This is a genomic window from Holzapfeliella sp. JNUCC 72 (genome assembly GCF_053668685.1).
On sequence record NZ_CM132220.1, the window covers coordinates 519044 to 576714 of the forward strand.

Sequence of the window (57671 nt, forward strand, 5' to 3'; positions counted from 1 at the left end):
AATATGCTAAGGACACGGCAGCTGGATTTGTTGTTTTGACAGCACTAATGGCAGTTATTATTGGCGCCATTATCTTTATTCCTAAATTTATTAACTAGTGAGGAACTATAACAATATGAAAGTAACGCAGTTAGTTGAAATTGCTAAAAATCACTTAAAAAGAGCTTACGTTCCGTATTCGCATTTTCCAGTTGCGGCAGTTGCTTTAGACAGCAAGGGTAATCTTTATAAAGGGGTAAATGTTGAAAATGCTTCTTATGGATTAACAATGTGTGCAGAACGTGTGTGTTTGTTTGAAAGCATTAATCAAAATGATGAACGCCCAATTATTACAGACTTTGTCATTATTGGAAAAACACCTCAAGCTATTTCACCCTGTGGTGCTTGTCGCCAAGTGATGAGTGAGTTATTAACTCAAGATACACGCATCTTTTTAACCTCGGCTAAAACAGATGACCTTAAACAATTTAGTTTAGATGAAATTTTACCGTACTACTTTACAAGCAAGGAGCTTAACAATGGAAAATAACGAATTTAGATCAGGTTTTGTGGGGATTATTGGTCGTCCAAACGTTGGTAAATCAACATTAATGAACCGTATTATTGGTGAAAAAATTGCCATTATGTCAGACAAAGCACAAACAACACGTAACAATATCAATGGTATTTATACATCAGATAAAGCCCAAATGGTCTTTTTAGATACACCAGGTGTTCACAAGCCTAAAAATCAATTAGATGATTATATGTCAAAATCTTCACTAGGGATGTTAAATCAAGTTGATGTGGTGTTATTCATGGTATCTGCTGAAGATAAAATGGGACCTGGAGACCGTTTTATTTTGAACTTATTACAAGATGTAAAGAAACCTGTCTACTTAATTATCAACAAAATCGATTTAGTTCATCCAGATGATTTGCTAGCATTCATCGAACAATATCGCCATGAACTAGACTTCAAAGAAGTATATCCAATTTCTGCTACACAAGGAAATAATGTTGATGAATTATTAGACCAATTAAGTGATGAATTACCTGTTGGTCCACAATTTTATGATGAAGATCAATTAACAGATAGACCTGAATATTTTGTTGTTGCTGAATTGATCCGTGAAAAAATTCTTGAATTCACACGAGATGAAATCCCTCACTCAGTGGCTGTTTTAGTAAACCAAATGAGCCAACGTGTTGAAGGTAAACTTCAAATTGACGCAACTATCTTCGTGGAACGTAAAAGTCAAAAAGCAATTGTTATCGGACAAGGTGCTAGCTTACTAAAACGAATCGGTATTAAATCACGTCAAGAAATCGAAAACTTATTAGGTGAAAAAATCAACCTGAAACTTTGGGTTAAAGTGCAAAAAAATTGGCGTAAAGATCCGTTATTCTTAGCTCAGTCAGGTTACAATCCTAAAGACTTGAACTAATGAATAAGCAATGGGTTGAAGGTATTGTTTTTAAAAGACAATCCTATCAAGAAACCGATGTCTTAGTTCGGATTTTTACGCAAGAATACGGCTTGTTCACAATGATTGTTAAAGGAGCAAAGCGACCTAAGTCAAAGTTGAACAGTAGCGTTTTGAACTTTTCCTATGGCCATTATTTAGTCGATATTAAGCCAAATCGGATTAGTAGACTCAATACCACTACAAAAGTCAAACAGTTTGAAACTATTATTACAGATATTGAAAAAAGTGCCTATGCAACGTTTTTATGTGATTTAGCAAATCGTGCTTTTGTTGATTATCAAGCAGAAGGCGAGTATTATGATTTACTCAAACAAGCTTTACTTCGAATTGATGAAGGTAAGAATCCAGAAATTGTGATGCAAATTTTTCAATTAAAAATGCTAAAAGCTTATGGAGTTGCTCCTGAGTTTAGGCATTGTGTAATTTGTCAAAATGCTGTAGGTGAATTTGCCTATTCACTTGAAAAAGGTGGTATTCTTTGTCGAAAACACTTGCCAGAGTTCAGTGATTTGAAACTATTAGACTTATCAAGCCAAGAAGTAAGCTTACTGAGAACACTAGCTTTTGTGCCACTTGATAAGTTGAATCAAGTGACTGTTAAACGCCAAACACAGACAAGATTATCAAAATCCATTGACCGAATTTATCGTGAAACACTTGAAATGACGCTGAAATCAAAACAATATCTGAACCAAATGACGGATTGGTTAATTGATTAAGATAATTGTTAAAATTTCTTATAATTATATTGAAACTATACGATATAAAGTGTATTCTAATAAATGTATATCGAAGCTACAATGATGTAGATTAGTAGTTTATTGAGGCTAATTTTAAGCGACTGTGGGTCAGTGAAAGCCACAGAGTTAGCAATAAGCGAAGGGCACTACGGAGTAGTTTTACAATTAAGTAGCCGAATTTTTCGGAATTAGGGTGGAACCGCGATTAATCGTCCCTATGCATGTTTATGCATAGGTTTTTTTATTGCAAAAAAAGGAGTAAATAAAGATGAATATTCAGCAAATGATTTCAACTTTAGAAGAATTTTGGTCTTCTAAAGGTGCTATGATTATGAACGCATATGACACAGAAAAAGGTGCGGGAACAATGAGTCCTTACACTTTCTTAAGAGCTGTTGGACCAGAACCTTGGAACGCATGTTACGTTGAGCCTTCAAGAAGACCTGCAGATGGTCGTTACGGACAAAACCCTAACAGACTTTTCCAACACCACCAATTTCAATTGGTAATGAAACCTTCTCCAGAAAACATTCAAGAATACTATTTAGATAGTTTACGTGCTTTAGGTATTGATCCACTAGAACACGATATTCGTTTCGTTGAAGATAACTGGGAAAACCCATCAATGGGTGCTGCCGGTGTTGGTTGGGAAGTTTGGCTAGATGGAATGGAAATCACACAATTCACTTACTTCCAAGTTGTTGGGGGAATTGAAGTTAAACCCGTTACAAGTGAAATCACATATGGTGTAGAACGTTTAGCTTCTTACATTCAAGATGTTGACTCAGTATTTGACTTGGAATGGGCAGATGGCGTGTTATATGGTGATATCTTCAAAGAGCCAGAATATGAACACTCAAAATATGCTTTTGAAGACAGTAATCAAGAAGAATTACTAACCTTATTCAACATGTATGAAAAAGAAGCACTACGCTTAATTGAATTAGGATTAGTTCACCCAGCATATGATTACATTTTGAAATCATCACACACATTTAACTTACTAGATGCTCGCGGAGCAGTTTCAGTTACAGAACGTGCTGGTTACTTATCACGTATTAGAAATATGGCACACCGTGTTGCTTCTGCCTTCGTTGAAGAAAGACGTAAGTTAGGATTCCCATTATTGAAAAATAAAGCTCAAAAAGCAGGTGAAGAAAATGACTAAAAACTATTTATTAGAAGTTGGTCTTGAAGAAATGCCCGCACACGTGGTCACACCAACAATCAAACAATTACTAAGTAAAACTGAAAAATTCTTAAAAGAAAACAAACTAGACTATAAAGAAATTAAAACTTTCTCAACACCTCGTCGTCTAGCCTTACTTGTTGAAGACTTAAGCGAAAAGCAAGCTGATATTGATGAAGTTCAAAAAGGACCTGCTAAAAAAATCGCACTAGATGATGAAGGCAACTGGACAAAAGCTGCTCAAGGTTTTGCTCGTGGACAAAATATGAGTACGGATGACATTTATTTTGAAGACTTAAAGGGAACAGAATATGCTTTTCTTCACAAAAAAGAAGAAGGAAAACAAGCAAAAGATATTCTAGGTCAATTAGGTGAAGTTGTGATGTCATTGACATTCCCAACCCGTATGCACTGGGCAAACTATGATTTTGAATTTATTCGTCCAATTCACTGGATCGTGTCATTGTTTGATGATGAAGTGATTCCAATGCAAATTTTAGATGTTGAAGCAGGTCGCAAAACTCGTGGACACCGCTTCTTAGGCGATCCAATTAGTCTAGCAAAAGCTGATGATTACGAAGAATCTCTAAAAAGCGAGTTTGTTATTGCTGATGCAGAAGATAGAAAAGCAATTATCCGTTCTCAAATTGAAGAAATGGCTAAAGAAAACAACTGGATTGTCAAACTTGATGAAGGTTTATTAGAAGAAGTTAATAACCTTGTTGAATATCCAACTGCTTTTGCAGGTCGTTTTGATAAGAAATATCTTGAAATCCCTGAAGAAGTTTTAATTACCTCAATGAAAGACCACCAACGTTACTTTGCTGTTCGTGAAGCAGATGGTAGCTTGAGTGCACACTTCATTTCAGTTCGTAATGGGAACAAAGACCACATTGAAAACGTAGCTTTAGGTAATGAAAAAGTGCTAACAGCTCGTTTAGAAGATGCTGATTTCTTCTACAAAGAAGACCAAAAATTACCTATTTCACACTTTGTAGATAAATTGAAAAACGTGACATTCCATGATAAAATTGGGTCTTTAACTGAAAAAATGTTACGTGTTAAAGCAATTGCTGGTGACTTAGCTAAAAGATTCAACTTATCTGACCAAGAAACAACAGATGTTGTCCGTGCAAGTGAAATCTACAAATTTGACTTAGTAACTCAAATGGTCGGTGAATTCGATGAATTGCAAGGAATTATGGGACAAAGATATGCTAAATTAGCAGGCGAAAATGATGAAGTTAGTTTAGCTATTGCAGAACAATATCTACCAACTTCAGCTGAAGGTAAACTACCAAGCTCAAAAGTTGGTGCATTGCTTTCAATTAGTGAAAAACTTGATACTATCTTAACTTTCTTTAGTGCAGATATGATTCCAACAAGTTCAAATGATCCCTATGCGTTGAGACGTTCAGCATACGGTATTGTGCGTATCTTAGTTAACCAAAAATGGTCTGTTTCATTCAACCAATTGCTACCTGAATTGATTCAAACATTGGATGGGTTAACACCAGCTCGTCTAACCACATCAGAAGATACTATCAAACAAATTTCTGATTTCATCTTAGACCGTGTTAAACAATACTTAACAGTTCAAAACTACAAATATGATGTTATTGATACTGTTATGCACTCTGTCCAAAATGATCCACTACAAGTGATTGAAGCAGCTAAAGTATTGAATGAACATCACCAAGATCCTGAATTCAAATCAGTTGTTGAATCCTTAACACGTATCAGCAATATTTTACAAAAAGCACAATTTAATGGTAATGAAGCAGTAGATGAAGCCTTGCTTCAAACAGACTCAGAAAAACAATTGTTAGTCGCAACTAACGATATTTTGAGCCAAAATGTTAACTTGCCAGAATTATATAAACAATTAGTTACAATCGAACCATTGATTGAAGCTTACTTTGAAGAAAACATGATTATGGATAAAGATGAAGCTATCAAGAAAAACCGTTTAGCACAATTGAACAAGCTAAACAAATTAGCACACCGTCTAGGAGATGTTCAACGATTAGTCATTAAATAACTTCAATTGTAAGTTAGCAGTTGGGGGAGTTAAAATGGCACAATTTATTCCTGAAACATTTATTGATGAGGTTAGAACGAACACTGATATTTTAGATGTTGCAAGTCAATATATTCAGTTTCAAAAAAAAGGTAAGAACTATTTTGGACTTTGCCCATTTCATGAAGAACGAACACCGTCATTTTCGATTTCTGAAGAAAAACAAATTTTTCATTGTTTCAGTTGTGGACGTGGAGGAAATGTCTTTAAACTCTTGATGGATATTGAGAATCTTTCATTTCCGGAAGCTGTTTTAAAGGTAGCACAAGATAATAACATTCCTATTCCCTCAGACGTTCAAAGTACCACGACTAATAAGCAAGAACGGTTACAAAGTCATCCGCTTAGACAAGCTTATCGAGAAGTAAGCGAGTTATATCATCATATTTTGATGGTCACGGATTATGGTAAAGAAGCTTTAAACTACTTAATGAATCGTGGAATGACTGAGGCAACAATTAAAGAATTCCAGCTTGGATTTGCACCACCCAGAGACATTGTTTATGATTTCTTACTTAATAAGGGGCATCAGCCAGAAGATTTAGCTAATTCAGGACTGTTTATCAATAGTAATTCTGATGAAAAACTACGTGACCGGTTCAAAAATCGAATCATGTACCCCATTTCAGACAACTATGGCAATGTTATTGCATTTTCAGGACGAACGCTAAGAGACGATTCTGACGAACCTAAGTACTTAAATAGTCCAGAAACTGACATCTTTAATAAAAGTAAGACATTGTTTAATTATCAAAAAGCCAAAAAGAACCTTAGACAAAGACAGTCGATGGTTCTTTTTGAAGGTTTTATGGATGTTATTAGTGCGTATGAAGCAGGTGTAAAGACAGGGATTGCTTCAATGGGAACAAGCCTTACTGATCAGCAGATTTATCTGATTAAGCAAGCCACTTCTGATTTGGTTATTTGCTATGATGGTGATAATCCTGGGATTAAAGCGACCAATCGAGCTATTAAATTACTCGACAAGAAGCAGCAATTCAATCTTTCGGTGGTTTTACTACCAGATGGGCATGATCCAGATGATTTTATTCGTAGTTATGGCAGTGAAGCTTTTGTTAATCAAGTTAATGGTGCAATGACAACCATTGATTTTGGGTTACAGCTATTACAAAGACACTATAACTTAGATAATAATCGTGAAAAAATAGAATTTGTGAACTCAGCAGTGAGCTTGATTGCGCGTAGTCATACTGAAATCACGCAAGATTTGTACAGTCAAAAACTAGCAGAGTTAACACAGTTACCTATTGAAACAATTAAGAATGCTGTTCTTTCTGAAAGTCAAAAACAACGACGACAAGTTTCAAGAAAGCCTTATCAAGAACAACAACCAGAACCAAAAAAACAAGATTTCTCAAAGAAATTATCAGCACTTGAAATTGCAGAAGTTAGATTAATTTATTTGGTTTTGAGATATGAAGAAGTGAATGATTTTGTCATTCAGCATCAATATGAGTTCAATAACTCAGAATTAGGCGCTATTTTTAAAGAATGGCAAACGTATAAACAGTCGACAGATAATCCCACAATTTCAGGGTTTATCGATTTTATTTCTGATGACTTAAAGCGTATAATAGTAGCTATAGAGATGATGCAAATGCCTGACTATTATTCGTCAAAAGAGCTTGAAGATTATTTAAGTCGATCGATTAAAGAAAAGCAAGCGCAACAGTTGCAGAAATTGCGAGCTCAGTTGAATGAAGCAAAACGTCAACATGACGAACAACAAGAGCTCGCATTGACGCAGCAGATTATCGAATTAAGGCGTTTATTGAATTAATGTAGGAGGTATTTCTATGTCAGAAAACAAACAAACAAAAGTTACAGATCAAACCTCTAAAAGTGCTACTAAAGGTAACACTGAACTTGAAAAAGCGGTTAACCAGCTAGTTAAAGAGTCTAAAAAAACAAAAGAGTTAAAAGAAGTTGATTTTGCTGATAAGCTAGTTCACCCATTTAAACTAACAAAAACAGCAATCACTGAATTAGTTCGTCAATTTGAAGATAATGGGATTGGAATCGTTGACGAAAAAGGAAACCCTTCACAATTAGCTTTGAGTAAAGAAGAAGCTATTAAACAAGAAGAAATTCAAGATTTATCAGCACCTTCAAGTATCAAAATTAATGATCCTGTTAGAATGTACTTGAAAGAAATTGGACGAGTACCTCTTTTGAATGCTGACCAAGAAGTGAGCTTAGCTCATCGTATTGAAGATGGTGATTTGGAAGCTAAGCAAGAATTAGCTGAATCAAACTTACGTTTGGTAGTTTCCATCGCTAAACGTTATGTTGGTCGTGGTATGCAATTCTTGGATCTTATTCAAGAAGGGAACATGGGGCTAATGAAAGCGGTTGATAAATTTGATTACCGTTTAGGTTTCAAATTCTCAACTTATGCCACATGGTGGATTAGACAAGCTATTACGCGTGCGATTGCTGACCAAGCACGTACAATTCGTATTCCTGTTCACATGGTTGAAACGATTAATAAGTTAATCAGAATTCAACGTCAATTACTTCAAGACTTAGGTCGTGAACCAACACCTGAAGAAATTGGTGCAGAAATGGATATGGCACGTGATAAAGTTCGTGAAATTCTAAAAATTTCACAAGAACCGGTATCACTTGAAACACCGATTGGTGAAGAAGATGACTCTCATTTAGGAGACTTCATCGAAGACCAAGAAGCCACAAGTCCTGAAGACTATGCTTCTTATGAATTACTAAAAGAACAGTTAGAAAATGTATTGGATACATTGACTGATCGTGAAGAAAATGTACTTCGTTTACGTTTTGGACTAGATGATGGTCGTACACGTACTTTAGAAGAGGTTGGAACAGTCTTCAAAGTAACACGCGAACGTATTCGTCAAATTGAAGCAAAAGCTTTACGTAAATTGCGCCATCCTTCACGTTCAAATCAATTGAAGGACTTTTTAGACTAATTGTCAGAAAAGAACTTGATAACATTGTTACCAAGTTCTTTTTTTGTGTTAAAATCATGGATAGATATGGGGAGATATGATGCATTCAAAACGTTTAGAAGCTATTGCAGACTTAGTTAATCACAATCAAAAATTAGCAGATATTGGAACAGATCACGCTTATTTACCAATCGACTTAGTTGAAAAAGGCGTTATTTCAAGTGCTGTTGCCGCGGATATTGCAGAAGGACCGTTGAATAATGCCATTGAAAATATTCAACACCATCAATTAGATAACCAAATATCAACGCGACTTGGCAACGGACTAGTACCGTTTTCAAAAGAAGATGATATTGAACAAGTGGTAATCGCTGGAATGGGCGGTAAGCTAATTGTTGATATTTTAGAAGAAGCCAGCCAAAGGCAGCTTTACTTTGATACCTTGATTTTAGAGCCTAATATTGGTGAAGAAGAAGTCAGACAGTGGTTAGTCGCTCATCAATACGAAATCATAGAAGAATCGATTGTTAAAGAAGGGCGCCACATTTATGAAATTATTAAAGCCGAAAAATCAGAAAATGTGGTCACTTATTCTGAAGCTGAATTGTTATTTGGTCCAGTTTTGTTACAAAAAAAACCAGAACTTTTTGTGCAAAAATGGCAACATAAAGCTGAAACTTTAACTAATATTTTAGGACAGTTGAAACAACATGCTGAAAATAACCAAGCTAAAATTACTGAGTTTGAAAAAACAGTTAAATTGATTGAACAGGAGGTTTTATAATGGTTCAAGCTAAACAAATTATTGATCGCATTGAACAATTTGCACCACAAAACCTAGCGTTGGATAAAGACCCAATAGGATTACAAATTGGTAATCCTAATCAAGAAATCACAAAAATTATGACGACTTTGGATGTTCGTCCAGAAGTTATAGAAGAAGCAATTAAAAATGGTGTTGATATGATTTTTAGTCATCATCCATTAATGTTTCGTCCAGCCAAGAACCTTGACTTGTCTAATCCGCAAAACGCGATGTATGCGCAAATTATTAAGCATGATATTGTCGTTTACTCAGCTCATACTAATATTGATATGGCTCCTGAAGGAATGAATGATTGGCTAAGTCAATGTTTAAAACTATCTGACGTTCAGCCGTTTGCTTTTGAGCTAACACGTGGTAATACACCTATGGGAATTGGTCGAAAGGGGCAATTGCCACAAGAATTAACTTTGACTGAGCTTTCACAAGAACTAAAACATGTGTTTGGATTACAAGGATTACGTTTAGTTGCTGCAAATCCAGAACAAAAAGTTAAAACAGTTGGTATAATAGGTGGAGATGGTGGAAAATTCTTTTTAGATGCTGTAAAAAATGAGATTGATGTTTTAATCACAGGGGATGTTTATTACCATACAGGACACGATATGCTCAGTTACAACTTACCAGTTATTGACCCTGGTCATCACATCGAAGCTATCTTTAAAGTGAAAATGGCAGAAAAATTGATTGATTGGAACAAAGAAAATGACTGGAATGTTAATGTGATTCAGTCACAAATTTCAACGGATCCCTATCAATTTATTTAAATTAAGGAGAATATTATGAAGTACAATGATTTAACTTCACGTTTTTTGAAATATGTGAAGCAAAACACACGTTCAGATGAAAATTCATCAACAGTTCCTTCTACTCAAAGACAAGTAGACTTTTTGAATAATTTGAGAGCAGAACTTGAAGAAATTGGCTTAAGTGATATCTTTTATAATGAAAAAAATGGCTACTTGACTGCTACAATCGAATCAACTACTGATAAAGACGTGCCAACTATTGGTTTTATTTCACACGTTGATACAGCAGACTTTAACTCTGAAAATATCCAACCACAGTTAATTGAAAACTATGATGGTGTCTCAGCCATCAAGCTAGGTGAGAGTGGTTTTTACTTAGATCCTAAAGAATTTAACAGTCTAAATAAATATGAAGGTCATACACTTATTACAACTGATGGAACAACCTTATTAGGTGCTGACGATAAATCAGGTGTTGCCGAAATTGTGACATTTGCCGATTACTTGATTAAGCATCCAGAGATTGAACACGGTAAAATTCGTATTGCGTTTGGTCCAGATGAAGAAATTGGAACAGGAGCAAACTTATTTGACGTTGATATATTTGACGCTGACTTTGCTTATACTGTAGACGGTGGACCAGAAGGTGAACTAGAATATGAAACTTTCAATGCAGCTAGTCTGAAAGTTGAAATTCAAGGAAAAAATGTTCACCCAAGTACAGCTTACGGTGTTATGGTCAACGCTAGTTTATTAGCGATTGAATTTAATGATCGATTGCCTAAAAACGAAGTCCCAGAAAAGACAAAAGATCGTGAAGGCTTCTTCTTATTAACAGACATGTCAGGTAACGTTGATCAAGCTTCACTTTCTTATATTATTCGTGATTTTGAAAAAGATGGGTTAACTCGTCGTAAAGAACTTGCACAGCAAATTGCTAAGGAAATCAATGACTCATTAGACACTGAACGAGTATCCGTAACAATTCAAGATCAATACGCTAATATGTACGAAGTTATGAAAGACCATATGTATGTGGTTGACTTAGCACGTGAAGCTATGCATAATTTAGATATTGAAACAGATGAAAAAGCAGTTCGTGGGGGAACAGATGGCTCAAAGATTTCATTCATGGGACTACCAACACCTAACTTATTTGCAGGTGGGGAAAACATGCATGGTCGCTATGAATACGTTAGTGTTCAAGTGATGGAAAAAGCTGTCGATGTCTTACTAGAAATTGCAACTTTAAATACTAAAGGAGAAAAATAATGCCTATTGTACACATTGACTTAATCGAAGGACGTTCACCTGAACAATTAAAAGGTTTGGTGAAAGACGTAACTGAAGCTATTGCCAAAAATACTGGTGCACCACAAGAAAACGTTCATATCGTTTTAAATGAAATGAGAAAAGACAACTATTCAGTTGGTGGAACATTGAAAAGCGACCAATAATAAAAAAGCTACTGGACAAAACGTCCAATAGCTTTTTTTAATTTAATTTAAAATAGTTTTCCAAGTAACGAGCGACACCATCTTCATCATTAGTGAATTCAGTAACATCTTTGGCAATTTCTTTTAGATGACTAGAAGCATTAGCCATTGCAACACCCAAACCAACGGATTGGAGCATTTCGTAGTCATTTTCTTCGTCACCAAAGGCGATAATATCGTCATTTGAAATGTTGAATTGATCGGCTACATAAAAGACGCCATCTGCTTTGTGAACCTTCTTAGACAAGATTTCAATACCTTTAATATGTCCTTTCCAAACATGCATGGAAAGGTTAGGATAGGCTGTTTTGATTTCTTTGGCTAAATCATCAGGATCTTCACTGAATAACATGACTGAAATAATTTCTTGAGGATAAGAAGTTGGAAGTAGGTCTTCTTCAGTAACCGTTCTTGGAAAGAAATCAATGTCAGGATTAGCAACTTTATTAACCCAAAAGTAGTCTTTAGATTCAACGGTTAATAAACTAACTTCTGGACGATTTTCAGAACGTTTGATGACATCATCAACAACATCTAAATCAAGCCCGACAACGCGTTCTTTGTCCCATTCTTCGTAAGGTAAGTGAACCAGCCCACTGTTGAAATTAACCATAGGGGTATTCAGACCTAATTCTTTGTAGATATGCTTACTGATTTGAAAAGAACGACCAGTTGCTAAAATTACACGGTGTCCTAGTTGAGTCACTTTAGATAAAGTCTCTTTTGTTCTTTGTGAGACTTTTCCTTGACGGTTTAAAGTTGTGCCATCAAGATCTAGTGCAATTAATTTTTGTTTCATTATTTTTTACCTCTTTTCATTGAATTAAACTAATAAAAAACTTGCTGTTTAATTAGCAAGTTTCAGAATGTTCGCATTGTATTTAATGGCCAAAAGCGCCATAGAACTTTAGCTTCAATTTGGCTTTTTGAAACTGGACCAATGATTCGGCTATCTTTTGATACGCTACGGTTATCTCCCATAACAAAGTAGCTATCGGCAGGTACAGTTGTTTCAAAGTCGTTTGTAAAGAGTGAATCAGGGTTGGTGGCCTTAAATTTTGCTTTTCCACCATCTAAGTAAGATTCATCTAATTGTTGACCATTGATAAACATTTGATCGTTTTTGGATTCGATTTTTTCTCCAGGAAGCCCCACAATACGTTTTATGTATAATTCTGTTTTGCCGTCGCTTGTTGGCACTTTTACGATGACAACATCTCCACGACCAACACCAGGATTTCGTAAAGCAATTAAGTTATCTCCAGATTCAAATGTTGTCTGCATAGAGGTTCCAGACACTGTTTCCTTTTCTAAAACAAAAGTAAATAATGCACTGAATAAACCAAAAATCACAATAAATGTAATCACAAATTGAAAAAAGACCTTAAGCCAAGAATCTTCAGTTTGTTCTTTACGCTCGGCACGCTTTGGCATATTTTCGTTATCTGACAAGTTTTTCAACTCCTAATTTTATAGATTTCAATTCACATTATACGCATTTTTTTGCGTAAATGTCAGAAATTCCGCAAAATTATAGGAATGATAATTAAATAGTATGAAAAGTTATTCAAGTTGGTTAATATTTACCAAGCAATTAGTGTTTACGTGCTAATATGGCAGTAGTTAGGGGGATATTTATGAATAAACAATTTAATTTGTCTACACCTACGAATGGTAAATTATCCATTTATGCAGGCCTATTTAAAAAGCCGGTAAATGTTAAAGCCGATGTTAATATAGAAACAGGAAAAGTCGAACTCTTCATTGATCCTGAAGATTTAGAGAAGCTAAAAGACTAGCAGAAATCTGCTAGCTTTTTTTGTGTGTTTGTGAAGTTAGACTTGATAACATTAAGAGAATGCCAAATAAGGAGGAGTTAATAATTAAGAAGATAAGGCAATTTATTTCCATATTTATGGTTAATTTAATCCTAGTAATGTCATTGTCTGGTATTTTACTCAAAAGTCAAGTTAACGCAAACGACAGTGCACAATTACCAAAATCAACGCATTTTTTGATAACTAATTCAAATGAATCTTATAGAAAGCTAAATGCAGAAATTGAGAGGCTGAAAGGCCAATCATTATCCAAAACAGCTTATGATGGACACCTTCAAACCTTATTCAATAAGTATGAAGGTGCAGAGGCAACTTATACTAAGACTGATTCACTTACGTCAAAATTAGCATTAGCTGTTTTGCCTCAGCGTTCAGATGTTAAAGAGATTATCTATAATGGTGGAATCAACTCATTTGCGACAACAACTGAGGGACTTCGTTACTTTTCCGAATATTACAGTACGGTAGCTTTAGTTGGTGGTGGTGCAGGACTTGCTTTAACTGGAGCATCAGCAGGCGCAGCGTTAGGACCTGTAGGTTCATTAGTTGGTATAGTTGGTGGCGTAGTTGCAACAATTATTTTACATTCTAGATATAGTGAGGCTCAAAAATTGTACAAAAAAATGATTGGTAAAGGCTTTCAATCTGGCGGTGTTAGAATGACGTTAACTGAAACCTTTGCCATCTCAACACTATATACTGATAAAACATGGTTTATTTAATTTGTATTGATAGTTAACGAAAGGATAAATATGCCAACTTTAATAATTATATTAGTACTTTTGATAGCTGCCATCGTTTTAAATACGATTGGATTGAAAAGGAAAAAAGTAGATCCGAGCTTGTTGATGGTTGTCAGTGTGATTACGTTTTTGGCAATTATACTAGCGGTTGTTTATTATATACATCTAGGTTCGTTGCCGCTCAGTTAATATTCAAGTCTAACCAAGTAGTATTATTTAATCAATTATGGCATAACTATTTTTCAATTTATCAAACAAATTTTGATTCTCAATTAAAAAGTGTTAAGGAATCAGTTGTTTTTACTGAAGGCAGCGATAATATAGCGCCAGGTCAAAGTATAGAAGGCGTTTTACAATTTAATTTGTATACTAATTTTTATCGTGTGAGAATTAATTTTACACCTGAATCGGGTGGGGAAATATTTGAAGAATCAATTAACATTATGCAGTAAGTCAAAGGCTACATCTTTTTTATTATCGTAATGCCAATTTTATTCTTTTCTTTAAACGGCCTTTATTCTTTAGTTGAGTTAAGTCAAACCCACCAATCTCATTACTTTTCGCAACATGTGTACCACCACAGGCTTGTTCATCTAATCCTTCGATTTTTACCAGTCTAACGTGGCGAACGCTTTCTGGAATCAGATTAGTATAGGTTCTAATCAAGTCTTCGTGACTTAATTCCCCCCGATCAACTTCTTCACTAGAGATAACTAAGTCTTGCTTAATTAGATTATCAATTGTTTCTTTGAAACTTTCCTTATCAAGATTATCAGGAACACGATCTTCAGGGAATTGTATTTCTAAACGAGCATGGTTCTCTTCAATAGCACTACTTTTAGCTAGTACACCATAATGATTATACAAATAACCGGAAACTAAATGTAAAAGGGTATGATAGCGCATATTACGGAATCTAAAATCCCAGTCAATATGTTCAACTACATGCTGTGCGTTAAGAGGCAGTGCTTTGTCGAGATGATAAACTGCATGGCCATTGTCATCACGGCTAAAGTTTGTTCACTATTAACTTCTAGCCAAGCCTTATCACCAGGTTGCCCGCCACCGCCAGGATAGATAATCGAACTGTCAAGAGTGACAGCCATGCCGTTATCATAAAATGATGTGATAGTAGCATCATGAGTGTCTTGATAACTATTAATTAAAAATTGTTCCATGTCTAAAATCTCCTTATTTATGATGAGTCTTTTTAAAAATTTTTTCGATAGTTGCCATGCTTTGTTCAAGTTCATTGATTTCTGAACTTGAAAGCACTTTCAAATTATCAGCAACTTGATTGTCTGATTGCTCTTCAATATGATTATTCAAATCTTGTCCTTTATCTGTTAAATAAAGATGATAAATGCGTAAATCTTGTTTATCTTGTTTTCTTTCAATTAAGTCATCTTGTTTTAATTTTCTCAAAATGCGACTTAAATAAGTTTTATCAATACTTAGAATGGGTAGTAAATTATTTGAAATAATACCTTGATTTCTACCGATTTCACCTAAAACGCGCATTTCCAATAATGAATATTTTAAATCAAAAACATGATTATTAAAAACACCCAATATCTGCGTGTAGAATCGGTTAAAGTGACGAATATTTTGAATAGTCATAGCATTACCTCTAGCTTTTTGGATAAACAATACTTTACAAAACTAGTTGCATTTTGTCAACTAGTTTTGTGTTAAAAAAGAAGGTTAATAATTTAACCTTCTTTTTTTGTTTGTCTTTTAACCATTCGATATAACTTTGCAGTTCCAAGAATGGTTAAGCCATAATCTGCTTTGATTTTATCTAGTGCCTCTCTCGGAGATAGTGTTAAGTAAGCAGTTTGGATATTTTTGAATTCTTTTTTTGAAGCGAGAATTTGACGTGCTTTAGCATTAGCTTTTTTATGATCAATCAGCTGGCGTACGATACTGAATAGGGCACCTATAAGTAGTAATATTCCAATAATAAGGTAAATATTCAATGTTTGGCTCCTTATTGTTTTATTTATCGAAAATCATGACGTAATTGCTGACGATAATTTTCAAGTTCCAAGTGATAATATTTTTTGATTGTTGAAAATTGGACAGGACTTTCAACACCATAGACGGCACTTAATTCTTTAAGATGGGTGATAAAAGTCTGAAGAAAGTGTCTAGCTTCTTCATAACCATGACGTTCAAGTTGATGAAGCAAAATCCCGCTAATCCCAACAGCCTTTGCACCTAAACTGAGACACTTCAAAGCATCTAGCGGTGTTTTGATTCCACCAGAAGCTAGGTAGTTCAGATTAGTTTCATTAGCATTAATCAGTGATTGAAGGGTTGATAGGCCAATATCACTTAAATAGCTGTAGTCATGTTCAGAGCGTCTGAAGTTTTCAATTTTAGCAAAATTAGTTCCGCCAGAACCACTCAAATCAACGGTTTTGAATCCTTCTTTTTCTAATAAAGCCAAAGTAGCTAAATCAAACCCAAATCCAACTTCCTTGATAATCAAAGGGACCGCTAGGTTAGCTTGCAATTGCTTTAAATTATCTAGCCAAACAAAGTCACGATCACCTTCGGGCATAACAATTTCTTGAACAACATTAACGTGAACTTGAACCGCATCAGCTTGCATAACTGAGACAATATGATTAGCGTCTTCAACTGAGACAAATGGGTTAATATTCGCCATAACCAATCCATTTGGGTTTTCTTGACGAATAATAGAGAAACTACTTTCTTGTTCGGGCTCTTTTACTAGAATAGAAGCAGAGCCACTGGCAATCCCAATATTGAATTCATACGCAAGTTGTGCGAGTTGTTGATTGATTTTAGCTGAACGATTAGATCCACCAGACATCGCATTAATATATAAAGGGACACTAAGTGTTCGATTAAATAAGTTGGTTTCAAGATTAACATTATTGACTTTGGTTTCAGGTAGGGTAGGGCGAATCAAACTTAATGAGTTGAATTTGTCTTGCTCTTGTGTTTCTTTATAAAAAATTTCAGCGAGAGACAGATGCTCATCTTTTCGATGTGAGCGAATACTTTGCTTGTGTTCAGGTTTCATAAGTCTATCCTTCTTAAAGAGAGTGTACTTTAAAATCTAGCGGTGTAATGTCTTCATCCAGCCACTGTGACTTCATTTGGTCAACAGTTGTGTGAGAGTCCGCAATGACAATAGCGCAATCACCATTTCCGGCACCTGAGGTTTTAGCGGCACCATGGTTGAGTTCAGCAATTTCAATTAATTTCGTTAGCTTTGGAATTTCAATCTGTACGTGACTCATGTCTGCAAGTGATTGAAGTAATAAACGATTGTAGCGAATTTCATTTTGAATTTTTGAAGTGTCGCCTGTTTCAAAGCCTTCAATCATACGCAAGATACAGTTACGCGTTTCGTTTACGAAGTTTTGATACTTTTCAGGGTATTTAGTTTTAGCTTGATCAGTTTTGTCAACTAATTGAGAAGTATAGGCGGGGATACCGCTCCAACCAATAATCAGCTCTAAGTCTTTAGGTGGTGTTAATAATTTGATTTTTAGCTGTGGCCAGGCAAGATTTAAAACGTCAGTTAAAGGTCTATTTTCAAGCTCGGCTAAAACAGATTTTTTGTCAAAAGATTGATAAGCAATCCAACCACCATATACACTAGCTGCAATATCACCTAGTGAGCCATTTCCTTGAACTTTAAGATGAGCAATAGCTGCTAATTTGAAAACTAAGCTTTTGTCTAGCTTCACGCCATAAAAACTCAAGACAGCTTTAACAGTTGCAACAGTTACTGCGGCAGAAGATCCTAGACCGTATTTACGACCATCTTTAGCATCAAGTTCACTATTGATATTCAAATCAAAAATATCCAGTTCACCTTGGTTTTCTAATACATATTGTTCGGCGTAGTAAATCCCTGACAAGATAAAGTGGAAGGGGTTGTCGCGGTTATCTAAAACCATCTTGTTTTCTTCACGTGTCCAATGAACAGCATCTTGGGAGTATTGTTTAGAATGAATTGTTCCCACATGTTTTTTACTTTTGTTGATGCTAACACTCACGAACTCGTCTAAAGCAACCAAGATAGCAGGACTTGTTTCTTCAAGAACGGCATATTCACCTGCTATATAGAGTTTTCCTAACGCATATTCTGTAATCAAATTAATTCCTCTTTTTTTATTTTTATTTATGATAAATACTGAATTCCAGGTCCAAAAGTAGCTTGTATAATTGTTGCTTTTGGCAATTTTTTAGTGAAATAAGCTTTAATCGCGTCAATATTTTTTGACTGTGTTAAGATTTTTAAATTTGGACCCGCATCTAAAGTATAATAACAAGAAATACCGTTATCACGCAACTCTTGGACGGTTTGCATGGCAACCAGTGTATCAGGTTCAAAGTATGTGAAGCTTGGAACAGCAGCTAAGTTAGTAGCATGCATTGCCATGGCATTATTTTCAGCTACTTTTCCTAATAATTCAAAGTCGTTTTGCTTAATCGCATAAGTCATTAGGTCTAAATCATTTTTTGCTTTTTCAACCCAAGCATCATAATAAGCAGACGTTTCAACCGTGTTTTGCATCCCCGAACGTGACGGAATCTTCTTACGTGCACCATTTGTTTCAATCGCCAATAAATGCAAGTCCATCTCAGGATGCTCATCAATTGCTGATCCAACTGAAGTCAAGTCGTTTCCAGTAGACCACATTGCAAAGCCACCAAATAACGAACGTGTAGCAGAACCAGAGCCCAGGCGTGCTAGACGAGATAGCTCTGACTTAGACAGGTCAAGCCCCATTGCTTTAACGGTTGCAGCAGTTAAAGCAGCAAAACCAGAAGAAGAACTAGCAAGTCCTGCAGCAGTCGGGACATGGTTAGTAGAAGTTACCGTGAAGTGGGGCATATCAGATTGGTTAAGCAGAGTTTTGATTTTATGAATATGATTAAACACACGTTCTGCCATCTCATCCTTAACAAGTTCGCCATTTAAGTAGAATTGATCAGTCGTAAAGTCAGAACTAAATTCAACTGTGGTATCTGTATAAAATGCATCAAGTGTCATTGAAAGGCTTGAGTTATAAGGTAAGATAAAGTGTTGATTTTTTTTACCCCAGTATTTAATTAGGGCAATATTTGTATGTGCGCGGGCAGTTGCTTTCATTTAAATCTCCTCAATCCAAGTATTTTTTGCGCCAGCTAATTGAAGCGCGTGACTAATTTTTTCAGCGGTTTGACTATTTTCAGCAAGACTAATTACGATACCACCTAAACCACCACCACTTAGTTTAGAGCCTAGGCTACCGTGTGTGTTGGCTGTGTGAATGAGTTGATCAATAACAGGGTGTGAAACATGTAGCTGTGATAGTGCAGCTTGTGCTTTGTTGAAAACAGCTCCCAGTTTTTTGATATCTTGTTTTTGCCAGAGTAATTTTGTTTGGCCAACTAATTGTGTTAAATCATCAATATAAGTTTTGCCAATACCTGATTGATATTGCTGTTTAACTAGCGAAACTGCTTTTTTAGTATTTCCTAAAATACCACTGTCAGCAATAACGAGATGTGCACCCAGAGTTTGATTGATAAAATCACACTGACCATGATCAAAATAAACCAATCTATCACGGCAAACAGTTGCAATATCAAGTCCACTGGCAGAACCATGGTTCAATTCTTCAGCGTGATTAGCATAGGCAAGTCGCTCATCAAAAGATAGCGCTAATCCTAAAAAGTCATTCAATGCATCAATCGTAGCTAAAGAAGTCGCAGCAGAAGAACCAAGTCCCCGTTCCGTTGGAATATTGCTGATATAAGTGGCTTCAAAAGCTTGATGAGAGTCAAAATGAGTTAATAAATAAAAAAGTCCTGGATGCTCAGATTCAATAGTACTGATTGGTGCATCTAGGTCGATGTTTGCACTTTTAATATAGGAAGTGTTGCCATTAATAGGTGTCAGTTTAACGGTGACGTTAAGATTTTGAATGGGAAGTGCAAGTGCTGTTTTATCGTAGACAACACTATGCTCACCTATTAAAATAGCCTTTCCATGTGCGGTAGCTGTGGCAGATTTCAACAATAATCCCCTCCGGTAAATAATTTAAATTTGGAAAAATATGATAAGATTTAACTACTAATAGCAAGGAGTGAGTAGAAAAATGTTAGATTTTCGATTAGGTGATCAAACCGATAATGTTCATCAGGAATTATTGGATGAAGCCGTTAGTCATTATTATCACAATAAAAGTGACTTAACGTTCATCATTGTTCCTAATCATATCAAGTTCGATACTGAGGTTAGTGCTATGCAAAAACTATCACTTCTTGAACAGAAGAAACTAGTGAGCACTAAAAATTTACAAATATTATCTTTTTCACGTTTAAGCTGGTTCTTTTTGAAAGATAGTCAAAAAGGGCTACTTCCCATTTTAACAGATACAGCAGCTAAGATGATTTTAAAACAGATTTTAAACGATAATCAAGAAACGTTAAACTTATTTAAAACTTCAAGGCTCACAATGGGATTAATTGATAGCTTCTATAAACAAGTTTTAGAACTTGAAGAGGCTTATATTGATCCTGATGATTTGCAATCAATTAGTGAGCAATTGAATTTAAGTTATGAAACAGCCGATAAGGTCCATGATTTACAGATTGTTTATCGCGCTTTTCACCAAAAAATCAAAGGTCATTACTTAACACAAAACCAACAGCAACAGTTCATGAATCAATGGCTAGCTGAACAAACAGAGTTGCTAAAAAATGCAGCATTTTACGTCAGTGACTTTTCTCATTTTTCAGTGCAAGAAAAAGTCCTGATTAAAGTGTTAATGACCTATGCTAAGCAAATGACACTAGGGTTTAAGTTAGGGATGCATCATGAACAACTTAGTTTGGATTCTGCTGATTATGATTATCATGTACAAAGAATGATAAAAGAGTTGTGTGATTTTGCTGAAGATAATCAATTAGATTATCGAACGACTTGGGCACAAACACCGCTTTTGAGTGAGTCAATGTGTGCTTTAAATCAATTTTTTGTCAAAAATGCACAAAATGAACCTGTTAACGCACCTGAAAAAGATTTGAGTCGGCAATTATCTTTTATTGAAGCAGACTCAACATTTGCTGAAACTTATTTTGTTGCCCGAACAATTTATCGCGAAGTCGCCCTTAATAATAGACGCTATCGTGACTTTATTGTGATTGCACCGTCACTTGAAAAATATGAAACACAAATTCGGCCTATTTTTGACCAACTGGGTATTCCATTCTTCAACGATTTACAAGTTCAAATGAAGTATCATCCCTTGGTCTTGTTAGTTGAACAATTAAGTTTATTGGTTGAAAAAGGATTAACAACAGATAGTTTGTTATCTTTCATCAAAACGCGTTTAATTATACCAGAAAACTACGATGATGATGCGCAATTTACGCAAGATATCGCTAGTTTAGAGAATTATTTACTTGAAAAGGGAATTAATTATAACCGCTTAATGCAACCATTTGAAGTTAATGAAGATGATGAGCTGATGGGGAGACTTGAGCAATTAAGACGTTATTATAGTGAGCTAATCACGCTTATTACCCAGAAATTAACCCAACCGCAATCGGTTAAACAAGCAATCACGCATTTTTATGACTTCTTGGAAAATTATGGTGTCTTAAAACAACTTGAAAAATGGCGTGATCAAGCTAATAACCAAAATCAACTACAGCTATCACTTCAACCAGAACAAACTTTGCAGACGCTAGTTGAAATGCTAGAAGACTATTATCGTATTAATGAAGAGAGTGAATTTGATTATGTTGATTTCTTCGAAGTCCTTTTAACAGGATTTTCTTCAGCAACTTTTTCACAAATCCCATCGACACTAGATGCTGTAACTGTTTCTGAGCTAGGGATGGTTCAAGCACCTAAATATCAAGTCGCTTTCATTATTGGTGCAGATGATACGGCCATCCCGCAAATTTCATCAGATGATGCCTTTTTGGCAGGAGATAACATCAACGAAATTAAGTCACAGTTTGATAAAAGTGAACTGACACTAACCTTATCTGAGAATTACTTTGAACAAGAGCTAACACTAGAAGACAAAAAAGCTTATCAACTAAGCACACAACCTTACTTGTTTGGGTTAGCGATGACCGCGGCCACTGATAAATTGTATTTCTCACATGCAATTATTGACCGCCAAAATAAAGCCAAACAATGGTCAAGCTATGTCAAAGATATTAAGAATCATTTTGGCATTGCTTCAATCCGTCAAAAAGATTTACCAACAGGGGAAACAGATGATTTACTTAGCTTTATTACAACACCTGAGTTTTCAGTAGGTTATTTAGGATACTTAAACCAAAATCCAGATAAAATCGCGGATAGATCTGACTTTAATCAAATCACGGATAAGACGTTAGCTAGTGCGACAGATACTCAAAAAGTACAAACAACTTATCAAGCTAAAGACTATCGTAATTTGCCTGTTCAAGTTGACGCTGAATTATCAAAACAATTATTTGGCCAGCGATTAAAAACGTCTATTTCACAACTTGAAAGCTATTATGCTAATCCATTTGAATTCTTCTTGAAATATGGGCTAAGATTGCGTAATCCACGTGAATTTGAGTTTGGGGTTCTTGAAATTGGGAATTACTTCCATGGTATTTTTGATCAATTCGTCAAACTAATGAAACAGCAACAGCTAACAACTCAACCGTTATTTGAAGATACAAACAAGTTTGATCAAGTCTTTGACCAAGCAACGACCGTCATTAATCAACTACCTGAATTTAAACCCTTTAGTCAAAATCAGTACTATCAGTTCTTACAACATCATTTAGTTGAAACAGCCAAGGTTGTCTTACAAGATTACTTAGAACTTAATCAGCAAACAAAATTTGAACCGTTTGCTTCAGAGGTTGAATTTAACTTGAAACCAGATACTGATAACTTCAAACCGCTTAAAATTAAGCAAGAAGGCCTTGATATCCAAGTCAATGGAAAGATTGACCGTATTGATCAAACTGATGATGCAATGCATCCCTATGTTCAAGTCATTGATTATAAGTCAAGTGTTCACGACTTTAATTTGGCACAGTTTTATCATGGTATCTCACTACAATTAGTGACATATTTAGAAGTTGTTTTAGCCAATCAAGACCGATTTGGCGGGGGAGAAGTGAAACCATTTGGTGCGTTTTATCAACACATTTCAAAAGGATTGCTGAACGAAAAAGAGAACCTCAAGAGCAATTATCAATTGGGAGACAGCCACCAGAAATACTTAGCTAATAAAAAGTATAAAGGGTTAATGGTGCAGTATGGACATTCTGATATTGCGACTGATATTGAACCTAATTTGATGGGGACTTCTGCCATGTATAGTAATATGCGTGTCAAAAAAGACCAAAGTATGAGCTTTTCAAAAGAAAAAAGTATTAAAGAATCAGATCTAGAGAGCTTGTTGAGTTACAACAAGCAATTAATCGCAAAAGCTGGTCAGCAAATCTTAAATGGTCAATTCCCACTAAGTCCGGTTAAACACAATAATCAAAAAACGGCACTTTCTTATTCGGATTACCGTGACATTTTCTTCTTTGATGCGATGTTGCCAGATAACCGCTATCGACTAATTGATAGCCTTGATACCAAAACTTTACTAGAAAATATAAAAGAAGGAGTGCTCCCACAAGATGACTAGTCAATTTACCCCTGAACAAACCAAAGCTATTTATAACCATAATCATGACATTTTAGTCTCTGCTTCGGCGGGTTCTGGAAAGACGACGGTTCTGATTAAACGCGTTATTGAAATGATCTTAGCAGATACATCGGTTAAAGAATTACTGATTGTGACGTTTACTGAAGCAGCGGCGAATGAAATGAAACAGCGATTGATTGCGGCAATTAAAGATGAGCTCAAAGTGAACCCAACTCCTGAGTTAAAAGAACAGTTATTGCTCTGTGAAGATGCGAACATTTCAACACTGCATGCTTTTTGTTTGCAGGTCATCAAACGCTTTCATTATGTGATTGATCAAGACCGGTCGTTTAGTCTTTTAACCGATGATGTCCAACAACAACTGCTGAAAGAACAAACGTTCGATTCTGTGAAAAACCACTACTTTAAGACTAATGACACTGTTTTTCGTCAGATGTATCAGAATTTTATGGGTGACAAAAATGATGATGCCGTTGTGTCATTGTTTTTGAGTTTATATGAAACAGTCGTATCAAGACCTGATGGACAAGCCTTTTTGGATGAGTTACCTAAAGCTTACGACCTTGAAAATAGTCAAACGCTAGCCAAGGTTTATGCAGAACTTACTTTACAGTTACAAACCATTCACCAAAGACTAACCCGCATTTTAGAAAATGAAGTTTCAAGGGATGCATCCCTTGATAAAGTCGAACAAACGCTAACGCAGTATTTAGAAAATAGTCAGCAAGTATTAGACTTACTGGGTCAAGAAATAAAAGACTATAATCAGATTCGAACAGCTTTTCAAAATCTAACATTTAAAGCACTCCGTAAGCCAAAAGATCTGGAAGACCTTCAAGCTTTTGAGACAATTAAATTGGTCGTTGCGGGTACAAAAAAACAACTCAAACAACTGTTTGAGCGTTATTTATTGCTACCTTATGAAGAACAGGAAACGCTAATGCAAACTAGTCAGCACTATGTTGAAAAAGCAGTTGAAGTTGAGAGGCGTTTTATTAAGACCTACAAACAGCTTAAAGAAGAACAAAATGTCTTAGACTTCAATGACCTAGAGCAACTGACTTATCAGATTTTGACCCAAGATACTGAGTTATCAAAAATGGCACGGTCATTTTATCAAAATCAGTTCAAAGAAGTTCTAATTGATGAATATCAAGATATTAATGCCTTGCAAGAGGCTATTTTGGCAGCAGTAGCTAAGACAGATGAAGGCAATCGGTTTATGGTGGGGGATATTAAACAGTCGATTTATGGGTTTAGACAAGCTGATCCTAGTTTGTTTTTGAATAAATACTTAACCTTCACAGAGAATCCATCACTTGCCAATCCCAGTGAACGCATTGTTTTAGCGGATAACTTTCGTTCTAATAAGCCCATTATTCAGTTTATTAATTCGTCATTTGAAAAGATGATGAAGCAGTCTTTTGGTGGGGTGGATTATGATAAACAAGCTCACATGAAGTTTGGCGCAAAAAACTATCCCGAAACGGTTGATTCAACACCTGAATTTTTATTTATGGATAGCGAGACGAATAAAGATAGTGACGTGTCAGAAGAAAAAATGGTGATGCATCGCATTCAACAATTATTTGAAACGGACTATCAAGTGTTTGACGCTAAATTAAACCAAACGCGTCCGATTACTTATCAAGATATTGCAATTTTGACGCCGACCCGTGCTAATAATTTATCAATTTTACAAATGTTTACTGAACACGGAATGCCATTATATGTTAACGATGCTAAGAATTACTTCCAAACAATGGAATTAACGGTAATGCTATCTTATTTGACGATTATAGATAATTGTCACCATGATATTGAACTTGTCAGTGTCTTGCGTTCACCGCTTTATCAATTTGATGAAAATGATTTAGCTAAAATTAGAATTCAAAGTCGCGATACAGATTTTTATGATGCTTTATTAGCCTATCAAGCTGGCGAAGACGAAGAGCTAGCTCAAAAGGTGACCCAGTTCTTACAAGATTTACATTACTATCAAGATTACGTGACACAGCATCGGTTATCTGAGTTGATTTGGGAAATTTATCAACGTTCTGGATTTCTAGGATTTGTTAGTGGGATGCAAAATGGTCCTCAACGTCGTGCTAACCTACAAGCCTTGTATGAACGTGCGGCTTCTTATGAAAGTGCAGGGTTTAAGAACCTTTACCAATTTCTAAAATTAATGACTAAGATGAAATCATATGATAAAGACTTGGCACAGCCGATTTTAGCTGAACAAGCACAAGACGCGATTCAGCTGATGACTATTCATGGGAGTAAAGGGCTAGAATTCCCTGTTGTCTTTGTTATGGGAATGGGTAAGACTTTTTCATTACAAGACTTAAAACAAGCTAATGTTTTAAACAAGGATGTCGGGTTAGGTATTGCGTTAAAAGGCGTTCTACAAGATCATCACAGTCAAGTGAATACGTTAGTTAAGGGACTAGCATTAGATGCTGAACAAACAGAACTGTTAAGCGAGTACTTACGTGTTCTTTATGTTGCGCTAAGTCGAGCTAAACAAAAATTAATTATGACGGCTAACGTTAAAAAGTTAGAACAAAAAATAGAGCTTTGGGATACCTATTATGATGAAGTCTCACAGCAAGTGGAGGTAACTTATCTAAGAGAAGGGCAAAGCTTCATGCATTTCTTAGGGCCAACGCTTTCACTGAGTCAAAAAATATTGAATGTACCCCAGTTCCAATCTCAACCAACATCTAGTCGATATGAGGCTTACTTCTATCAGGATGATATAACAGATAGCTTGAAGACTTTAGAAGAGACACAATCGACACAAGAAGAAAAAATCCCTAGTCAATTATTAGCCCAAACACTAGATAAGCTTTATAACCGTGACTATCCGTTTGCTTCTTCTGTTAAGACAACCGCCTATCAAGCTGTGTCAGAAATTAAAAATCGGTTTAGTGACCCCAATCTAAAAGAACTCGGTGCAACTTCTCATTATCAAGAGTTAAATGCTTCTAATCGCTATTTACAACCAATTACAGCACGTCCTGATTTTTTAACATCGTCTTCTTATTCTGCTGCACAGATTGGGAGTGCCACTCACTTGGTGATGCAACAAATTGATTTTAATCGCATAGATGAAGTCAATTATCCCAAGACGTTATTACAAGAATTGGTTGATAATGATTTGCTTGAATCAGACCTAGCTAAGCAAGTTAATCTAGCTCATATTGAAGACTTCCTAACCACAACTTTTGCACATGATATTGCGCATCATCAAGACTCTCTTGAACGAGAAGTGTCATTTTCATCTCTTATTTCAGCTAAAACGTTATTTGATCATTTTGCGGATAGGGATGCACAAATCCTCGTTCACGGAACAATTGATGGGTATATTCAAACGTCAGAAGGTATTATTTTGTTTGATTACAAAACAGATTATATTAACCCTGGTCAAAAGGCCCAAGATATTGCTAAAATAGTAAGTAAGTATCGCGGACAATTACACCTATATACGCAAGCAATTGAATCGTTTGCTGAACAAAAGGTGACAAAACGATTATTAATCTTACTTTCTATCAATGAAATTGTGGAAGTATAAAAGGGGATGCAATTATGCCAAAGAAGGCCACAACTTATGCTGTTGTTGACTTAGAGACAACAGGGACGCATCGAGAAGCTCAAGATCGCGTGATTCAGTTTGGTTGTGCGATTATCCAAAAACAAAAAATTGTGAAGACTTATTCTTTTTTGATTAATCCAGGTCGTGAAATTCCAGAACGAATTACAAGGCTAACAGGTATTACGGATGATGATGTGAAGGATGCACCAAAATTTGAAGATCTTGCTTTGCAGTTATATAAGATTTTAAAGGGGACTATCTTTGTTGCGCACAATGTTAACTTTGATTTACCTTTTTTGAATTATGAATTAGAAAAGGCGGGAATAGCGCCTTTAACTAATAAGGCAATTGATACCGTTGAATTAGCGCAGATTCTGCTACCGACATCTGAAAGTTTTAAGTTGAACGACTTATCAAAACGATTGAACATTAAGCATACTAATCCCCATCAAGCTGATTCTGATGCAATTGTGACGGCAAAATTATTGATGAAGTTGCAACGCAAAGCTCGTCAGTTACCAGTCGAAACATTAAAGATGCTAACCGAACTTGGCGAAGGATTGACTCGAGAAACGGGAGGTTTCTTCAGAGCTATTTATAACTACAAAAAGAAACGACCTCAAACTTTAGATAAGCAATATTTTAAAGTTAAAGAGTTGATACTTAAAAAACAATTGCATGCAACTCCTGAAAGTAGCGACTTAACAGATTATCCGATGGATGATAGCCGTAAGAAATCTCTTTTCAAAGGCAAGATTAGATTTAGACGGTCTCAAGTCAACATGATGAACCGTATTCATGACTTCTTGCAGATAAAAAATAGACATAAGCCCTTGTTTGTTGAGGCACCTAATGGCAGTGGAAAGACTTTTGCATACTTGTTTAGTTATGCGCATAAATTGTCACCAATGCAAAAACTTGTTATTGCAACACCAACGACTATTTTGCAAAATCAAATTGTTCAAACAGAGGTACCACAACTTAATCGCGTGTTAAAAACGCAGTTTAAGGCCGAAATTGTTAAAAGTTCACGCTATTATTTAGATTTAGATGCTTTTTATCAAACACTATCAAAAAATAATCAGACCAACTATACCTTGACTTTACAACTTAGAATTCTTGTATGGTTGCTTCAAACTGATACGGGTGATTTAAGTGAGCTTCAGCTAACAAATTATCAAGATTTATTATTCAATGTCATTCGCCATCCAGGTGATGCTCGTAATGCCACGCCATTTAGTGACTATGACTTCTTTAATTTGGCTCGTGAACGCCAAGAACAAGCTGATGTATTAGTCACAAACCATGCTTATCTGGTGAACCATTCTGATGACATGGTCTGGGGTCAAGATCCGCTACTGGTTGTTGATGAAGCTCATCGATTTGCCGAAAACACCACACAATCATTGTCTGACGGGTTCCAATTTGAAAGCTTCTGGGGATTTTTAGCACATATCCAGTCGCTTTTAACTAACAAGCAAATTGGGTTAATTAACGGATTCAAACAAGATTTGTTCATGTCTAAAGAAATTAAACAAACACATGCCACTTTAGATAAGTTAATTAAAGTTATTAACGACTTTCAACGTTTCTTATTTGAAGGAATTAAGGCAGCGGGTGTTCCAGTTTATCGAAGTTTAAAACAAACTGATTTTGCAATTAATGGCAATGATTTGTTTCCAGATAAAGCTATCGCCCAAGGCTACTTGGCAAGATTGCAAGGACAGCTGGAATCTTCCAGAAAGCAATTACTTGGATTAGTAACACAACTTAATCATCAACGCCGACGCTTGCTTAAAAATGAGTGGGAGACGATCGAGGAGCTAGATAAGCAACTAGTGACTATCGAGACTTACTTACAAAAATGCTACAGCCTAAGTGAAGAAATTAATAAAGAAGACAACTTAAATGATTTGGGATTTGTGTTACAAAGTTCTAAAGTAGATGATCCACTAGCTGTTAATTTGCGATGGTTACTTATTGATCCAGTTGACCCAATCCAAAACATTTTAAAACATTTCAATCGACCTTTATTTATCAGTGCTACTTTAAAACAGCAAGATGACTTCACATATACCTTGAATTCACTAGGTTATAATGAAAAAGATGTTCAGACTTATGTTGCTAAAACAACCGGACGTTATCGAGACAATGTTAAAGTAGTTGGCACGAGTGATTTAGATGGGATTAAAAATCCAAATGATGAACACTACTTAGAAAACATTAGTGAACTTATCCCAGATATTATTTCATCTAGTGATAGTCAGCATGTATTACTCTTGTTCACAAACTTAGAAAACATTAAAGAAGTGTATTACCATATACTAGGTGATGAGCGATTGAGTGATTATGAAGTGCTGGCTCAAGGAGTCACAGGCTCTAATGAAAAAATATCTAAACGTTACACAATTGCAACTAATTCTATCTTGCTAGGTGCTAATAGTTACTGGGAAGGGGTCGACTTTAAGGATGTTCAACACGATATGGTTATCGTCACACAGTTGCCTTTTGAGTCACCTGATCGTGCCGATGTTAAATTACGTCAGAATAATTTGACCAATCCATTTAAGGAAGACACTTTGCCACGGGCTTTAATTAGATTCCAACAAGGTTTTGGACGTTTAGTGAGAAAAGAAAACAGCAAGGGAACATTTGTGGTATTAGACCCTCGTTTTCACGAGTCACCTTATGCCACACTATTTCAAAAAAGTTTGCCTAAACTACCCATTAAGTTTTTCAACAAGGGTGAACTAATAAACTATTTAAATCAAGTAAGTAATAGAGGGAACCAATGAAAAAGATAATCGCAATTTGCATCGGCTTTTTCGTTTTTATAACATTGGGCGTATCATTAATTTATATTTCAGCAACACATGTTAACCGCGTTGAGCAGTCACAAGTAGCTGATATTGTTTACGAAAAAACACCCATTAAAACAATTGACGAGTATTATCAGCTATCCAGAGATGTTAAGTCTTTAGCTGTTAGTGGTAAAGACGATAAACAAGTAGGCTATTATATGATTTACTTACCTGATGAAAAAGCTGCACACTTGTACAAAAGTGATGAAGGAAAATCAAAGGAAGATATCATTAATACCTTTAAAGCTAATCACCCTAATCGGACTATTGAAAAGGTTAACTTAGGTTGGTATCATAATGAACCTGTATGGGAAATTACCTTTAAAAATAGCGACAATTTATGGGGCTATATTTTATATTCTTTCGATGATGGCGGAGAAGTCAGTTATATCGATAACATTTAAAAACTGAATCCTGATGGATTCGGTTTTTTAGTTGAGTAGGAGAGAAGTTATGGAGAATAAAAGTTTGCTGCTATATCAGCAAGGATTTAGTTCAATTAGTCAAGCGCTTTTGAACTATTACAGCAAAATCAATGTTACTGATTTAGAATTAATAGTGCTATTACAGCTTGAAAAATATCGCCAAAATGGCAATTTTTTCCCAAGCAATAACGATATTCAACAACATACCAATTTAAGTGCGCATGATGTTGGGCAGGTACTTCAGAGTTTAATTAGTAAAGATTTAATCGAAATAATTCAAACTACTGATTCAGTTAATAAAATTGAAACACAATATCGGTTGGATAAATTATATGAAAATCTTGTCGATTACATCGATAATTATGTTTGTGAAAGTGAGTCTGAAACAGAAGAAGTCTTAATGGAATCAGATAATCAAGATGGTTTGTCTTATGTTATGCGCCAATTTGAAATTGAGTTTGGTCGTTTACTATCGCCAATTGAACGTGAAATGATTCAGTCTTGGTTACTGGAAGACGGATACAACCAAGAGGTCGTTATTTTAGCGTTGAGAGAGTCCGTTCTAGCACAGGTATATAATTTCAAGTACATCGATAAAATCTTGTTAAACTGGCAAAAAATGAATTTAAAGACCCCTCAGCAAGTTAAACAATACCAAGAAAAATTTTAGAAGAGTTGAGATACCAAAAAACCATCGTTTTATGTTTTAATAATTAGTAAAATAGTTTTGTAAACTGTTTATTATATTTAGAGGAGATAAAATGAGGCGTTCACTATGAAGAATAAACAATGGTTCCATCAGCAACTGTATTACTTGAAAGAAGGCTCTAGAACGGTTTTTTCTTTCAAGGATAACTTAAAAGAGTTAGGGTCTTTGACAACTAAAGAATATGGGTTATTAGCTTTGATGCTTTTAGCTACAATCATATCTTCTGTTTTAAGTGGTGGATTAGGAACAACGATGGGGATTATCACATTGATTTGTTCAATTGCAACAGCACTTAACTTAATCTTGATTGATAGAGGGTTCATCACCAACTACATTTGGGGAATTTTGGCAGCTTTAGTTTGGCTAATCATTGCCTTTGAGAACCGATTATTCGGTGATATTGCAAGTCAGTTATATTACTTTGTGATGCAATTTATCGGTATTATTGAGTGGCAAAAGTCAAAAAGTCAACGTCAAAGTGACTTTGTCGAATCAAAATCTATTAATAAGACGATGGCAGCTATTATGATTGTTGTGACGATTGCAGTTTACTTATTTATTGTTTACACATCCTACCAACTAGGTGGTAATCAAGTTTGGTTAGATGCTGCATTGTTGCCACTAGCGCTTGTTGCACAATTATTAATGACTTATGGCTACAAATCTCAGTGGATTGTTTGGATCATTATTAATGCATTGAATGTGATTATCTGGTCAATTCAGTTGGTACAAACGGATTCATCTTCAACTGTCAGCATGTTAGTTCTACAAGTTGTGATGCTTGTTAATTCATTATATGGTGCTTATGTTTGGTATAAACAAGCACAGTGATTCAGGGGAAGGAAGTTGTTGAGTGTTGTCTTATTTAAGTCAAAAAGAGGCAAAGGTTGTTTTAAGTAAAATACTAGCTAAGTATCCTAACCAAAAAGCAACTCTTGATTATCACAGTCCTTTTGAATTTTTAATTGCAGTTATGTTGAGTGCACAAACTACTGACAATGCGGTTAACAAAATCGCACCCGATTTGTTTTCAATATTGAAGGAGCCTGCAGATGTTAAGAAATTGACGGTAGCTAATATTGAAAATAAGATAAAGAAGCTAGGCTTGTATCGTAATAAAGCTAAAAATATTTATAATTTGTCACACATGCTACTAGAACAATTTGATGGTCAGGTTCCTAAGACTAAAAAAGAATTGCTGACGTTACCAGGAATAGGAATTAAGACTGCAAATGTGTTTTTAGCTGAAATTTATCAAGTACCGGCGATTGCTGTAGATACGCATGTTGAAAGAATTGCTAAACAATTCAAAATGGTGCCAAAAAAAGCAACACCTCTGCAGGTGGAAGCTTATCTGGAAAAGGTAGTTCCTCAAAAAGACTGGATAGCAATGCACTTAGCTTTAATCACATTTGGGCGAAACGATTTACCCGCAAAATACAAAGATTTAGATCCTTATCAATTTTTAGATAAGAAAAAGCCATAGAGAATTTATTCTCTATGGCTTTTTTATTATTGTCCCGTATTGTTTTGATTATCATTGCGGTTATTGTTATCAGTTTTTTCTTCCTCGCGTGATTGAGGAGGTGTTGCATCGTTAGTATTTTGATTATTAGTGTTGTTAGTGTCATTGGTGTGGCTGCTACTACTTAAAGATGAGTGACTAGCTGAACTTTCAGAAGATTCAGAAGAGCTACTATGTTGTGATGATGACTGTCTGGTTGAGTAGCTAGTAGAAGGTGTTTCTGTTACTTGAGGTGCATAGCCTTTGACATAAAGTCCAGAGCCAACACGTTCTACAGAACTAGGTTGTTTCCAGTCTGAGTTAGAAACATCCTGACTCAGATATTGCATCATGTAGCGGTATAATAGTTGAGCAGAATTACTTTCTGTTCCTCTAATTGTACCATCACCAATATTGTCATATCCTGTCCAAACACTCATTACATAGTTCTTGCTGTATCCAGAGAACCATGAATCTTTGGGAGTTGAAGCATAACTTGGATATTTGGCTAACTCTTCTTGGGAGTATTGAACAGTCCCTGTTTTACCAGCTTGAGATAAGCCTGAAATATAAGCACTTGATCCAAATTGTCCGGGTTGAATAACACCTTTTAGCATATCTGTAATCATGTATGCTGTTGAGTCTTTCATAACACGCGTTCCAGTGCTACCAAATGTTTCAGCGTTACCATCAGCCGTTTCGATTTTTTGAATATAAGTTGGTTGGTAATAAGTACCACCATTAGCTAAAGTTGCGTAACCAGCAGCAAGTTGGAGAGATGAAATATCTGCACCGATACCAACAGAAAGACCTGAACTTTTATCAATATCTATTCCCATTGCTTTAACGAAATCACTAGCCTTTGAAATCCCAACTTCTTGAAGTGTCTTAACAGCAGGGACATTACGAGATTGAACCAAAGCTGTTCTCATACTAATTGGTCCCATGTACTGCATATCCCAGTCATACAATTGAACATTAGTCCCAGGGTAAACATATTTACTGTCGTCTAAATACTTAGCTGTTGACCAGTTAAGGTATTCGATTGCAGGTGCATAATCAAGTAGGGGTTTAATTGTAGAACCTGTACTACGTGTTTGTTGAACAGCACGGTTGTAACCAAACTGAACGTTATCTTGATTACGTCCACCAATCATTGCGACAATACCACCCGTATTAGGATCAATAACCGTTGCACCAACTTGTAGAAGACCTTTGCTTGAACCAGAATTATTAAATGAAACAGTCCCATTATTAGCTAGATTATAAAGTCTCTTTTGAGCGTCATAATCCATATTTAAAGTAATTTTTAAATTATCTTGATAGGGATTATAATTCAATTTTTGAGCTTCTGTTAAAGCTTCTTTAATATAAGCATCTGTAATGGCATTATTTGAATCCTGGGTTTTATGACTGTTTTGGTCAACTAAACCGTCAGTAATAGGCGTATCAACTGCTTGTTGATATTGATCTTGTGTAATCTTTTGGTTTTCAAGCATTTCGCTTAATACCAAGTTACGACGTTTTAATGCATTATCAGGATAAACATATGGGTCATAAGAAGTAGGGGCATTAGGCATAGCTGCCATTAAAGCAATCTGAGGTAAACTTAATTGATTCAATTCTTTACCATAGTAATACTTGGCACCAGTTCCAACCCCATAGTTACCGTAGTTCATATAAACTTTATTAAGGTAGAACTCTAAGATTTGATCTTTAGAATACTCGCGTTCTACTTGCATTGCTAACCAAGCTTCTTGAGCTTTACGACTCAATGTTCTTTGATCTGAACTAGTAGAAAAAACAGTCAGTTTTACTAATTGTTGGGTAATTGTACTACCACCCGATGTTGTACTACCGCTTTTGATATTACCTAAAGCACTCGTTACAATACGGATAGGGTCAATACCTAAAGACTGTTGATAGAATCTTCTATCCTCAATTGAAACAATTGCGTCTTTCATAGTTTGAGGAATGTTATCGTTGGTAACGTAATCACGTTCCTGCGTTCCGATACTTCTAACAAAAGTCCCGTTTCTATCGTAAATCTGTGTTGATCCACCAGCTTGTAGTTTATCTTGTGTGATAGTAGGGGCGTCTTTTGCGTAAAAAGCAAATAGTCCAATACCACAAACAAAGAAAAACGTTACAATCATTAAGAACCATTTGACGATTCTAACCCATAGACGAGATTTTTTCTTCGCTTTTTTAGGCTTTTGTTGAGGTGCGCGTTTACGTTTCAATTCTTTATTATTTGTCATATTCAATCCTCTGTATTAAATTATTAATAGTTTCCAAATAAGGTAATGTTGGCCGAAATCCAGGATAAAACTCAATACCATAATCTACAACTTCATCTAATTTAATAGATTTACGACCTGTTTCTTGATTATACCAGTGTTTGATTAATCTTGAAGCAGGGTAGGAAAAGTATCGGTTTAAACTGGCAAACTTAATAATCACAAAACAAATACCTTTTTGAGATAAACAATTCTCAAAGTGTGTAATTTGATGTTGATGAAAATTTTTGAGGGGAAAAGAGGTCTTATTGCGAGTCTCTTTAGCCTCAAAGTCAACATAGTACCCGTTATAGACACCATTGTAATCAGTAGTAGAAGCCTGCCTAAAGTAAGCTTCTTTAATAACTGCTCGACTACGTTTAGGATAGTCAACATTGACTATCTGGATGGGGGTAGGTTTTTTGTGAATGACAGCAATACCTTTGTGAAGGTAGTAATCATTGCTGTCATTAATCTCTTGCTCTAAAGACATTCCGCGTTTTGAAAACGAGAAGGCATTTGTGCCATTACCTTTAGAAATCGAAGAGGGGCCACCGCCACCATTGGGGTAGTTGATCATGTTTCTATCACGCTCCTTATTGCATTATATCAATAAACAAACAAATTTAAAAATTACAAATAGTGGAGGACAAAATGAGAATTTGGCTAACAGGATATCGAGGTTTTGAACTCAACCTCTTTAAAGAAGATGATCCTAAAGCTAAGATTATCAAAGATGTTATCAAACAACGTCTCATTAATCTAGCAGAAAATCATGAACTAGTATGGGTAATCACAGGCGGGCAACTTGGAATCGAACAATTAGCGTTATCAGTAGCCATATCCCTAGGGGAAGATTATAATATCAAAACGGCCATGCTTTTGCCATATCAAGATTTTGGGTCAAGATGGAACGAAAAAAACCAAGAAGGACTTTCAAATTTAAAAAATAGGGTTGATTTTTGTAAAGCAACAACCAATAATAAGTATCAAGGGCCTTATCAACTGAAAGCTTATCAAAAGTTTATTTTGGAACATACTGATAAGGCGTTGTTAGTCTATGACCCTGAGTATCCGGGAAAACCAAGCTATGATTATGAAGCTATCAAAAGTTATCAAAATCAACATGATTACGAACTAGAACTAATTGATTTTTATGATTTACAAGATGCGGCTGATCAAGCTTAATTTATAGGAGGTTAGACTGTGGAAGATAAAAATAAAGCACGTTATGAAGGTATTCAATTCTCAGTATATGACATTTTAGAAAAGCAATTTAGTCAAGCTAGAAAAGGTTATGATAGTGATGAAGTTAATGATTTCTTAGATAAAATTATTGAAGACTATCAAGTTTATAACCAAAAAATTGATGCTTTAACACAAAAAATCGAACAGCTTCAAACACAAAAATCAGAATTAGAAGCCAAAAGTCGTGAAAACAGTTATAGCGATGGACTTGAAACACCAGCTTCAACTAACTTTGATATTTTGAAACGTTTAAGCAAATTGGAAAGTCAAGTTTACCAATTACAACAGCAACAAAGTCAAGAAAATCACAGTTTTTCTGACAATTCATACTAAATTATGGTATGATATAAAATGTAGGTTTTGAGCAATCGCGGTAATCTTTATGATTACTGAGGAAAGTCCACGCCCGCACAGGCTGAGATGCTTGTAGTGTTCGTGCTTGGCCCAAGAAGCCCTGGGACTTCTTTTGAAGTTACGGCAGTTAAAGTGCTAAGGTCTTTGACTATGCATGACTAGCTTGAAAGTGCCACAGTGACGTAGCAATATTGGAAACTTTATTGGTGGAACGAGGTAAACCCCGCGAGCGAGCAACCCAAACATTGGTAGGGGCGCTTCATTTAAGGAAATGAACTAAAAATGAAGGTAGAAATACAGATAGATGATTGCTGAAGGTATTTTTCCTAGAGATACTGGAACAGAACGTGGCTTATAGAAATTTACATAGGATAATAAGTTGGGCTTAGTGCTCAACTTTTTTTTTGAAAAAGTAAGGATGTTAAGAAATGAGTTACAAGTTATTTGCAACTATGGCTAGTGGTTTTGAATCATTAGTTAAACAAGAATTACAAGACTTAGGTTATGAAGTCGAAACAGAAAACGGTCGTGTCTTCTTCGAAGGTGATCAAGAAGATATCGTAAAAACCAACTTATGGTTACGTGTGGCTGACCGTGTCAAAATTTTAATTAAAGAATTTAAAGTAACGTCTTTTGAGACACTATATGATGAAGTTAATGCGATTGATTGGGCAGAATTGATTCCAGTTGATGGGGCATTTCCTGTACAAGGTAAGAGTGTGCGTTCAAAGTTACACCACGAACCTAGTATTCAGTCTATTACCAAAAAAGCTATCGTTAACAAAATGGCAGAACAATATCACAGACGTGGTGTCTTGCTAGAAAACGGGGCAACATACCCACTTGATATTACGATTACAAAAGATGTTGCCAGAGTATCTTTAGATACAACAGGGGCTAGTTTATTCAAACGTGGCTACCGTACTGAGCATGGGGAAGCACCATTGAAAGAAAACTTTGTAGCAGGGCTACTGGGTCTAACAAAGTACGATGGTTCTCAATTATTAGTTGATCCTATGACTGGTTCTGGAACAATTCCAATTGAAGCAGCGATGAAAGCGCGTAATATTGCACCAGGTATGAAACGTGAGTTTGCTTATGAACAGTTTGACTGGTTCGATAATACTTTACTTGAAAAAGCACTTGTTGAAGCTGAGGAAGCAATTGATCGAGACATTAAACTTCAGATTGAAGCCTTCGATATTAATCAAGAAATGATTGAAATTGCAAAGCTTAATGCCTACGATGCAGGTGTATTACACGATATTGTATTCAAACAACGTGCTGTTAAAGACTTCAAGACAGATGTTGAAGAAGGAATCATTATTGCTAACCCACCGTATGGTGTGCGTATGAAAGAAATTGAAAGTGTTCGTAAACTTTACAAAGAAATGGGACAAGTCTTCAATCCATTAACTCACTGGAGCAAATATATTTTGACAAGTGACTTAAGTTTTGAGAAGTTCTATGATCAAAAAGCAACTAAACGTCGTAAGTTATATAACGGCCGTTTAAGAACCGATTTATTCCAATTTTGGGCTAAAAGATAATAAAAAAGCAGCAGTCTACTCAGATGAGTGGGCTGCTGCTTTTTTGTTTACTTTAATTCGTTTGAAAAGGGGGGTCTATCCATATCTTTTATTTCATCATAAAAATCATAAGACGTTAATCTACATTTTTCACATAATAATTTAACAAGCCATTTTCCACGCTCTTCAATCGCAGGATTAACAAATTTGAGAAATTGATCTATATGTTCAGATTTTTTTGGTATTGCATTTTTAAAATGACCTTTCCAAAATTCTGATACAGAAAAGTATGCGTCATTTTTAATATATGGTTGGAGATAATGATGCTGTACAAACATTTTCCATATATCATTAGAATCTATTAATGGGGACTGACTTTTATCTATTAATTCCATTTGTCTGTATATCTTATATAAAAATACGTCTATATAATCTTTAGAAGAACGATTTTTATCTAAGTTCATTTTAGGAGGAATTGCCATAAAATTACCTATACAGCTCGTATTTCTAGCAAACAATTGGAATTCCTGTAGATTGTCATTAATAATTTGAAATTTTTCAAAATTATCTTCTTTAAATAAAATATTATATTGGTTAGAAAGCAATATTTTTGGGTCTATTTGAGTTTCTTCATAGGTGCTAAATCTATTATTAGATAAAATAATTGCCTTATTAAAGGTAGTTTTGAAAGAATTAATTGTTTCTCCTTTTATATTATCAGACTCATCTACACCCCAAATAATCTCATATATTTTTTTGACCTCTTTATCAAAATCAGCTTTTAACCCTTTTGCACCAGTGATATTTAACGCAGGAGAGTCTCTTAAAAGTCCATTTTTATAAGTTAACCAAAACTCTATACTGTTATCAGTTGGCTGTTTGTATTTTTCACAGTAAAACCGTTTGAAATCCCATTCCCAAGGTTTAAGATTTTTGTCCTTACACGCTTTAAACCATTCGTTTACCCATTTTATTTGTTCTTTTGTAACCATAATTAATTCCTCCTAGATTTAGATTAATACCTATTGTAGCTTATTCAGAAACAAATAGTATAACTTTTTTAAAGATGATACGATGTAATTACTTAGAATAAGATTTGGAGGAAATTTATGAGTGAAAAACAAGAAAAGAAAAGTAAACAAAAAGAACTTTATGACGAAATTAAAGATGTAGCAATTTCTAAACAGTTAAACTTTTTGATAGGGTCAGGAGCTTCTTTTCCAGCGATTCCTTTAATGGGACAGGTTGGCAGCAAGTATTATGATACTGATGAAAAGAAAAACGACATACTTGTAAGTATTATTAAATCTAGAAGCAGGCTTCTTTATAATTTCAGAAATAACGTTGTTTATAAAAATAATACTTTTGTAAATAAAGGAACACTTAATTATTTTTTTAGCAAAAAATATGGCATAGATTTTATTCAATTTAACATATCAATGTTTTTCTTAATCAGAAAAATGTTTAGCGTTCGAAATCAATATAGTAATTTTTTGAATTCAGTAATAAATATTCTTAATTTATCCAATTCAAGACAAACGCCACGCTCAGCCAATATATTTACGACTAATTACGATTTGTTTTTAGAAAAAGCAGCAGATGAATTGTTGAAAAATCAAAGATTTGTATTTAATGATGGAGCTAGTGGGTACTTTACTCGAGTTTTAGATGGTTCTAACTATAATAAAACCGTTTCATATAAGGGCCTAAATGACAATTATATCAATGAAATTCCATCAATAACTCTAATTAAACCACATGGATCCGTTAACTGGAATAAAACGTCTGATGATGAAATTATAATTGAAAATAAAGTTGTAAATTCAAGTTTTGTAGTGCCTCCGACAGGACATGAAGAGCAAGATACATTTTTAGACAATCATTTTCATGAAATGTTAAGGATATTTCAGCTAGAATTAGATAAGCCACAGTCCGTTTTGTTTGTAGTAGGATTTTCATTTCAAGATAAGCATATTGCTAAAATGGTCAAAAGAGCACTACAAAATCCAGAATTAATGGTTTATGTTATTTGTTTTAGTAATCAAGATAAAAATTATATCAGTACCAATTTAAGCTCACCTAAAATACATAATTTAAAATTTATAACACCAGGAGATTTATTAGAAAATCCAGGTAATCATCATTTAACCTTAAGTGATTTAACAAAGATTTTTCAAAGTGAAACTTTGGAGGACTCGTCCAATGAATAAACCTAATAAAAAGATAGGAGTTATTACAGCTGTTGATAGTGATGTATCACAAGTTGGTGTTTATGAAATGTCCAATGATGCTAATTTCTTATGGTATGGTGATATTTTAACAGGGCCTAAATTAGGAGCTTACCTGACTATCAATCAAAATGATGTCAAAATTATTGCAACGGTTTCAACTGAAAAAATAATTGATCAGCAAAATTCAATTAGTAGTCAGGAATTCGATAATCGTTATAGAAAGTCATCAATCAATAGAGTAATTACGTTAAAAACAAAAGGTGTTATCAAAAATAATAAATTTCAGGTAACTAGTCAGTATGTGCCAATGATTGGAAATGAAGTTACTTTAACTAGTATTGAAGAATTAAATGTTATTTATGGTGTTGAAGATAGTAATCTTGCAATTAGAATAGGTAAAACAATACTAGAAAATCAAACTGTTAATTTACCAATTGATAAGTTTTTTGCTTCACATATTGGGATATTTGGAAATACAGGAAGTGGGAAGTCTAATACTTTACATAAGTTATATTTAGAATTATTCGATTCTAAATTCGGAGATAATATTATTCAGAAATCCCAATTTTTTGTCATTGATTTTAATGGTGAATACGCAGGTACTGACATGTTTAAAGTTAATGAAGATAACAAATTCATATTTAATATCAATACTAGAACAAGAGAATCAGATAAGATTCCAGTTACTGAGGATTATTTATTTGATGCTGATATTTTGTCTATATTATTTGATGCACGACCTGCTACACAAGTGCCGTTCTTAAGAAACGCAGTTAAGAATTTTAATAGTAAAAAAGATGGTGGAATGGGATCCTTTGTAGTCGGGACATTGAATAAAATATTAAATACAGGAAAAGATGTTAATTCTGATAGTTTATTAAACTGGATTGAAGTAGCATCATCTTGTTTAGGTGATGACTCAGAACGTTTATTACAAGTAAAAGAAATAAAGTATCATAGTAAACACCAAACTTTTTTTAATAAAGCTGATTATTCTAATGGTTCCGAAACAGATAATGAGCTATTAAAAAAATTGGATACAAGTAGCTTAGCAACTGAATTAGAAGAATATTTTGCGAATAATAATATTGATCCATTAAAGAAACTTCAACATGGATTGATGTTTGCTAAGGTTCATAAAACAGCCTGGGGTAAAATTAATCAAGAGTTTTTGAATCCACTTTTCAATAGAATAGATTCTTCATTAAAGAGCTTAAGCAAAGTAGTTGATGTTAGGCCAAATATTGATTCGGAGTATCGACCATTAAATATTATTTCATTAGTTAACGCTAATTCTGAAATCAAAAGACTAATTCCTATGCTACTTTCTAAAATGATATATGATAAACAAAAGAACTATGTCTCTAGTTTGAATAATGAAAATATTGATTATACTAAGCACTTGATTATTGATGAAGCTCATAATATTTTAAACGCTCAATATCAAAATAATGGCGATAGTTGGCAAGACTATAGGTTGTCTGTTTTTGAAGAAATAATTAAAGAGGGACGAAAATTCGGATTTTATTTAACATTGGCTAGTCAAAGACCAGCGGATATTTCGCCAACAATTTTGTCACAAACACACAATTATTTAATTCATCGCTTGGTAAATGATAAAGATTTAAAAATGCTAGAAAATACAATGCCTACATTAGATAGAAGCTCTTATCAAATGATTCCTTCATTAGGACAAGGAGAAGCTATAGTAACAGGTAATGCTATGCAAGTCCCTGTATTTGTTAAAATTGATAAAGAAGAAAGCATTAGACCATCAAGTGATGATATTAAATTAACAGAGCTATGGAAATAATTATTAAGAAGGAGTAACAATGGCACAACCACTATTTTTTACAATTTTTATCGGGATAATCGCACTTGAATACTATGTTTTAACTAATACGAAATACTTTTGGCTTGGTGGGATTTTACCAGCTTTAGTCACTGTTTTTTGTATATTTTTAATGGTTAAAACCAACAGCTATGCAGTAAGAGACTTTTTAATGATCGGGACAATCGCAATCGGATCACTTTGCTTTTGGGGAGCAGGGGACGAACGTCATAAAAGAAAGATTAAGCAAAAACAAGCGAAATCAGAACAAAAGAATAGCGGGGGTTAGGATATGAATATTGAAGAATTGAATGTCAAACTCAAAGTAGGGGCGAATTCAAAAAGAGAACCTTTAATTAATTTGAAGGGTATCAAAAAGCTATTTTATAAATTTGTAACGAGTTCAACTGAAGGTTATGAATACGCGGGTGGTTTTTTAACGATAGCCGAGGAAGGGTTGTTTTTTAAACCTCATTTCTTAAACTTTCATAGAGATGTGCAGTTCATCAAGTCATCAGATATAGTGACTGTCACAGAAGACCCTAAAATCTCTAAAATGATAACGGTAACTACTGACAATAATTCGTATATTTTTATTGTGTTTAAACGAAAAGAAGTAAAGTCGCTGATTGATGAAATGATTAATCAGAAGTAGTTACTATTCGATGATTTTAATCGAGAAAAGGGGAATTGTGATATGTATACAAATATTATTTTGCTGCTATAAACCTTTTAGCTGGATTTGCACTTATCAACCATTTGAATCCCAGTACTGGTACATTTTTATCTATATTACTTTGGTTTGCGGTATTTGTATCGTGCTTTGGCGTGTTGAAACATGGGACAATTAGACCTATATTTCGAAAATTTTTTCAACGTGTTCACGATAAATATTTATATTTATCAATATTTTTGATAATGATGATTTTTAATCTGCTACTATCTCAAAAGGAATATGTTAGTTCTTTGAATAGTTGGTTTTATATTTTCGATTCTCTTACAGTTGTATTATCAGTATGTGGTTTAATAGTAGAAGTTAATAACAATAACAATAGACAATCCCGAGAGTGACTGCGGTTATAGAAGAATTGAGATGAATGCTTAAGAGTTAGAAAAGCCACGATCAACGTAATTGTTCATATTAAAAATAGAACGATGAGTCCATCTACAAATTTACTAAATGATAATTGTTGTAGGTATTCATAAAAGATTAAAAATAGACTTTATTCAAATAACAACAAAAAAAGTGCAAGATATGTTATTTTAGTTTTATGTCACTTATAATTAGCTTAAGATAGAAGGGAAAGATCCTTCCCAAGCTTAAATGATAATGAAGGAGTAAGATTCATGATATTATCTGGGAAAAAAGTTGCTAAATTTGTTATAACTATTGGTTTGATTTTTTCAATATTTATGATTTTTAATGCTGTGATTACTAGTACTCAAATTAATCCTTTATATATTATTAACACAGGTTTTTTAACGATATTGTTGAAAATATATTTTACTGAAAAATCATGAAAGTTTGATTTTTATATTAAACAAGTCACTTATAAGAAGTGGATACGGCACAAAAAAGAGTTTAACTAAAGTTAGACTCTTTTTTACCTTTTTGAGATAAAGACGTACAAATAGCTAGTGTTATAGCCATCAAAGATATTTGAATCGGAAGTGATATGTCAGACCACTGTTTTAAAGTTTCATACGAAAACATAGTGAATTTATTCTGATCACTTAACCCCATTAAAACTGTCATACTAATAGAAAAAATAAGAACTAACACTTGTAGACTTGCTGAAACAGCAGCTAACACCTTTAACTTCTTTTTCATTCTAACTCCACCTTTCTGCTAACAGTCTAGCAAGATGCTCAAATATTGGCAACTTGGCAAAGCATACAAGAGGCTATAAAAACGATTTGCTATGCTAATACTTGAATAGTTGCAAAAACTAACAACACTAAGAAAGATATGATTGTTGCCAAGGCAGACACAGCTATTCTGACACTTAGATTTTTAAATCTATAATTATTTTTAGCAAACAGGAGTTTTATAATATAAGTAATTAAAGCAACAAGTGATGCTATGAAAAATAAAGAAACAAAATACACTAATTGAGTATGTGGTGTTTTAGTGTCAGTAGAAGCTGTAGCTCCTATCAATGAAAATAAAAGACCTGAGCTCCATAAGTTAATTTCTAAATTTGCACTCATTCTTTTATGTACTTTTGCATCACTTTTGTAAATTTTTGCGATCACTCCAAAAACAATTGCTGCAAAAATACTGAGTATGAAAAGCGTTCCAAATATAAATTGCATGCATATTTTCCTTTCAACCTTTGTAAAAGCCTAAGAGAACAAAAAGACTTGTATTATTGCAGATAGAGACTAATGACACTAATCCAAGCACTAGCATCTATCACAATAAATAGTAGTATATTCCTTATTTGTGTTGATCTTAGTTTCTTTTTCTCGTCACTTCGTGCATATTTTAGAAGCAAAGGGTACGTTTTGTTATAACCAAAAGAAAAAATAGCTATTATTATGAACAGTACAGCAATTAAAATAGAGATAACATTAAACATAATTGGCACAAAAGGTGTAATGACAGCCATCAACACACAAAGTACAATTACGCATAACATAGTCTGTTTTCCAAAATGAGTAGATTTTTGTCGAAAATCGGTAAATATTTCCTGGTCTTTAGCGGACATTCTTTTAACAATGTTATGACGTAAATTTTTTATTTGTTGCGTGTCTTTCGGTAATAAAATAACAACTAATAGAATAGTTATAATAAGTTGTACTAAGTTCATGTAATGATTCCTCCAAAGAGATTGATTTACTGCAAATGATAGAACTTATTGTTTTGCTTGTAAATTTTTACGCTCTAAGGGGTATGCGAATGGTATGGCGTATTCAAAGTAAAAATGCTTTGCTCAGAGCCCTTATAGTTCTGATTTGTCAATGATGATTCTTTCCGGTTCATTTAAATTAATATATAATATCCTATGAGAGATAAATATTATGTAGGGGGTATTTATTGTCGAATTTAGTGAAAAAATAAAATATATACGAAAGTATCATACACTAACACAAGAACAGCTAGCTAAGAAGTTAAATGTTTCTCGTAAAACAATATCAGCGTGGGAAAACAATCGCAGCATTCCAGACTATCAGTTAGTAAAGCATATTGAAGAGACATTTTGTATTTCAACCGATTGTTTATTAGATAATAGTCAACCATTGTTTATGGATTCTAGAGAACTTAAAAATAAATTTAAAGATAAAATCAAATGGGCTTTATATATCGAGATTATCTTTATATTCTTTGGCTATTTAACTTTATTTAAAATCTATAATAATACGATTAATACAATAGTTTTAGTAATTGTTACATTTTATTTAAATAGGAATATTCAGACTTACTATCCAAAAAGTAAGTCTTATCACGTAATATTGAAAAGTGTCGTGTTTTTAGTTCATTTTTTAGTAGGTGGTCAAATACTCGCTAAGTATATTTCGCAATATATGTTGGACGAAAATATTTATGTTGTATGTGGATCGGGCATAGCCTTAGTAGTAGTTAGTTCTGCCGTAGCATATGCACTTCTGACAACATTAAGATTAATAACTATAATTAACAAAGATAAATAACTTTTTAGTCGTGAATTGTACAGCGCAGTTTTAGTAAGTAAATAAAAAAGAGCCTAAATTTAATTAGGCTCTTTTTTGTATTATGGCAATTTTGAAAGACGTCTATATTCAAAAAATACAGCAACAATCCCAAATAATCTCAAAGCCATTGAAATACATTGTAAAAATAAGAGTTCCATTCCAATGATTAAAGAATCTAGGTCACCTGTATGGACTTGCAAGTAATCATAAATATCATGAAAAATAGCTATACAGTTAACAACAGTTGCTAAAATCATCAAGATTGAACTAGTTTTTTTGATATAAGGATCTTTAAATGCTTTTACCAGAATAAAAACTGATATAAAAACAGTTACAACATCAAGCAATCCTAGTGGATTAAAGATATTTGCAAAAAACGGGGTAGGTATACAAAACAAAATGCCAATTGCTGCATTTGCTATTAACAATTTGTTGATAATCGTGTAAGTTCTCAAAAAATCCCTCCTAAAAATAGATGTTATAAAAGGCATACTAACATATTGATATTAATTTTTAATTAACAAGAAATAAAATAATCGTTGATTTGATATGTTGTTTCAGTAATACATTTTGAATAAAAAGACTTATAATAACACGACACAATACAATTAATAGGCTACTTTCAATTTTTAACAATAAAAAGCAAAAAACTATAGCATTGGTCTATTTTTCGTGTTATACTACGTATGTAATTGATTTTGAAACGTGAACTGTGATGTTATACATATCTATAATTTTTACTTTTGCTTATCAAATATTCATTGCAACAAATCGCATATTTAAATATGCAACAGGAGGAAATTATATATGGTTAACGGAACAGTTAAATGGTTTAACGCAGACAAAGGTTTTGGTTTTATCACTCAAGAAAATGGTGAAGATGTGTTTGCTCACTTCTCAGCTATTCAATCAGATGGATTCAAAACTTTAGACGAAGGACAAAAAGTTACTTTCGATATCGAACAAAGTGACCGCGGTCCTCAAGCAGTTAACATCCAAAAATAATTAAAAAAGAGCCTGTAAGGCTCTTTTTTGTATCCTGATTATTCATTTTAAAGCAAGCTAATAAGCTTGCTTTTTTTGATTCTATTTAAAATTTGACATTAATTGGGGTCAAAACTAGAATGCTTACTGGGTTTGTGCTACGGTATACACAAAAGTTGGATTATTCACATAGGGGGATTTTAATAATGAATTTGAAAAAAGTAGCTGTACTCACAACAGGTTTCCTAGCATTAGGTGGGATTGGATTATCGGTAATAAACCAATCATCAGTACAAGCTGATACCACAGAAACAAATCATTTAATTGAACATAATATTGGAAACACAAACTACATAGCAACAAAACCTTTAATTATTACGCAAATTAATGACAAATTTGACAATCTATCTAAGTCAGTAATGACTGTAGATAAACAAAACTTGTCAGATAGCACGTACAAAAATTATATGAAACAATTACTAGCTCAATATAATGGTGCAACAATCTCTTTAAATGTACCGCAAACTAACCTAGAAAACGCAGGTATTGGGTTCAGTAATACACGCAGTGATATTACAATTAGGGTTGTTAATGATAGTGTTGTTGTAGAAGGCCACAACATTGAAACACTGAATATTTTAAGAACAGCCTTTCATGATTTGGGAACTTATGATTACTTTTTTGGTACTCTTAATGGTGCTGATTCATATGGTTCACTTTCACTAACTTCGAGATCACTAGCTGCTTATCTAACACCGACTTTAAAAGTAGCTGGTATATCAGGAGATAAGATAATGGCAGCAGGCGATAATTTTCAAAATATGATTGGAACAGGTCATACCAAAGGTATTGTCACATTAAGATAAAAATAGCTAGAGCAAAGCAGGACTTAAAAAGTCCTGCTTTTTTAATTAGGTAGTCTCTTAAAATGATTAAAGAACTATGATAGACTATCTAATTAGTAATAAGGAGGAGAAATCCATGAATAAAAAAGTTGTAACAATTTTGTCAGCGGTTGCATTAGGACTTAGTGCATCTGCGGTTAATCATCCATCTCAATCAACTTCAGCTGCAGTGATTGATCATAACAAGGTAGTGGGATTCAAAGAGACTAATCCATCGAACCTAACAGAACAAATTGAAAAGAAATATAAATCTGTCCTAAAAGTTTATAGTGGTGCAGTTCCTTTCCCAGCAGTTGATGCTGCAGGAAATACTAGTGGGGGATTACAAGCTTCTGGTACCCCCAGTGGTAACGCAAGTAAAAGCACAGGACAAGTCTATGCTCGTTCAGGATGGTATCAAGGCAAATGGGCAATCATGTACTCTTGGTACTTCCCTAAAGATGAACCCGATTCACGTATCGGTGGACATCGCCATGATTGGGAAAACATCGTTGTTTGGTTAGACAATCCAGCTAACAAGAGTCCTAAAGTATTGAAAGTATCCTATTCAGCACATGGTGGTTATACTAGCTATGGCTATAGTGGTAAAACTTTCAATGGAACAACGCCATTAGTTGGTTATGACAATATGAAACCAGTTCCTAAATTTGTTGACCATTCACTATCACCATCTAATGGTCAAATTGGCGGGAGTCAGCCTTTGATTGGATGGGATGACCTAACCCCATCTGCTCGTAATACTTTAAACAATACTGATTTTGGTAAAGCTAACGTGCCATTCAAAGATGCTAACTATCAAAACAATTTAAAAAAAGCACTAGCAAGTTGGTAAAATCTTGAAAAAACCTCTAACAAAACTGTTAGAGGTTTTTTAATTAATCAAATTAATATTTACTTAATATTTTTTTAATGTTAATATCTAGTTATCTTTTATTAATCAAGGAGGAACTGATTGAGAATAAACACAAATAATTTAGTAATTGGTTATGGTCAAAAAGAAGTGGTCAACCGATTGAATTTTAGCTTGGTAGAAGGCGACTTTGTTGCGTTAGTTGGGTCTAATGGCGCTGGTAAATCACCTTGCTTAATTCACTAATTGGTATTTTGCCGGTTATTTCTGGTGAATTGAACTGGGAGGGTGAGTTACAAGCAAAAGCGAATCCTATGAACCACATTGGATTTAGCCCTCAAAGTCAGCTAATGGATTGGTATACAACGGTTTATGACAACGTCATGTTGGGGCCTTTACTCGCGGGATTCACAAGATCAGATGCAACTAAAAAATCAGAGGAGGCACTGAAGCTACTTGATATTTATCAACTAAGAAAAGAGCCTGTAGATCATTTATCTGGTGGACAGCAACAGCGGGCTCAAATTGCTCGAGATCCAGATATTTATCTATTGGATGAACCCACAACAGGGCTAGATATTGAAACAGCAGAGAGTTTATTCACATTTTTGAGTCAAAAGGCAAAAGAGGGGCGAACAATACTGACTTCCTCACATGATTTGACCTTGCTAGATAAGTATAGCGATAAAATCTTGTTTATTGATAGTGGACAACAACGATTTTTTGGAACTATCTCAGCATTTCTTGCCGATTCAAATTTGAATTTAAGAGAGAAATACCTGAAGGAGCGTGAAGTGAAATAAATCCAATGAATTTTAGGCATCACTCATTAGGCATTAGATCAATCTGGATTGTTGCGAGTAACGAATGGAAAGCTTTTCGAACAAACAAAGGCCTTCTATTATCTATGTTTATGCAACCTTTAATGCTGTATGGGTTATTAGTCTCAGCATTAGGCTTAAGCATTAATTCGGTATCTTACCAAAACGTGACTGTTTCATATGCACAGTATGCACTTATTGGGATATTATCGTTTTTTATGACAACACAAATGTCACAGGCCATGTATCGTGCATCAGTTGATAAACAGTTTGGCTTATTAGCTATTAAATTTATGAATGGGGTTCAACCCTGGCACTATTTGACTGGTATGAACTTTTTCCCGTCACTAGGATTTATTTTTCAATGTGGAATATTACTAATCTTAGGGCTGATTACTGGTGGTATTTATAATACGATGTTGTTTTTATTAGCTGTACTATTTCCTATCTTCTTGTTGATGTTTTGGTCAGCACTAGGAATTTTATTAAGCACTAAAATATCAAATTATCAAAAGCGTGATTTGGTGATGACATTAATTTTTACACCGATTTCTTATGCCGCACCGACATTATATGTTCTATCAGATAATTCACCAATTTTAATTAAATTTATTTCAGCAATTAACCCTGTAACTTATCAATTAAGGGCATTGAGAAGTATTGCATTTGGAATTTTTGATATCAAAGCAATAATGATTTCTATTACGCTATCATTAATCATGGTTTTATTGGCACAACACATTTTAAAGCACATGAAACTGACGCTAGCAGAACGTTAAAAAGGTATGCAAAAGCTGGGCGAAAAATGTGGGATGACAAAAGAGGCACTTATTCGAAAAGTAAGATACTTAAATGGTTATTATTATGATTCGGTTAAATAGGGTATTTTACGCGAAGAATTAAAATAGTCTTAACTTTTAACAGCCTAATTGCCTTCACTATTACAGGAATGCTATACTCCAAAAAGAATTGGAGGAGTTTAATAGTGAAAAAGAAACAGATTAAGGTAGTTATTCCAATAATAGTAGCTCTTGTAGTCACCTTAACTTTCTATGTAACAGTTTTTCAAAAAAATGCAGAAGCGAGTAGAGGAGATCATGATTTCACTGTTTATCAGAGTGGACCAATAAAAGTTAAAGAAGCAGTTGCTAATACTGACAACAACTATATTAAAGAATCTGCTAAGGTGAAACCTGAATATCTTAATCTGGCTCAAAGTATCTCAGACGATATGAGTAAGAGATATCCTGGCTATGATTATGAAATATCAATTATTACAGGTAGTTCTGAAAAAATTACTAAATCTCAGTTCCCAACCCAGCAGTTTATTTATATTGATACTAAAAATGCATTAAGTAAACTATTAAAAAATGACGGAAATAACGAACGCTATCTTGAATTTAGACAATTTGTTCGAGAAAAATCGACACATTTACGCCAAATTCCAGCGCTAACGAACGTCCAAAACAGTGCTGATTTAATTATTGCAGGTAATAATTTGAAATTAGCAGGTATGTTACCATTTCCAAGTGATAAAGATACTGACTTATATTTACAATATGCGAATAATTTAGATGTTCAATTATATATTGCAAATCAACCACAAAAATAAAACCTAGTCTCTGATGAGATTAGGTTTTATTTTTTTAAAGAATTAGTAGTATTATTAAGAAAATAATCGATAAAATAATGGTTATGAACCTTGCGACACGAGAAGCATTTTGCCATTGCTGTTTTTGATTATTAGATAAGTAAGCATGAAAAATCCTAGGCTTATAATGCAAGATAAGTGAAAAGTAGCAAACAAAAGAAATGACGATAGAAAGTTTTGCTATTATTTTGTAAAAGTTAGATATCCACTCTCCAGCTATAAGTAAGCCTATAAGTATTAAAAATGGCAACAGCATCCATAATAAGACTATTCTTACTTTTCTTTTATAACTTTGCCAATGTAATGTATCAGCAGCCGTTAATTTCGGTATAACTTGCTTCAGTAACTTTATTTTTCGATAAACAAACGGCAATGAAATGACTATTAAAATGTAGTCTATTACCAAATAAGGTGCTAATATTATCATTCTATGAAATAGTACATTAAGTAAGTTATCAATTAACATATTATCACCGAACTTTCAATTTAATAAACCCAGATTAATAAACCCAGAGTACAATTAATTCTAGTCTCCGTAAAATGAAAGTTCTTCAAAATTTTTGGTTAGCGCTTTTTGTGTTTTTTCCTTTTGCCACAAATGCCAATTATAAAGATGAAAATTATTGTAATAATTTGAATAGGCGTCCATTCTAAAAAGAAGTCAAGTACACCTTTCAACCCTTTTTCTTTCTTCATATTTTACCCCCCTAGAAAGTCTTTAGTAGGGGCAGTATAACATGAAGGTATCAAAAAAGCCTACACGAATGTAGACTTGTAAGTGTTTTTTAAAAGAAGTGATGTTTTTTCATTTGCCACCACATGAAACTAATAATACCAACCATAATTAAAACAACAAACACCCATGAAAAAGGCGAATCTGCTAATGGAAGATCAACGTTCATTCCATAAAATCCAGTCACAATTGTTGGAATTGTGAGTACTATGGAATAAATAGTTAAAAATCGCATTACGTTATTAGTTGTATTACCAATTAGATTGTTATAGGTATCAGCAACTTTATTAGTAATATCTGAAGTTAGCTGAGCCATTTGTTGCGCTTGGCGTGCTTCAATTAGCACATCATCTAAACGTTCGTATTCTAGTTGACTTAAATCTAAAATACCTAATCGTCTATTATAAAGTTTGAAACTTTCAATGGCCATTGTATTAGAGTTTGCACTGGTCAACATATAAACCATTGCCTTAGTTAGGTCAGCCAGTTCAAAAATATGGTCATTGTTAGGGCTATTTCTGATTTCAGTTTCAAGTTCTTGACGTTGAGCATTTAACTCTTCAATCTGGTCAAAGAAATCAGTTGTGATGCGGTAAAGCGCATTAAATACCATTTCCCAAATTGTCTGGTGTGTTAGGGGAATATGTAATTTAGTATTATCTACTTTTGAAAAGTAGTTTTGAATGTATTGCGTTTCGGTACGAGTAAAAACAAAAACGTTTTTATCACGAATAACAATAGCAATCGGACTAACAGGTCTTGAAAAATTCTCAGCAACTGCATTATAAATCATAATCCAGGATTGAGTAGGTTGGTCGTATTCCACACGAGCTCTTTCACGAAGGTCTTTCGCATAAATTAACATTTCAGTCGTCAATTGATATTTTTCTCTCAAATATTCTTGATCTTCTTTCGACATATTGTTAATTAAGATGGTGCGTGAGTCTCGACTTTGGACTATTTCTTTTGAGATCACATGCTCACTTCCTTTTATATTATAGGCAATACTATAATTAAATCATTAATTAGGGGTTGTGTTAACCCTTAAATGTTTTTAATTGAAATAACCGATCATTTGCCAACTTATGTGCTCGAAAGTTCTGTTTATCAGGAATAAGTTTGATATAATGATCATAGAACCGGTCTAACTGGTTTAAAATATCTTGCGTTAGATTTTGATAATTCTTAGCATATCTTTTGTTGATTGAATCAGACAGAATTTTTGAGTCTGTTTCGATACTCAATACTTGATTAGTCTGCTCTGTAGTTATCAAGTAATCTAGAGCATGTTTTAAAGCTATGAACTCCGCTTCATGATTATCTTTAGCGAAAATTTTTTCAGCTTGTTGTTTAACTAAGGTGGACTTGGGGAATGTTTCAATGATATAGCCGATGGTTGCCTGGTTCGTTTTGATATCAAAGGCACCATCTGTATGGATTTTTAACATAAACTAGGTCACACTTTCTATTGAATTATTTCAGGAGGATTTTTTGGTGAGAACAGATATCGAGATTGCACAAGACTTTCAGAATACTAAGGCTAAGCCCATTAATGAAGTGGCCCAAGCTTTAGGACTAGAATCAAATGAGTTAGAGTTATATGGTAATTATAAAGCTAAACTAAGCCATGAAGCACTAACAAAATATACCGAAAATAAAAAACTTGGTAAATTAATTTTAACAACCTCGATTAATCCTACTCCCGCCGGAGAAGGTAAGTCAACAATGGCTATTGCATTGGCTGACGCTTTGTCTACTCAAACACATAAGAAAAGTATGTTAGCACTAAGAGAGCCTTCACTTGGTCCTGTTATGGGATTAAAGGGTGGTGCAACTGGTGGTGGACAATGTCAAGTTGTCCCAATGGAAGATATTAACTTACATTTCACAGGTGACTTGCATGCGTTAACGAGTGCAATTAATACATTAGCCGCTTTAATTGATAATCATGTACAACAGGGTAACGATTTGAACTTAGACCCTAGACAAATTATGTTCAAACGTAGTTTAGACGTTAATGATCGTGTTATGCGTCATGTTTTAGTAGGTATGGGAGGCAGAACCAGTGGTGTCCCTCGTGAAGAAAGTTTTCAAATTACAGCTGCTAATGAGTTAATGGCTATTCTATGTTTAGCCACAGGAATTGATGACCTAAAGAGCCGCATCAGTCAAATTCTAGTAGGTTATACTTATGACCAAAAACCCGTTTATGTAAAAGATTTGAATGTACAAGGTGCGATTACTGTCTTGTTGAAAGATGCGATCAAACCTAACCTTGTTCAAACGCTTGAATATACACCTGCTTTAATTCATGGTGGACCATTTGCTAATATTGCACACGGAACAAACTCAGTAATTGCCACAACAACTGCCTTGAATATGGCTGATTACGTTGTGACAGAGGCTGGATTCGGTGCTGATTTAGGTGGCGAGAAGTACAACGATTTTGTAAGTCAATTATTGCCTAAATCACCTGACGCTAGTGTGATTGTAGCAACTGTTCGTGCTTTAAAATATCATGGTGGTCAAGCACTTTCAGAACTAAAAAATGAAGATGTTTCAGCACTTGAAACAGGATTTGCTAACTTGAAACAACATATTGAAAACATGCAAAAATTCAATGTGCCAGTTGTGGTTGCTATCAATGCTTTTGCTAGCGATACAAATGAAGAACTAGAAACATTAAAACAACTGATTGCTAGTTTAGGTGTAAAAGTTTGTCTAGTAGATGCTCACCAAAAAGGGTCAGTAGGTGCTAAAGACTTAGCTGAAACAATCATCGAAGTGACGGATAACCAACCTGTAACAGACTTCAAGCGTATCTATGATAATAATGAATCAATCGAAGAAAAAGTTAAACATGTTGCTCAAGAAATCTATCGTGCTAAAGATGTATCGTTTTCAAAACAAGCTTTAAATTCAATTAAAAATATTAAACAAAATAATAAAGAAAACTTACCAATCATTATCGCCAAAACACAATCATCATTTTCAGATGATCCAAAACAACTTAACGTTGTTTCTGACTTCACACTTCAAGTTCGTGATGTTGATTTGAAATCAGGAGCTGGATTTATCGTGATTTATGCTGGTAGTGTTCTAACAATGCCAGGATTATCTAAACACCCAGCAGCTTTGGATATTGATATTGATTCAAATGGTAAAATTTCCGGTTTATTTTAAAGGAGATTTCACTAATATATGATACTTTTTTGGTTAATTGGTCTAGTAATGCTTATCTTAGACCAGACACTGAAGCTATTTATCGCCGCTAATTTTCAATTAGGGCAGGTACAAGAAGTTGTACCACACATTTTATCGTTCACTTATGTTAAAAATACAGGTGGTGCTAGCAATATATTTAGCGGAAATATGTTATTTTTCTACATTATTTCACTTATTGCCATCCCAGTCTTGTTATACTTAATCCATCGCACAAAAAAACGCCACTTCACATGTCCATTGGGTCTTATCTTGATTTTGTCTGGAACAATTGGAAACTTAATTGATCGAATTCGTTTACAATATGTCATTGATATGTTCCAATTAGACTTTATGCGATTTAATATTTTTAATATTGCAGATATTGCCGTGACTTGTGGTGTTGCGTTAATTATTATTTACTTATTATTTTTAGATGGGAAAGATCATGAACACAATTAATTTAACAATTTCAACTGAGACTGGGCGTTTAGATGCTGTGCTTGCAGTAGCTTATCCTGAGTTAAGCCGTGCCAAATGCAAAACGATGATTCAAAATGGGGATATTAAGGTAAATGGTGAAGCTAAAAAAGCGAAGTATCAAGTCAAGCCTGAAGACCATATTACAGGAGCCGTTCCTGAAGAAAAACCATTAGATTTGGTGGCCCAAGATATTCCACTTGATATTGCCTATGAAGACGATGATGTTATCGTCATCAATAAGCCTCAAGGTATGGTTGTTCATCCAAGTGCTGGTCATCCAGACCAAACACTTGTTAATGCCTTGCTTTATCACACAAAACTTTCAGGAACTAGCGAAGGGGAAGCTTTTAGACCTGGTATTGTTCATAGAATCGATAAAGATACTTCAGGACTACTTATGGTAGCCAAAAATGATCAAGCCAAATTGAGCTTACAAGCTCAGTTAAAAGATAAAATCAATAAAAGACAGTATTTAGCTATTGTTCATGGTAACTTTAATGAAGAAAGTGGTACTATCAATGCACCAATTGGTCGTGATTACAAAGACCGTAAAAAACAAGCCGTTATTCAAGATGGTCGTGATGCTGTAACGCATTTTAAAGTGTTAGAACAATTTAGTGGTTATAGTCTGGTTCAATGTGAATTAGAAACAGGACGTACACACCAAATTCGTGTTCATATGAAATACATTAATCATCCTGTTGCAGGAGATCCGCTGTACGGTCCACGTCGTTCTCTAAGTAGTCATGGTCAATTACTACATGCTAAAACTTTAGGATTTTATCATCCAGTCAGTCATGAATGGTTAGAGTTTAACGTTAACCCACCTCAACTATTTCACAATATTTTAACTCAGTTACAAAAAGATTCAATTGACAATTCAACTAATTAAAGTTAACCTAATAGGTAAAATATTTATAATTAATTCCTTTAATTAAGTTCTGTGAGACTTCAAGGGGTGACTGAATTGTTTATTATTCATTTTTAAAGACTGATAAATAACAAAAGGACTCCGTATGTTTTGCGGGGTCCTTTTTTGTAAGGAAAAGAGAGGAAATAAACGATGACTAAAGAAATTATGGACCAAAATCAAATCAAACGTTCTCTAACACGTATTAGCTATGAAATTATTGAAAAACTACAAAACCCTGATGAACTAACCTTATTGGGAATTAAAAGTAGAGGAGAGTCTCTAGCCAAAACAGTGGCACAACTACTTGAACAAAATAATCCTGAAACAAAAATTAATCTTTATGATTTAGATGTTAGAAAGCATCGTGATGATGATAGACAAGAAGATGTGACAAACGATATTCCAAAAGAAGCCATTGAAGATAAGACAGTTATTCTAATTGATGATGTGTTATTTTCAGGTCGCACCATTCGTGCAGCTTTAGATAGCGTATCTGAAATCGGCCGTGCTAAACGAATTTGTCTAGCCGTTTTAGTTGATAGAGGCCACCGTGAATTACCAATTAGACCTGACTTTATTGGCAAAAATATCCCAACATCAATTAATGAGCATGTTCAATTACAATTAGGGGACACACAAGCGGTAATTTTGAACTAATAATCTTTTAGGAGGATTACAATGAAAAACGAAAAACCGGTATTGGATATATTTGACAAACCGTCTTTCTTCAAAGGTATTTTCTTATCCATGCAGCATTTATTTGCTATGTTTGGCGCAACTGTTTTAGTACCTATTTTAGTAGGACTGAATCCAGGTATTGCATTATTTGCTTCAGGTGTTGGAACTTTACTTCACTTATTAATTACAAAAGGGCAAGTGCCACTCTATATGGGTTCTAGTTTTGCCTTTATTACTGTTATGGCATCCCTAATGAAAACAGCCGGATACGGCGGTGTTTCCCAAGGAATTATTGCCGTTGGTGTGGTTTACTTAATTATTGCATTAGTTATTCACTTCATTGGCTATGATTGGGTGGATAAAGCACTTCCAGCTATTGTAGTTGGACCAATCGTTATTGCAATTGGACTTTCTTTAGCATCAAGCGCTGCTAAACAAGCA

Annotated in this window: 60 protein-coding genes, 1 other RNA gene and 1 pseudogene (2 of these 62 running past the window's edge); 42 read left to right on the top strand and 20 right to left on the bottom strand. The window is 34.3% G+C overall.

Annotated elements, in window-relative coordinates; genetic code table 11:
• From JNUCC72_RS02510 to thmT, 12 genes are all read left to right on the top strand, one after another.
• Positions 1–98, top strand: partial view of a diacylglycerol kinase family protein gene (locus tag JNUCC72_RS02510; protein WP_454144546.1) — the final stretch only. Its footprint begins 289 nt before the window's first position; the window shows 98 of its 387 coding nt (coding positions 290–387); the start codon falls outside the window, past its left edge; it ends in the stop codon at positions 96–98.
• 17 nt (positions 99–115) lie between these two features.
• Entirely contained in the window at positions 116–529 is a 414-nt protein-coding gene (cdd, locus tag JNUCC72_RS02515; RefSeq protein WP_454144548.1) for a cytidine deaminase, read from the top strand.
• Positions 519–1427, top strand: coding sequence for a GTPase Era (gene era / locus JNUCC72_RS02520; protein ID WP_454144550.1), 909 nt, complete (start codon positions 519–521; stop codon positions 1425–1427). The genes cdd and era overlap by 11 nt, the downstream gene beginning before the upstream one ends.
• Positions 1427–2188: a DNA repair protein RecO gene (recO, locus tag JNUCC72_RS02525; protein ID WP_454144553.1), complete on the top strand. Its 762-nt coding sequence runs from the start codon at positions 1427–1429 to the stop codon at positions 2186–2188. Before era ends, recO begins: the two co-directional genes overlap by 1 nt.
• A 289-nt stretch (positions 2189–2477) precedes the next feature.
• On the top strand, positions 2478–3377 hold the full coding sequence (gene glyQ / locus JNUCC72_RS02530; RefSeq protein ID WP_454144555.1) for a glycine--tRNA ligase subunit alpha: 900 nt from the start codon (positions 2478–2480) through the stop codon (positions 3375–3377).
• On the top strand, positions 3370–5439 hold the full coding sequence (gene glyS, locus JNUCC72_RS02535) for a glycine--tRNA ligase subunit beta (RefSeq protein WP_454144557.1): 2070 nt from the start codon (positions 3370–3372) through the stop codon (positions 5437–5439). The genes glyQ and glyS overlap by 8 nt, the downstream gene beginning before the upstream one ends.
• 34 nt (positions 5440–5473) lie before the next feature.
• Positions 5474–7279 carry a DNA primase gene (dnaG, locus tag JNUCC72_RS02540; RefSeq protein WP_454144559.1) on the top strand — a complete coding sequence of 602 codons (1806 nt, stop codon included), beginning with the start codon at positions 5474–5476 and terminating at the stop codon, positions 7277–7279.
• Positions 7280–7295: 16 nt separating this feature from the next.
• Positions 7296–8444, top strand: a complete 1149-nt coding sequence (gene rpoD / locus JNUCC72_RS02545; protein WP_454144561.1) for an RNA polymerase sigma factor RpoD — start codon at positions 7296–7298, stop codon at positions 8442–8444.
• Between the two features lie 79 nt (positions 8445–8523).
• On the top strand, positions 8524–9207 hold the full coding sequence (locus JNUCC72_RS02550) for a tRNA (adenine(22)-N(1))-methyltransferase (protein WP_454144563.1): 684 nt from the start codon (positions 8524–8526) through the stop codon (positions 9205–9207).
• Positions 9207–10013 carry a Nif3-like dinuclear metal center hexameric protein gene (locus JNUCC72_RS02555; protein ID WP_454144565.1) on the top strand — a complete coding sequence of 269 codons (807 nt, stop codon included), beginning with the start codon at positions 9207–9209 and terminating at the stop codon, positions 10011–10013. The genes JNUCC72_RS02550 and JNUCC72_RS02555 overlap by 1 nt, the downstream gene beginning before the upstream one ends.
• Positions 10014–10028: 15 nt before the next feature.
• Positions 10029–11267, top strand: a complete 1239-nt coding sequence (pepT, locus tag JNUCC72_RS02560; protein ID WP_454144567.1) for a peptidase T — start codon at positions 10029–10031, stop codon at positions 11265–11267.
• Complete coding sequence (thmT, locus tag JNUCC72_RS02565) at positions 11267–11452, top strand: 2-hydroxymuconate tautomerase (RefSeq protein ID WP_056975071.1); 186 nt, start codon at positions 11267–11269, stop codon at positions 11450–11452. The genes pepT and thmT overlap by 1 nt, the downstream gene beginning before the upstream one ends.
• Before the next feature lie 37 nt (positions 11453–11489).
• Here thmT and JNUCC72_RS02570 read toward each other — a convergent pair whose 3' ends face one another.
• Together JNUCC72_RS02570 and lepB are read right to left on the bottom strand one after the other, a co-directional pair.
• Positions 11490–12290 (bottom strand): Cof-type HAD-IIB family hydrolase, encoded by an 801-nt coding sequence (locus JNUCC72_RS02570; protein WP_454144569.1) that lies wholly within the window; start codon positions 12288–12290, stop codon positions 11490–11492.
• Positions 12291–12352: 62 nt separating this feature from the next.
• On the bottom strand, positions 12353–12943 hold the full coding sequence (lepB, locus tag JNUCC72_RS02575; RefSeq protein ID WP_056975069.1) for a signal peptidase I: 591 nt from the start codon (positions 12941–12943) through the stop codon (positions 12353–12355).
• Between the two features lie 185 nt (positions 12944–13128).
• Between lepB and JNUCC72_RS02580 the strand changes: the two genes are divergently transcribed.
• Together JNUCC72_RS02580 and JNUCC72_RS02585 are read left to right on the top strand one after the other, a co-directional pair.
• The gene (locus JNUCC72_RS02580) at positions 13129–13290 is read left to right on the top strand and encodes a hypothetical protein (RefSeq protein ID WP_454144572.1); all 162 of its coding nucleotides are present in this window, start codon (positions 13129–13131) and stop codon (positions 13288–13290) included.
• 116 nt (positions 13291–13406) lie between these two features.
• A complete protein-coding gene (locus JNUCC72_RS02585; protein ID WP_454144574.1) occupies positions 13407–14051 on the top strand; it encodes a hypothetical protein in 645 nt (214 codons plus the stop codon).
• Between the two features lie 495 nt (positions 14052–14546).
• Here the strand turns inward: JNUCC72_RS02585 and JNUCC72_RS02590 are convergent, their stop codons facing one another.
• From JNUCC72_RS02590 to mvk, 8 genes are all read right to left on the bottom strand, one after another.
• Entirely contained in the window at positions 14547–14978 is a 432-nt protein-coding gene (locus tag JNUCC72_RS02590; RefSeq protein ID WP_454144576.1) for an alanyl-tRNA editing protein, read from the bottom strand.
• Positions 14979–15013: 35 nt separating this feature from the next.
• Entirely contained in the window at positions 15014–15250 is a 237-nt protein-coding gene (locus JNUCC72_RS02595; protein ID WP_056975064.1) for a hypothetical protein, read from the bottom strand.
• 13 nt (positions 15251–15263) lie between these two features.
• Complete coding sequence (locus tag JNUCC72_RS02600) at positions 15264–15692, bottom strand: MarR family winged helix-turn-helix transcriptional regulator (protein WP_454144578.1); 429 nt, start codon at positions 15690–15692, stop codon at positions 15264–15266.
• Between the two features lie 92 nt (positions 15693–15784).
• A complete protein-coding gene (locus tag JNUCC72_RS02605; protein WP_454144580.1) occupies positions 15785–16051 on the bottom strand; it encodes a hypothetical protein in 267 nt (88 codons plus the stop codon).
• A 23-nt stretch (positions 16052–16074) separates the two neighbouring features.
• Entirely contained in the window at positions 16075–17127 is a 1053-nt protein-coding gene (gene fni, locus JNUCC72_RS02610) for a type 2 isopentenyl-diphosphate Delta-isomerase (RefSeq protein ID WP_454144582.1), read from the bottom strand.
• Positions 17128–17140: 13 nt separating this feature from the next.
• A complete protein-coding gene (locus JNUCC72_RS02615; protein WP_454144584.1) occupies positions 17141–18211 on the bottom strand; it encodes a phosphomevalonate kinase in 1071 nt (356 codons plus the stop codon).
• A gap of 26 nt (positions 18212–18237) precedes the next feature.
• Positions 18238–19212 carry a diphosphomevalonate decarboxylase gene (mvaD, locus tag JNUCC72_RS02620; RefSeq protein ID WP_454144586.1) on the bottom strand — a complete coding sequence of 325 codons (975 nt, stop codon included), beginning with the start codon at positions 19210–19212 and terminating at the stop codon, positions 18238–18240.
• On the bottom strand, positions 19213–20121 hold the full coding sequence (mvk, locus tag JNUCC72_RS02625) for a mevalonate kinase (protein WP_454144588.1): 909 nt from the start codon (positions 20119–20121) through the stop codon (positions 19213–19215).
• An 82-nt stretch (positions 20122–20203) separates the two neighbouring features.
• Here mvk and JNUCC72_RS02630 point away from each other — a divergent pair, with 82 nt between their 5' ends.
• The 7 genes from JNUCC72_RS02630 (at position 20204) to JNUCC72_RS02660 (ending at position 32846) form a co-directional block, all read left to right on the top strand.
• Positions 20204–23746, top strand: coding sequence for a PD-(D/E)XK nuclease family protein (locus tag JNUCC72_RS02630; RefSeq protein ID WP_454144590.1), 3543 nt, complete (start codon positions 20204–20206; stop codon positions 23744–23746).
• On the top strand, positions 23739–27344 hold the full coding sequence (gene addA / locus JNUCC72_RS02635; protein WP_454144592.1) for a helicase-exonuclease AddAB subunit AddA: 3606 nt from the start codon (positions 23739–23741) through the stop codon (positions 27342–27344). The genes JNUCC72_RS02630 and addA overlap by 8 nt, the downstream gene beginning before the upstream one ends.
• Positions 27345–27358: 14 nt before the next feature.
• Entirely contained in the window at positions 27359–30160 is a 2802-nt protein-coding gene (locus tag JNUCC72_RS02640; RefSeq protein ID WP_454144594.1) for an exonuclease domain-containing protein, read from the top strand.
• A complete protein-coding gene (locus JNUCC72_RS02645; RefSeq protein ID WP_454144596.1) occupies positions 30157–30630 on the top strand; it encodes a hypothetical protein in 474 nt (157 codons plus the stop codon). Before JNUCC72_RS02640 ends, JNUCC72_RS02645 begins: the two co-directional genes overlap by 4 nt.
• A 49-nt stretch (positions 30631–30679) precedes the next feature.
• Positions 30680–31321, top strand: coding sequence for a DnaD domain-containing protein (locus JNUCC72_RS02650; protein WP_454144598.1), 642 nt, complete (start codon positions 30680–30682; stop codon positions 31319–31321).
• A gap of 105 nt (positions 31322–31426) precedes the next feature.
• Positions 31427–32191 (top strand): nicotinamide riboside transporter PnuC, encoded by a 765-nt coding sequence (gene pnuC / locus JNUCC72_RS02655; protein WP_454144600.1) that lies wholly within the window; start codon positions 31427–31429, stop codon positions 32189–32191.
• Between the two features lie 22 nt (positions 32192–32213).
• Complete coding sequence (locus JNUCC72_RS02660) at positions 32214–32846, top strand: endonuclease III domain-containing protein (RefSeq protein WP_454144602.1); 633 nt, start codon at positions 32214–32216, stop codon at positions 32844–32846.
• Positions 32847–32872: 26 nt separating this feature from the next.
• Here the strand turns inward: JNUCC72_RS02660 and JNUCC72_RS02665 are convergent, their stop codons facing one another.
• Both JNUCC72_RS02665 and recU read right to left on the bottom strand, forming a co-directional pair.
• Positions 32873–35125, bottom strand: a complete 2253-nt coding sequence (locus JNUCC72_RS02665; RefSeq protein ID WP_454144604.1) for a transglycosylase domain-containing protein — start codon at positions 35123–35125, stop codon at positions 32873–32875.
• The gene (gene recU, locus JNUCC72_RS02670; RefSeq protein ID WP_454144606.1) at positions 35115–35723 is read right to left on the bottom strand and encodes a Holliday junction resolvase RecU; all 609 of its coding nucleotides are present in this window, start codon (positions 35721–35723) and stop codon (positions 35115–35117) included. The genes JNUCC72_RS02665 and recU overlap by 11 nt, the downstream gene beginning before the upstream one ends.
• Before the next feature lie 74 nt (positions 35724–35797).
• Between recU and JNUCC72_RS02675 the strand changes: the two genes are divergently transcribed.
• From JNUCC72_RS02675 to JNUCC72_RS02690, 4 genes are all read left to right on the top strand, one after another.
• Positions 35798–36331 carry an SLOG family protein gene (locus tag JNUCC72_RS02675; RefSeq protein WP_454144608.1) on the top strand — a complete coding sequence of 178 codons (534 nt, stop codon included), beginning with the start codon at positions 35798–35800 and terminating at the stop codon, positions 36329–36331.
• 18 nt (positions 36332–36349) lie between these two features.
• Entirely contained in the window at positions 36350–36724 is a 375-nt protein-coding gene (gene gpsB / locus JNUCC72_RS02680; protein ID WP_454144610.1) for a cell division regulator GpsB, read from the top strand.
• Positions 36725–36747: 23 nt separating this feature from the next.
• Positions 36748–37105: RNase P RNA component class B (rnpB, locus tag JNUCC72_RS02685), an RNA gene on the top strand.
• Positions 37106–37173: 68 nt separating this feature from the next.
• The gene (locus JNUCC72_RS02690; protein ID WP_454144612.1) at positions 37174–38295 is read left to right on the top strand and encodes a THUMP domain-containing class I SAM-dependent RNA methyltransferase; all 1122 of its coding nucleotides are present in this window, start codon (positions 37174–37176) and stop codon (positions 38293–38295) included.
• A 47-nt stretch (positions 38296–38342) separates the two neighbouring features.
• Here the strand turns inward: JNUCC72_RS02690 and JNUCC72_RS02695 are convergent, their stop codons facing one another.
• Positions 38343–39266, bottom strand: a complete 924-nt coding sequence (locus JNUCC72_RS02695; RefSeq protein ID WP_454144614.1) for a hypothetical protein — start codon at positions 39264–39266, stop codon at positions 38343–38345.
• 117 nt (positions 39267–39383) lie between these two features.
• On the opposite strand from JNUCC72_RS02695, the gene JNUCC72_RS02700 reads away from it, so the two are divergent.
• Genes JNUCC72_RS02700 through JNUCC72_RS02715 form a run of 4 tightly spaced genes read left to right on the top strand, consistent with a single transcriptional unit; the run spans position 39384 to position 42991 of the window.
• A complete protein-coding gene (locus JNUCC72_RS02700; protein WP_454144616.1) occupies positions 39384–40484 on the top strand; it encodes an SIR2 family protein in 1101 nt (366 codons plus the stop codon).
• Positions 40477–42318 carry an ATP-binding protein gene (locus JNUCC72_RS02705; RefSeq protein ID WP_454144618.1) on the top strand — a complete coding sequence of 614 codons (1842 nt, stop codon included), beginning with the start codon at positions 40477–40479 and terminating at the stop codon, positions 42316–42318. The genes JNUCC72_RS02700 and JNUCC72_RS02705 overlap by 8 nt, the downstream gene beginning before the upstream one ends.
• A 19-nt stretch (positions 42319–42337) precedes the next feature.
• A complete protein-coding gene (locus JNUCC72_RS02710; protein WP_454144620.1) occupies positions 42338–42625 on the top strand; it encodes a hypothetical protein in 288 nt (95 codons plus the stop codon).
• A 3-nt stretch (positions 42626–42628) separates the two neighbouring features.
• Positions 42629–42991, top strand: a complete 363-nt coding sequence (locus JNUCC72_RS02715; protein ID WP_454144622.1) for a hypothetical protein — start codon at positions 42629–42631, stop codon at positions 42989–42991.
• 927 nt (positions 42992–43918) lie between these two features.
• On the opposite strand, the gene JNUCC72_RS02720 is transcribed toward JNUCC72_RS02715, so the two are convergent.
• From JNUCC72_RS02720 to JNUCC72_RS02730, 3 genes are all read right to left on the bottom strand, one after another.
• On the bottom strand, positions 43919–44167 hold the full coding sequence (locus tag JNUCC72_RS02720) for a hypothetical protein (protein ID WP_454144624.1): 249 nt from the start codon (positions 44165–44167) through the stop codon (positions 43919–43921).
• A gap of 89 nt (positions 44168–44256) precedes the next feature.
• A complete protein-coding gene (locus JNUCC72_RS02725) occupies positions 44257–44652 on the bottom strand; it encodes a hypothetical protein (protein WP_454144626.1) in 396 nt (131 codons plus the stop codon).
• Positions 44653–44705: 53 nt separating this feature from the next.
• Positions 44706–45149, bottom strand: a complete 444-nt coding sequence (locus JNUCC72_RS02730) for a hypothetical protein (protein ID WP_454144628.1) — start codon at positions 45147–45149, stop codon at positions 44706–44708.
• Positions 45150–45405: 256 nt separating this feature from the next.
• On the opposite strand from JNUCC72_RS02730, the gene JNUCC72_RS02735 reads away from it, so the two are divergent.
• On the top strand, positions 45406–45990 hold the full coding sequence (locus JNUCC72_RS02735) for a helix-turn-helix transcriptional regulator (RefSeq protein WP_454144696.1): 585 nt from the start codon (positions 45406–45408) through the stop codon (positions 45988–45990).
• A gap of 80 nt (positions 45991–46070) precedes the next feature.
• Here the strand turns inward: JNUCC72_RS02735 and JNUCC72_RS02740 are convergent, their stop codons facing one another.
• Entirely contained in the window at positions 46071–46466 is a 396-nt protein-coding gene (locus tag JNUCC72_RS02740; protein WP_454144630.1) for a hypothetical protein, read from the bottom strand.
• A 352-nt stretch (positions 46467–46818) separates the two neighbouring features.
• On the opposite strand from JNUCC72_RS02740, the gene JNUCC72_RS02745 reads away from it, so the two are divergent.
• From JNUCC72_RS02745 to JNUCC72_RS02780, 7 genes and pseudogenes are all read left to right on the top strand, one after another.
• Entirely contained in the window at positions 46819–47016 is a 198-nt protein-coding gene (locus JNUCC72_RS02745; protein WP_056975039.1) for a cold-shock protein, read from the top strand.
• Positions 47017–47201: 185 nt separating this feature from the next.
• Entirely contained in the window at positions 47202–47861 is a 660-nt protein-coding gene (locus JNUCC72_RS02750; protein ID WP_454144632.1) for a hypothetical protein, read from the top strand.
• A gap of 115 nt (positions 47862–47976) precedes the next feature.
• Positions 47977–48732, top strand: coding sequence for an NPP1 family protein (locus JNUCC72_RS02755; RefSeq protein WP_454144634.1), 756 nt, complete (start codon positions 47977–47979; stop codon positions 48730–48732).
• A gap of 168 nt (positions 48733–48900) precedes the next feature.
• Positions 48901–49553 (top strand): annotated as a pseudogene (locus JNUCC72_RS06940) (metal ABC transporter ATP-binding protein).
• Positions 49550–50350, top strand: coding sequence for an ABC transporter permease (locus JNUCC72_RS02770; protein WP_454144700.1), 801 nt, complete (start codon positions 49550–49552; stop codon positions 50348–50350). Before JNUCC72_RS06940 ends, JNUCC72_RS02770 begins: the two are co-directional and overlap by 4 nt.
• Positions 50351–50356: 6 nt before the next feature.
• Positions 50357–50452: an N-acetyltransferase gene (locus tag JNUCC72_RS02775; protein WP_454144636.1), complete on the top strand. Its 96-nt coding sequence runs from the start codon at positions 50357–50359 to the stop codon at positions 50450–50452.
• 104 nt (positions 50453–50556) lie between these two features.
• Entirely contained in the window at positions 50557–51183 is a 627-nt protein-coding gene (locus JNUCC72_RS02780) for a hypothetical protein (protein ID WP_454144638.1), read from the top strand.
• Positions 51184–51786: 603 nt separating this feature from the next.
• On the opposite strand, the gene JNUCC72_RS02785 is transcribed toward JNUCC72_RS02780, so the two are convergent.
• From JNUCC72_RS02785 to JNUCC72_RS02795, 3 genes are all read right to left on the bottom strand, one after another.
• Positions 51787–51918 carry a hypothetical protein gene (locus tag JNUCC72_RS02785; RefSeq protein ID WP_454144640.1) on the bottom strand — a complete coding sequence of 44 codons (132 nt, stop codon included), beginning with the start codon at positions 51916–51918 and terminating at the stop codon, positions 51787–51789.
• 89 nt (positions 51919–52007) lie between these two features.
• Positions 52008–52931 (bottom strand): magnesium transporter CorA family protein, encoded by a 924-nt coding sequence (locus JNUCC72_RS02790; RefSeq protein ID WP_454144642.1) that lies wholly within the window; start codon positions 52929–52931, stop codon positions 52008–52010.
• A gap of 61 nt (positions 52932–52992) precedes the next feature.
• The gene (locus tag JNUCC72_RS02795) at positions 52993–53403 is read right to left on the bottom strand and encodes a reverse transcriptase-like protein (protein ID WP_454144644.1); all 411 of its coding nucleotides are present in this window, start codon (positions 53401–53403) and stop codon (positions 52993–52995) included.
• Between the two features lie 46 nt (positions 53404–53449).
• On the opposite strand from JNUCC72_RS02795, the gene JNUCC72_RS02800 reads away from it, so the two are divergent.
• The 5 genes from JNUCC72_RS02800 to JNUCC72_RS02820 all read left to right on the top strand — a co-directional run.
• Positions 53450–55138 carry a formate--tetrahydrofolate ligase gene (locus JNUCC72_RS02800; protein WP_454144646.1) on the top strand — a complete coding sequence of 563 codons (1689 nt, stop codon included), beginning with the start codon at positions 53450–53452 and terminating at the stop codon, positions 55136–55138.
• A gap of 18 nt (positions 55139–55156) precedes the next feature.
• Positions 55157–55618 carry a signal peptidase II gene (gene lspA / locus JNUCC72_RS02805; protein ID WP_454144648.1) on the top strand — a complete coding sequence of 154 codons (462 nt, stop codon included), beginning with the start codon at positions 55157–55159 and terminating at the stop codon, positions 55616–55618.
• Positions 55605–56531 (top strand): RluA family pseudouridine synthase, encoded by a 927-nt coding sequence (locus tag JNUCC72_RS02810; RefSeq protein WP_454144650.1) that lies wholly within the window; start codon positions 55605–55607, stop codon positions 56529–56531. Before lspA ends, JNUCC72_RS02810 begins: the two co-directional genes overlap by 14 nt.
• Positions 56532–56702: 171 nt before the next feature.
• A complete protein-coding gene (pyrR, locus tag JNUCC72_RS02815; RefSeq protein ID WP_454144652.1) occupies positions 56703–57209 on the top strand; it encodes a bifunctional pyr operon transcriptional regulator/uracil phosphoribosyltransferase PyrR in 507 nt (168 codons plus the stop codon).
• Between the two features lie 21 nt (positions 57210–57230).
• On the top strand, positions 57231–57671 hold the 5' end (the start) of the coding sequence (locus JNUCC72_RS02820) for a uracil-xanthine permease family protein (RefSeq protein WP_454144654.1). Its footprint extends 825 nt past the window's final position; the window shows 441 of its 1266 coding nt (coding positions 1–441); the start codon lies at positions 57231–57233; the stop codon falls past the right edge of the window.

What these genes read in the sequence shown, in the direction of transcription:
- JNUCC72_RS02690 (WP_454144612.1), top strand. Translation starts at nt 37,174, where the DNA reads ATGAGTTACAAGTTATTTGCAACTATGGCTAGTGGTTTTGAATCATTA.
- era (WP_454144550.1), top strand. Translation starts at nt 519, where the DNA reads ATGGAAAATAACGAATTTAGATCAGGTTTTGTGGGGATTATTGGTCGT.
- JNUCC72_RS02720 (WP_454144624.1), bottom strand. Translation starts at nt 44,167, where the DNA reads ATGAAAAAGAAGTTAAAGGTGTTAGCTGCTGTTTCAGCAAGTCTACAA.
- JNUCC72_RS02725 (WP_454144626.1), bottom strand. Translation starts at nt 44,652, where the DNA reads ATGCAATTTATATTTGGAACGCTTTTCATACTCAGTATTTTTGCAGCA.
- JNUCC72_RS02640 (WP_454144594.1), top strand. Translation starts at nt 27,359, where the DNA reads ATGCCAAAGAAGGCCACAACTTATGCTGTTGTTGACTTAGAGACAACA.
- JNUCC72_RS02710 (WP_454144620.1), top strand. Translation starts at nt 42,338, where the DNA reads ATGGCACAACCACTATTTTTTACAATTTTTATCGGGATAATCGCACTT.
- JNUCC72_RS02550 (WP_454144563.1), top strand. Translation starts at nt 8,524, where the DNA reads ATGCATTCAAAACGTTTAGAAGCTATTGCAGACTTAGTTAATCACAAT.
- fni (WP_454144582.1), bottom strand. Translation starts at nt 17,127, where the DNA reads ATGAAACCTGAACACAAGCAAAGTATTCGCTCACATCGAAAAGATGAG.
- JNUCC72_RS02600 (WP_454144578.1), bottom strand. Translation starts at nt 15,692, where the DNA reads ATGACTATTCAAAATATTCGTCACTTTAACCGATTCTACACGCAGATA.
- JNUCC72_RS02755 (WP_454144634.1), top strand. Translation starts at nt 47,977, where the DNA reads ATGAATAAAAAAGTTGTAACAATTTTGTCAGCGGTTGCATTAGGACTT.
- cdd (WP_454144548.1), top strand. Translation starts at nt 116, where the DNA reads ATGAAAGTAACGCAGTTAGTTGAAATTGCTAAAAATCACTTAAAAAGA.
- recO (WP_454144553.1), top strand. Translation starts at nt 1,427, where the DNA reads ATGAATAAGCAATGGGTTGAAGGTATTGTTTTTAAAAGACAATCCTAT.
- JNUCC72_RS02570 (WP_454144569.1), bottom strand. Translation starts at nt 12,290, where the DNA reads ATGAAACAAAAATTAATTGCACTAGATCTTGATGGCACAACTTTAAAC.
- pepT (WP_454144567.1), top strand. Translation starts at nt 10,029, where the DNA reads ATGAAGTACAATGATTTAACTTCACGTTTTTTGAAATATGTGAAGCAA.
- pyrR (WP_454144652.1), top strand. Translation starts at nt 56,703, where the DNA reads ATGACTAAAGAAATTATGGACCAAAATCAAATCAAACGTTCTCTAACA.
- glyQ (WP_454144555.1), top strand. Translation starts at nt 2,478, where the DNA reads ATGAATATTCAGCAAATGATTTCAACTTTAGAAGAATTTTGGTCTTCT.
- JNUCC72_RS02775 (WP_454144636.1), top strand. Translation starts at nt 50,357, where the DNA reads ATGCAAAAGCTGGGCGAAAAATGTGGGATGACAAAAGAGGCACTTATT.
- mvaD (WP_454144586.1), bottom strand. Translation starts at nt 19,212, where the DNA reads ATGAAAGCAACTGCCCGCGCACATACAAATATTGCCCTAATTAAATAC.
- JNUCC72_RS02700 (WP_454144616.1), top strand. Translation starts at nt 39,384, where the DNA reads ATGAGTGAAAAACAAGAAAAGAAAAGTAAACAAAAAGAACTTTATGAC.
- JNUCC72_RS02785 (WP_454144640.1), bottom strand. Translation starts at nt 51,918, where the DNA reads ATGAAGAAAGAAAAAGGGTTGAAAGGTGTACTTGACTTCTTTTTAGAA.
- thmT (WP_056975071.1), top strand. Translation starts at nt 11,267, where the DNA reads ATGCCTATTGTACACATTGACTTAATCGAAGGACGTTCACCTGAACAA.
- JNUCC72_RS02645 (WP_454144596.1), top strand. Translation starts at nt 30,157, where the DNA reads ATGAAAAAGATAATCGCAATTTGCATCGGCTTTTTCGTTTTTATAACA.
- JNUCC72_RS02580 (WP_454144572.1), top strand. Translation starts at nt 13,129, where the DNA reads ATGAATAAACAATTTAATTTGTCTACACCTACGAATGGTAAATTATCC.
- JNUCC72_RS02705 (WP_454144618.1), top strand. Translation starts at nt 40,477, where the DNA reads ATGAATAAACCTAATAAAAAGATAGGAGTTATTACAGCTGTTGATAGT.
- JNUCC72_RS02555 (WP_454144565.1), top strand. Translation starts at nt 9,207, where the DNA reads ATGGTTCAAGCTAAACAAATTATTGATCGCATTGAACAATTTGCACCA.
- glyS (WP_454144557.1), top strand. Translation starts at nt 3,370, where the DNA reads ATGACTAAAAACTATTTATTAGAAGTTGGTCTTGAAGAAATGCCCGCA.
- recU (WP_454144606.1), bottom strand. Translation starts at nt 35,723, where the DNA reads ATGATCAACTACCCCAATGGTGGCGGTGGCCCCTCTTCGATTTCTAAA.
- pnuC (WP_454144600.1), top strand. Translation starts at nt 31,427, where the DNA reads ATGAAGAATAAACAATGGTTCCATCAGCAACTGTATTACTTGAAAGAA.
- JNUCC72_RS02795 (WP_454144644.1), bottom strand. Translation starts at nt 53,403, where the DNA reads ATGTTAAAAATCCATACAGATGGTGCCTTTGATATCAAAACGAACCAG.
- addA (WP_454144592.1), top strand. Translation starts at nt 23,739, where the DNA reads ATGACTAGTCAATTTACCCCTGAACAAACCAAAGCTATTTATAACCAT.
- JNUCC72_RS02585 (WP_454144574.1), top strand. Translation starts at nt 13,407, where the DNA reads ATGGTTAATTTAATCCTAGTAATGTCATTGTCTGGTATTTTACTCAAA.
- JNUCC72_RS02810 (WP_454144650.1), top strand. Translation starts at nt 55,605, where the DNA reads ATGAACACAATTAATTTAACAATTTCAACTGAGACTGGGCGTTTAGAT.
- JNUCC72_RS02745 (WP_056975039.1), top strand. Translation starts at nt 46,819, where the DNA reads ATGGTTAACGGAACAGTTAAATGGTTTAACGCAGACAAAGGTTTTGGT.
- JNUCC72_RS02665 (WP_454144604.1), bottom strand. Translation starts at nt 35,125, where the DNA reads ATGACAAATAATAAAGAATTGAAACGTAAACGCGCACCTCAACAAAAG.
- JNUCC72_RS02590 (WP_454144576.1), bottom strand. Translation starts at nt 14,978, where the DNA reads ATGCGCTATCATACCCTTTTACATTTAGTTTCCGGTTATTTGTATAAT.
- JNUCC72_RS02675 (WP_454144608.1), top strand. Translation starts at nt 35,798, where the DNA reads ATGAGAATTTGGCTAACAGGATATCGAGGTTTTGAACTCAACCTCTTT.
- JNUCC72_RS02595 (WP_056975064.1), bottom strand. Translation starts at nt 15,250, where the DNA reads ATGGAACAATTTTTAATTAATAGTTATCAAGACACTCATGATGCTACT.
- rpoD (WP_454144561.1), top strand. Translation starts at nt 7,296, where the DNA reads ATGTCAGAAAACAAACAAACAAAAGTTACAGATCAAACCTCTAAAAGT.
- lspA (WP_454144648.1), top strand. Translation starts at nt 55,157, where the DNA reads ATGATACTTTTTTGGTTAATTGGTCTAGTAATGCTTATCTTAGACCAG.
- dnaG (WP_454144559.1), top strand. Translation starts at nt 5,474, where the DNA reads ATGGCACAATTTATTCCTGAAACATTTATTGATGAGGTTAGAACGAAC.
- JNUCC72_RS02650 (WP_454144598.1), top strand. Translation starts at nt 30,680, where the DNA reads ATGGAGAATAAAAGTTTGCTGCTATATCAGCAAGGATTTAGTTCAATT.
- JNUCC72_RS02630 (WP_454144590.1), top strand. Translation starts at nt 20,204, where the DNA reads ATGTTAGATTTTCGATTAGGTGATCAAACCGATAATGTTCATCAGGAA.
- JNUCC72_RS02695 (WP_454144614.1), bottom strand. Translation starts at nt 39,266, where the DNA reads ATGGTTACAAAAGAACAAATAAAATGGGTAAACGAATGGTTTAAAGCG.
- JNUCC72_RS02715 (WP_454144622.1), top strand. Translation starts at nt 42,629, where the DNA reads ATGAATATTGAAGAATTGAATGTCAAACTCAAAGTAGGGGCGAATTCA.
- JNUCC72_RS02750 (WP_454144632.1), top strand. Translation starts at nt 47,202, where the DNA reads ATGAATTTGAAAAAAGTAGCTGTACTCACAACAGGTTTCCTAGCATTA.
- JNUCC72_RS02730 (WP_454144628.1), bottom strand. Translation starts at nt 45,149, where the DNA reads ATGAACTTAGTACAACTTATTATAACTATTCTATTAGTTGTTATTTTA.